58 protein-coding genes (1 of these 58 only partly in view) are annotated in these 48,229 nt (G+C 69.2%); 29 read left to right on the top strand and 29 right to left on the bottom strand.

All coding sequences use genetic code 11. The features are described 5' to 3' along the window. Nucleotides 1–111: 111 nt before the first annotated feature. The 4 genes from ABZ855_RS14425 to ABZ855_RS14410 form a co-directional block, all read right to left on the bottom strand. Nucleotides 112–864 (bottom strand): DUF6193 family natural product biosynthesis protein, encoded by a 753-nt coding sequence (locus tag ABZ855_RS14425; RefSeq protein ID WP_360806255.1) that lies wholly within the window; start codon nt 862–864, stop codon nt 112–114. A gap of 149 nt (nt 865–1,013) precedes the next feature. Beyond that, on the bottom strand, nt 1,014–1,424 hold the full coding sequence (locus ABZ855_RS14420; RefSeq protein ID WP_360806253.1) for a type II toxin-antitoxin system VapC family toxin: 411 nt from the start codon (nt 1,422–1,424) through the stop codon (nt 1,014–1,016). Between the two features lie 10 nt (nt 1,425–1,434). Next, nucleotides 1,435–1,632 carry a hypothetical protein gene (locus tag ABZ855_RS14415; RefSeq protein ID WP_360806250.1) on the bottom strand — a complete coding sequence of 66 codons (198 nt, stop codon included), beginning with the start codon at nt 1,630–1,632 and terminating at the stop codon, nt 1,435–1,437. A gap of 228 nt (nt 1,633–1,860) precedes the next feature. Next, the gene (locus tag ABZ855_RS14410; protein WP_360806247.1) at nt 1,861–2,316 is read right to left on the bottom strand and encodes an ATP-binding protein; all 456 of its coding nucleotides are present in this window, start codon (nt 2,314–2,316) and stop codon (nt 1,861–1,863) included. Nucleotides 2,317–2,550: 234 nt separating this feature from the next. Here ABZ855_RS14410 and ABZ855_RS14405 point away from each other — a divergent pair, with 234 nt between their 5' ends. Both ABZ855_RS14405 and ABZ855_RS14400 read left to right on the top strand, forming a co-directional pair. Continuing rightward, the gene (locus tag ABZ855_RS14405) at nt 2,551–3,405 is read left to right on the top strand and encodes a helix-turn-helix transcriptional regulator (RefSeq protein ID WP_360806244.1); all 855 of its coding nucleotides are present in this window, start codon (nt 2,551–2,553) and stop codon (nt 3,403–3,405) included. Nucleotides 3,406–3,415: 10 nt separating this feature from the next. Next, a complete protein-coding gene (locus tag ABZ855_RS14400; RefSeq protein WP_360806241.1) occupies nt 3,416–3,619 on the top strand; it encodes a DUF397 domain-containing protein in 204 nt (67 codons plus the stop codon). Nucleotides 3,620–3,633: 14 nt separating this feature from the next. Here ABZ855_RS14400 and ABZ855_RS14395 read toward each other — a convergent pair whose 3' ends face one another. Then, entirely contained in the window at nt 3,634–4,431 is a 798-nt protein-coding gene (locus ABZ855_RS14395; RefSeq protein ID WP_360806238.1) for an SDR family oxidoreductase, read from the bottom strand. A gap of 137 nt (nt 4,432–4,568) precedes the next feature. On the opposite strand from ABZ855_RS14395, the gene ABZ855_RS14390 reads away from it, so the two are divergent. Next, nucleotides 4,569–5,168, top strand: a complete 600-nt coding sequence (locus ABZ855_RS14390; protein ID WP_360806235.1) for a TetR family transcriptional regulator — start codon at nt 4,569–4,571, stop codon at nt 5,166–5,168. 395 nt (nt 5,169–5,563) lie between these two features. On the opposite strand, the gene ABZ855_RS14385 is transcribed toward ABZ855_RS14390, so the two are convergent. Next, the gene (locus ABZ855_RS14385) at nt 5,564–6,304 is read right to left on the bottom strand and encodes an ANTAR domain-containing protein (RefSeq protein WP_360806231.1); all 741 of its coding nucleotides are present in this window, start codon (nt 6,302–6,304) and stop codon (nt 5,564–5,566) included. 364 nt (nt 6,305–6,668) lie between these two features. On the opposite strand from ABZ855_RS14385, the gene ABZ855_RS14380 reads away from it, so the two are divergent. Both ABZ855_RS14380 and ABZ855_RS14375 read left to right on the top strand, forming a co-directional pair. Continuing rightward, complete coding sequence (locus tag ABZ855_RS14380; RefSeq protein WP_360806228.1) at nt 6,669–7,118, top strand: STAS domain-containing protein; 450 nt, start codon at nt 6,669–6,671, stop codon at nt 7,116–7,118. Further along, nucleotides 7,115–8,107, top strand: coding sequence for a sensor histidine kinase (locus tag ABZ855_RS14375; RefSeq protein ID WP_360806225.1), 993 nt, complete (start codon nt 7,115–7,117; stop codon nt 8,105–8,107). The genes ABZ855_RS14380 and ABZ855_RS14375 overlap by 4 nt, the downstream gene beginning before the upstream one ends. Nucleotides 8,108–8,303: 196 nt before the next feature. Here ABZ855_RS14375 and ABZ855_RS14370 read toward each other — a convergent pair whose 3' ends face one another. From ABZ855_RS14370 to ABZ855_RS14355, 4 genes are all read right to left on the bottom strand, one after another. Further along, nucleotides 8,304–9,767 carry an aldehyde dehydrogenase family protein gene (locus tag ABZ855_RS14370; protein ID WP_360806222.1) on the bottom strand — a complete coding sequence of 488 codons (1,464 nt, stop codon included), beginning with the start codon at nt 9,765–9,767 and terminating at the stop codon, nt 8,304–8,306. Beyond that, nucleotides 9,764–11,494, bottom strand: coding sequence for a D-aminoacylase (locus ABZ855_RS14365; protein WP_360806219.1), 1,731 nt, complete (start codon nt 11,492–11,494; stop codon nt 9,764–9,766). The genes ABZ855_RS14370 and ABZ855_RS14365 overlap by 4 nt, the downstream gene beginning before the upstream one ends. Before the next feature lie 77 nt (nt 11,495–11,571). Further along, complete coding sequence (locus ABZ855_RS14360) at nt 11,572–12,690, bottom strand: LLM class flavin-dependent oxidoreductase (protein WP_360806216.1); 1,119 nt, start codon at nt 12,688–12,690, stop codon at nt 11,572–11,574. Between the two features lie 130 nt (nt 12,691–12,820). Continuing rightward, on the bottom strand, nt 12,821–13,597 hold the full coding sequence (locus tag ABZ855_RS14355; RefSeq protein WP_360806213.1) for a glucose 1-dehydrogenase: 777 nt from the start codon (nt 13,595–13,597) through the stop codon (nt 12,821–12,823). Nucleotides 13,598–13,840: 243 nt separating this feature from the next. Between ABZ855_RS14355 and ABZ855_RS14350 the strand changes: the two genes are divergently transcribed. Together ABZ855_RS14350 and ABZ855_RS14345 are read left to right on the top strand one after the other, a co-directional pair. Then, on the top strand, nt 13,841–14,581 hold the full coding sequence (locus ABZ855_RS14350) for a hypothetical protein (RefSeq protein ID WP_360806210.1): 741 nt from the start codon (nt 13,841–13,843) through the stop codon (nt 14,579–14,581). Nucleotides 14,582–14,730: 149 nt separating this feature from the next. Continuing rightward, nucleotides 14,731–15,522, top strand: a complete 792-nt coding sequence (locus ABZ855_RS14345; protein ID WP_360806207.1) for a hypothetical protein — start codon at nt 14,731–14,733, stop codon at nt 15,520–15,522. A gap of 83 nt (nt 15,523–15,605) precedes the next feature. Here ABZ855_RS14345 and ABZ855_RS14340 read toward each other — a convergent pair whose 3' ends face one another. The 6 genes from ABZ855_RS14340 to ABZ855_RS14315 form a co-directional block, all read right to left on the bottom strand. Further along, nucleotides 15,606–16,277, bottom strand: coding sequence for a LuxR C-terminal-related transcriptional regulator (locus tag ABZ855_RS14340; RefSeq protein ID WP_360806295.1), 672 nt, complete (start codon nt 16,275–16,277; stop codon nt 15,606–15,608). 172 nt (nt 16,278–16,449) lie between these two features. Further along, complete coding sequence (locus tag ABZ855_RS14335; RefSeq protein ID WP_360806204.1) at nt 16,450–17,367, bottom strand: LLM class F420-dependent oxidoreductase; 918 nt, start codon at nt 17,365–17,367, stop codon at nt 16,450–16,452. 312 nt (nt 17,368–17,679) lie between these two features. Further along, nucleotides 17,680–19,956 carry a hypothetical protein gene (locus tag ABZ855_RS14330; protein WP_360806201.1) on the bottom strand — a complete coding sequence of 759 codons (2,277 nt, stop codon included), beginning with the start codon at nt 19,954–19,956 and terminating at the stop codon, nt 17,680–17,682. Nucleotides 19,957–20,002: 46 nt separating this feature from the next. Then, a complete protein-coding gene (locus ABZ855_RS14325; protein WP_360806198.1) occupies nt 20,003–20,851 on the bottom strand; it encodes a hypothetical protein in 849 nt (282 codons plus the stop codon). Between the two features lie 2 nt (nt 20,852–20,853). After that, nucleotides 20,854–21,696, bottom strand: a complete 843-nt coding sequence (locus tag ABZ855_RS14320; RefSeq protein WP_360806195.1) for a vWA domain-containing protein — start codon at nt 21,694–21,696, stop codon at nt 20,854–20,856. A 165-nt stretch (nt 21,697–21,861) separates the two neighbouring features. After that, nucleotides 21,862–23,148, bottom strand: coding sequence for an amidohydrolase family protein (locus ABZ855_RS14315; protein ID WP_360806192.1), 1,287 nt, complete (start codon nt 23,146–23,148; stop codon nt 21,862–21,864). A gap of 263 nt (nt 23,149–23,411) precedes the next feature. On the opposite strand from ABZ855_RS14315, the gene ABZ855_RS14310 reads away from it, so the two are divergent. From ABZ855_RS14310 to ABZ855_RS14290, 5 genes are all read left to right on the top strand, one after another. Next, on the top strand, nt 23,412–26,372 hold the full coding sequence (locus ABZ855_RS14310) for a BTAD domain-containing putative transcriptional regulator (protein WP_360806189.1): 2,961 nt from the start codon (nt 23,412–23,414) through the stop codon (nt 26,370–26,372). Nucleotides 26,373–26,601: 229 nt separating this feature from the next. Then, nucleotides 26,602–26,802, top strand: coding sequence for a hypothetical protein (locus ABZ855_RS14305; RefSeq protein WP_360806186.1), 201 nt, complete (start codon nt 26,602–26,604; stop codon nt 26,800–26,802). 121 nt (nt 26,803–26,923) lie between these two features. Beyond that, nucleotides 26,924–27,157 carry a hypothetical protein gene (locus ABZ855_RS14300; protein WP_360806183.1) on the top strand — a complete coding sequence of 78 codons (234 nt, stop codon included), beginning with the start codon at nt 26,924–26,926 and terminating at the stop codon, nt 27,155–27,157. Nucleotides 27,158–27,249: 92 nt separating this feature from the next. Beyond that, nucleotides 27,250–27,648: a type II toxin-antitoxin system RelE/ParE family toxin gene (locus ABZ855_RS14295; protein WP_360806180.1), complete on the top strand. Its 399-nt coding sequence runs from the start codon at nt 27,250–27,252 to the stop codon at nt 27,646–27,648. Further along, entirely contained in the window at nt 27,645–27,950 is a 306-nt protein-coding gene (locus ABZ855_RS14290) for a helix-turn-helix transcriptional regulator (RefSeq protein ID WP_155056486.1), read from the top strand. The genes ABZ855_RS14295 and ABZ855_RS14290 overlap by 4 nt, the downstream gene beginning before the upstream one ends. Before the next feature lie 152 nt (nt 27,951–28,102). On the opposite strand, the gene ABZ855_RS14285 is transcribed toward ABZ855_RS14290, so the two are convergent. Both ABZ855_RS14285 and ABZ855_RS14280 read right to left on the bottom strand, forming a co-directional pair. Beyond that, entirely contained in the window at nt 28,103–28,585 is a 483-nt protein-coding gene (locus ABZ855_RS14285) for an ATP-binding protein (protein WP_360806177.1), read from the bottom strand. Continuing rightward, nucleotides 28,582–28,824: a hypothetical protein gene (locus ABZ855_RS14280; RefSeq protein ID WP_360806173.1), complete on the bottom strand. Its 243-nt coding sequence runs from the start codon at nt 28,822–28,824 to the stop codon at nt 28,582–28,584. Before ABZ855_RS14280 ends, ABZ855_RS14285 begins: the two co-directional genes overlap by 4 nt. 129 nt (nt 28,825–28,953) lie before the next feature. Between ABZ855_RS14280 and ABZ855_RS14275 the strand changes: the two genes are divergently transcribed. Continuing rightward, the gene (locus tag ABZ855_RS14275; protein WP_360806170.1) at nt 28,954–29,805 is read left to right on the top strand and encodes a helix-turn-helix transcriptional regulator; all 852 of its coding nucleotides are present in this window, start codon (nt 28,954–28,956) and stop codon (nt 29,803–29,805) included. Further along, a complete protein-coding gene (locus ABZ855_RS14270; protein ID WP_360806167.1) occupies nt 29,786–29,989 on the top strand; it encodes a DUF397 domain-containing protein in 204 nt (67 codons plus the stop codon). Before ABZ855_RS14275 ends, ABZ855_RS14270 begins: the two co-directional genes overlap by 20 nt. 5 nt (nt 29,990–29,994) lie before the next feature. Here ABZ855_RS14270 and ABZ855_RS14265 read toward each other — a convergent pair whose 3' ends face one another. Both ABZ855_RS14265 and ABZ855_RS14260 read right to left on the bottom strand, forming a co-directional pair. Next, nucleotides 29,995–30,462, bottom strand: coding sequence for a PIN domain-containing protein (locus ABZ855_RS14265; protein ID WP_360806164.1), 468 nt, complete (start codon nt 30,460–30,462; stop codon nt 29,995–29,997). Continuing rightward, on the bottom strand, nt 30,455–30,739 hold the full coding sequence (locus ABZ855_RS14260) for a type II toxin-antitoxin system prevent-host-death family antitoxin (protein WP_360806161.1): 285 nt from the start codon (nt 30,737–30,739) through the stop codon (nt 30,455–30,457). The genes ABZ855_RS14265 and ABZ855_RS14260 overlap by 8 nt, the downstream gene beginning before the upstream one ends. 199 nt (nt 30,740–30,938) lie before the next feature. Between ABZ855_RS14260 and ABZ855_RS14255 the strand changes: the two genes are divergently transcribed. After that, the gene (locus tag ABZ855_RS14255) at nt 30,939–31,892 is read left to right on the top strand and encodes an SDR family NAD(P)-dependent oxidoreductase (protein ID WP_360806158.1); all 954 of its coding nucleotides are present in this window, start codon (nt 30,939–30,941) and stop codon (nt 31,890–31,892) included. Nucleotides 31,893–31,926: 34 nt separating this feature from the next. Here the strand turns inward: ABZ855_RS14255 and ABZ855_RS14250 are convergent, their stop codons facing one another. Beyond that, nucleotides 31,927–32,706, bottom strand: a complete 780-nt coding sequence (locus tag ABZ855_RS14250) for an MBL fold metallo-hydrolase (RefSeq protein ID WP_360806155.1) — start codon at nt 32,704–32,706, stop codon at nt 31,927–31,929. Nucleotides 32,707–32,805: 99 nt separating this feature from the next. Between ABZ855_RS14250 and ABZ855_RS14245 the strand changes: the two genes are divergently transcribed. Further along, on the top strand, nt 32,806–33,435 hold the full coding sequence (locus ABZ855_RS14245; protein ID WP_360806292.1) for an ABATE domain-containing protein: 630 nt from the start codon (nt 32,806–32,808) through the stop codon (nt 33,433–33,435). A gap of 35 nt (nt 33,436–33,470) precedes the next feature. On the opposite strand, the gene ABZ855_RS14240 is transcribed toward ABZ855_RS14245, so the two are convergent. Continuing rightward, nucleotides 33,471–35,054 (bottom strand): FadD3 family acyl-CoA ligase, encoded by a 1,584-nt coding sequence (locus tag ABZ855_RS14240; protein ID WP_360806152.1) that lies wholly within the window; start codon nt 35,052–35,054, stop codon nt 33,471–33,473. A 167-nt stretch (nt 35,055–35,221) separates the two neighbouring features. On the opposite strand from ABZ855_RS14240, the gene ABZ855_RS14235 reads away from it, so the two are divergent. From ABZ855_RS14235 to ABZ855_RS14195, 9 genes are all read left to right on the top strand, one after another. After that, a complete protein-coding gene (locus ABZ855_RS14235) occupies nt 35,222–36,406 on the top strand; it encodes a lipid-transfer protein (protein WP_360806149.1) in 1,185 nt (394 codons plus the stop codon). Between the two features lie 51 nt (nt 36,407–36,457). Further along, nucleotides 36,458–36,874, top strand: coding sequence for an OB-fold domain-containing protein (locus tag ABZ855_RS14230; RefSeq protein ID WP_360806146.1), 417 nt, complete (start codon nt 36,458–36,460; stop codon nt 36,872–36,874). After that, nucleotides 36,871–37,641, top strand: coding sequence for an enoyl-CoA hydratase/isomerase family protein (locus ABZ855_RS14225; protein ID WP_360806143.1), 771 nt, complete (start codon nt 36,871–36,873; stop codon nt 37,639–37,641). Before ABZ855_RS14230 ends, ABZ855_RS14225 begins: the two co-directional genes overlap by 4 nt. Before the next feature lie 125 nt (nt 37,642–37,766). Next, on the top strand, nt 37,767–38,738 hold the full coding sequence (locus ABZ855_RS14220; protein ID WP_360806289.1) for an alpha/beta hydrolase: 972 nt from the start codon (nt 37,767–37,769) through the stop codon (nt 38,736–38,738). A gap of 200 nt (nt 38,739–38,938) precedes the next feature. Further along, a complete protein-coding gene (locus ABZ855_RS14215) occupies nt 38,939–39,328 on the top strand; it encodes a sortase-dependent protein (protein ID WP_360806286.1) in 390 nt (129 codons plus the stop codon). Beyond that, nucleotides 39,325–40,014, top strand: coding sequence for a class F sortase (locus ABZ855_RS14210; protein WP_360806140.1), 690 nt, complete (start codon nt 39,325–39,327; stop codon nt 40,012–40,014). Before ABZ855_RS14215 ends, ABZ855_RS14210 begins: the two co-directional genes overlap by 4 nt. 128 nt (nt 40,015–40,142) lie before the next feature. Further along, nucleotides 40,143–40,634, top strand: coding sequence for an RNA polymerase sigma factor (locus ABZ855_RS14205; RefSeq protein ID WP_319208994.1), 492 nt, complete (start codon nt 40,143–40,145; stop codon nt 40,632–40,634). After that, nucleotides 40,618–41,226, top strand: coding sequence for a hypothetical protein (locus ABZ855_RS14200; RefSeq protein WP_360806136.1), 609 nt, complete (start codon nt 40,618–40,620; stop codon nt 41,224–41,226). Before ABZ855_RS14205 ends, ABZ855_RS14200 begins: the two co-directional genes overlap by 17 nt. Nucleotides 41,227–41,367: 141 nt before the next feature. Further along, nucleotides 41,368–41,748 (top strand): MerR family transcriptional regulator, encoded by a 381-nt coding sequence (locus tag ABZ855_RS14195; RefSeq protein WP_360806133.1) that lies wholly within the window; start codon nt 41,368–41,370, stop codon nt 41,746–41,748. A gap of 56 nt (nt 41,749–41,804) precedes the next feature. Here ABZ855_RS14195 and ABZ855_RS14190 read toward each other — a convergent pair whose 3' ends face one another. After that, on the bottom strand, nt 41,805–42,215 hold the full coding sequence (locus ABZ855_RS14190; RefSeq protein ID WP_360806130.1) for an ATP-binding protein: 411 nt from the start codon (nt 42,213–42,215) through the stop codon (nt 41,805–41,807). 153 nt (nt 42,216–42,368) lie between these two features. On the opposite strand from ABZ855_RS14190, the gene ABZ855_RS14185 reads away from it, so the two are divergent. Both ABZ855_RS14185 and ABZ855_RS14180 read left to right on the top strand, forming a co-directional pair. Then, nucleotides 42,369–43,250: a helix-turn-helix transcriptional regulator gene (locus ABZ855_RS14185; RefSeq protein WP_360806127.1), complete on the top strand. Its 882-nt coding sequence runs from the start codon at nt 42,369–42,371 to the stop codon at nt 43,248–43,250. Continuing rightward, the gene (locus ABZ855_RS14180; protein ID WP_360806124.1) at nt 43,247–43,423 is read left to right on the top strand and encodes a DUF397 domain-containing protein; all 177 of its coding nucleotides are present in this window, start codon (nt 43,247–43,249) and stop codon (nt 43,421–43,423) included. The genes ABZ855_RS14185 and ABZ855_RS14180 overlap by 4 nt, the downstream gene beginning before the upstream one ends. 33 nt (nt 43,424–43,456) lie before the next feature. Here ABZ855_RS14180 and ABZ855_RS14175 read toward each other — a convergent pair whose 3' ends face one another. Genes ABZ855_RS14175 through ABZ855_RS14155 form a run of 5 tightly spaced genes read right to left on the bottom strand, consistent with a single transcriptional unit; the run spans nt 43,457 to nt 46,976 of the window. Beyond that, nucleotides 43,457–44,116 (bottom strand): hypothetical protein, encoded by a 660-nt coding sequence (locus tag ABZ855_RS14175; RefSeq protein WP_360806121.1) that lies wholly within the window; start codon nt 44,114–44,116, stop codon nt 43,457–43,459. Continuing rightward, entirely contained in the window at nt 44,113–44,790 is a 678-nt protein-coding gene (locus tag ABZ855_RS14170; RefSeq protein ID WP_360806118.1) for a hypothetical protein, read from the bottom strand. Before ABZ855_RS14170 ends, ABZ855_RS14175 begins: the two co-directional genes overlap by 4 nt. Then, entirely contained in the window at nt 44,783–45,358 is a 576-nt protein-coding gene (locus ABZ855_RS14165; RefSeq protein WP_360806115.1) for a hypothetical protein, read from the bottom strand. The genes ABZ855_RS14170 and ABZ855_RS14165 overlap by 8 nt, the downstream gene beginning before the upstream one ends. Continuing rightward, a complete protein-coding gene (locus tag ABZ855_RS14160; protein WP_360806112.1) occupies nt 45,352–46,635 on the bottom strand; it encodes a hypothetical protein in 1,284 nt (427 codons plus the stop codon). Before ABZ855_RS14160 ends, ABZ855_RS14165 begins: the two co-directional genes overlap by 7 nt. 47 nt (nt 46,636–46,682) lie before the next feature. Further along, entirely contained in the window at nt 46,683–46,976 is a 294-nt protein-coding gene (locus ABZ855_RS14155; RefSeq protein WP_360806109.1) for a hypothetical protein, read from the bottom strand. 163 nt (nt 46,977–47,139) lie between these two features. Between ABZ855_RS14155 and ABZ855_RS14150 the strand changes: the two genes are divergently transcribed. Then, a complete protein-coding gene (locus ABZ855_RS14150; protein WP_360806106.1) occupies nt 47,140–47,313 on the top strand; it encodes a DUF397 domain-containing protein in 174 nt (57 codons plus the stop codon). Here the strand turns inward: ABZ855_RS14150 and ABZ855_RS14145 are convergent. After that, the gene (locus ABZ855_RS14145) at nt 47,297–47,986 is read right to left on the bottom strand and encodes a TetR family transcriptional regulator (protein WP_360806103.1); all 690 of its coding nucleotides are present in this window, start codon (nt 47,984–47,986) and stop codon (nt 47,297–47,299) included. The genes ABZ855_RS14150 and ABZ855_RS14145 overlap by 17 nt on opposite strands. Before the next feature lie 150 nt (nt 47,987–48,136). On the opposite strand from ABZ855_RS14145, the gene ABZ855_RS14140 reads away from it, so the two are divergent. Next, nucleotides 48,137–48,229 carry the beginning of an NAD(P)/FAD-dependent oxidoreductase gene (locus ABZ855_RS14140; RefSeq protein WP_360806100.1) on the top strand. 1,056 nt of this gene lie beyond the right edge of the window, so the window shows 93 of its 1,149 coding nt (coding positions 1–93); its start codon is at nt 48,137–48,139; its stop codon lies off the right edge, out of view.

Genomic DNA, 48,229 nt, shown 5'->3' with positions numbered 1-48,229 from the left:
CGCCAGGCGATGTTCTTCACCTATCGGGCAATCCTCAACGAAATGGGGCACTCGCATAAGGTGCGTACGGGCCTTGACCTGCATAAACGCCCTCTAAGGGGTCGTTATGCGTCAGCTTGGTCCTTGGGATCCCATCGTCCGGAGTGATGCGGCCGTTCCGTCGACGGCCTGGCCGAGGCCGGCGGGAAGGTGGGACACAGCCAAGGCGACAGCCTCCCCGGCTGTGGCGGCCTCAGCGACTGTTTCCGCATGGGGATGCTTCATCACGCGGTACGAACTGCCCTTGTGCGAGGGGGCGATGGCCACTTCGACACGGAACGGATATCCGGTACAGGAGCTGAAGCCGAGCGTCCAGTGGCTGGAGAACACATAGAGCTGCCGCAGCCGCAGTTCGGCGTGGGCCGCTTCCACGAGTTCGGCGAACTCATGGAAAGTCGGAGCCTCTGCCGCCTGCTGCCGCATCGCCCGCCATTGGTACTCCACCACCGCGGCCGGCCCACGTTCATGGGCCTCGGCACGCTCACTGGACTGCAGGAACGGCAGGCACTCCCGCAATTCCCGCAGGCTCCCGCCCTCCGCCCACGCCAGACCGGCCCTGACGACGTCTTCCAGGTCCGGCGTCGCGCCCGTGATGAGTTGTATCCCCTGGCTCCAGCCCGAGACCACGAACCGTCGGGCTTCCGCTCCAATGGAGATGGACAGCGGCTTGCGCCCTGGCACCGACGAGGCGACCCCCGCCGAAACGGGCGACCCGCCTTCCTGGGAAACCACCGTGAGATCAACACCGAGGTCGGCCGCCAGCTGTTCCAACGCGGCTGCGAGGCTGCCCGCAGCAGCCAGGTCGGGATAGAGATCGGAATTCACCTGCCCAGTCTGCCCGGTAAGGGTCGATCTGGATGGCTGAACCTACGTCGGCCCGCACTCGGCCCGCAGCGACTTCCCGCCCTTCGACGCCCCCAATTCAGGGGTGCCGCCTTCAGCATTGCCGTAGACCAGCGATCACCTATCGAGACCTATTCCTCGCCGAGGACGCGCAGGCCGTGCCTCTCCTGAAAGTACCGGTAGTCCTTGAGGTTGAGGGTCGCCAGCGGGAGATCGTGAGTGAGACAGGCGGCGGCGATCCACATGTCGTTGTTCGGTTGCGGGCGTCCGGCCTTGTGCCCGGCAGCGGCGAGCCTGCCCCAGGTGACAGCGACGGCTTCATCACCGAGGAGAACAGGGATACCGACGAGCCAGTCGGCCAGTTCCTGTCGGCGCCGGCCTCCCCAGTCGCGGACCTCTGTCCACTTGGTCAGCTCCCCGTAGGTGACGAAGGTGATCAACGGACGGCGGCCGATCAACCTGGCTCCGAGCGGTTCGGTGAGGGTTCCCTTGTGCAGGCGTGAGGCGACGTCGGTGTCCAGGATGACTGGCTGCAGCATCATGGTGGGCACCTCAGGCGAGGTCGCGGCGGCGCTCGGCGTAGGTGAAGGCGATGAACTCCTCCACCTCCTCGTCAGACGCGAAGGTGTCCGCCTTCAGGTCCTCCAGGGACCGGATCGGCTGCACGTTCTTCGCCGCAAGGAGTTCCTCGACCGACAGCCGGGGCCGCAGGGCCGGATAGACGGAGTGCTCGGTCTCCGCTGCGTTCATGCTTCAGCCCTCCCCTTCACGTTGCCTCCCCATGCACGGGGACTCTGCGGCCAAGTCTGGCACGCTAACGCTCCGGCTGTCCCAGCCAGCCCTTCGACCTCCCGTTCTGGGGCTGTCGGGTGTGCTCGCCGGGCTGGAAGACCTTGAGCCGGAGTCCTGGCTGGTGCAGGCCAGAGGCACCCCGGGGGCCGAACACGTCACCGCCCCCGGACGTGCGACAGGGCGTGATCACCCGTTCACCCCCGTCCGCCCGCACTCGGCCCACAGCAGCTTTCCGCCCGTCGCCGCCCCCAACTCCCGGCGTACGGACACTCCCCACGAGTCGGCGCACGCGCGTACGAGGTGCAGGCCGCGGCCGCCTTCGGCATCGTCCGGGGGTACGACTGACAGAGCACCCTTCTCCCGGAAGCCGGGCGGGACCCGGGGGTCCGTGTCCCAGACGGCGACGCGGAGGTGGTCGGGGTCGTTGGAGAGGAGGCGGAGGGCGTAGGGGCCCTTGGTGTGGAGGTGGGCGTTGGTGAGTAGTTCGGAGGCGAGGAGTTCGGCCGTGGGGGTCAGGTGGGGGAGGTCATGGGCGGCCAGGACCGTGCGCAGGGTGGCGCGGGCGATTCCCGGTGCGCGGGGATCGTGCGGGAGCTGGAGGACGTAGCTCCAGGAAGGGGAGGACGGCGATACGGTGGCCATCGGAAGTCTCCGATCACGGAGGGGAGTTGGGTGGTGTCGGTACGTTGTGTCGCGGTGCTGTGCGTTACCCGGTGACCGTGGTCGCTCCGTCGAGCGGGGTGCTGCCGGGCGGTGGGGCGCCTAGGACGAAGATAGGTGATTCGCAAAGGTGCTTTGCTGGATTCCGAAGGATCTCGGCGCTATATCCCTCATGTGGGTGACAAACCCCTTCGGCGCCCACTGCAAGGAGATGACTTGACGACAAGGCCCGCTCAGACCGCCCGACGTGTCCGGCTCGCGACTGAGCTGCGCAAACTCCGCGAGCGGGCGGGGATGACCGCAACGGAGGCAGCGCAATTGCTGGGGACCAGTTCTGGTCAACTCAGCAACGTGGAGTCAGCCAGGTTCGGAGTGAGCCCAGACCGCGTCCGCGCGATGGCTCATCTCTACTCGTGCACGAACCAGCCCTACATCGACGCCCTCGCCTCCATGGCCGGCGAGAAGATTCGTGGCTGGTGGTGGGAGGCGTACCGCGAGGTACTGCCCTCAGGCTTGCTCTCACTCGCCGAACTGGAGCATCACTCGACCGCCCTGCGTACCGCCTTCACCTCGCACGTCCCCGGAATGCTCCAAATCGCTGAGCACGCGCGGGAGATCTTCCGCCATGTGATCCCGGCCCCCACCCCGCCCGAGGTCGAGCACCGTGTCTCATACCGCATCAAACGGCAGGACGTCGTATACCGGGCCGACCCGAATCCGTACAGCACCGTCATCCATGAAGCGGCCCTGCGAATGAGAGTCGGCGGACGTGACGTGGCACGTGCGCAGCTCCGGCATCTGCTCGACATGAGCGAACGGGACCACATCACCCTTCGGGTACTCCCGTTCGACATCGGGGCGTTCCCAGGGTCGGGCCAGTCCATCAACTACCTGTGCGGGCCCGTACCGCAGCTGGACACCGTCCAACTCGACCAGTTCCACGGCCCCATGCTGCTGGACGCCGAGGCTCACCTGGAGAAGTACCGATGCCTCCTGGACGCCGTCGAGGACGCAGCCCTCTCCCCGGAGAAGTCCCGAGATCTGATCCTTGCAATCACTCAAAACCTATAAAGGAGCCCTCATGCCCCAGCGCACCTGGACGAAGTCGCGCTACTGCCAGGAAGGCGAGGCCTGCGTCCATATATCCGTCACCGGAGAAACGGTCCTGCTCGCCGACTCCGCGACGCCTGATCCCTCCGCCGTCGTCTCGGCCGGGCGCGACGCCTTCGGCGCCCTCATCCGCATGCTCAAGGCCGACAACCGGTCCCGGGCACCTCTCGCGTAGACCGAGCAGCACCCCTATTGGGCCGCGGTCGTGGACCCCATGATCAGTACCGCCCGTCGCCTGCTCAGCCCCCTCCCCAGGCCCGCCATCACGCGATTGAGGCGGCCGGAGATCACACTCGGCGTCGGCGTACGGCGATCCAGTGTTCGCAGGGCCGTCGCCACGACCTCCTGCGGAGTCTGACGCTTGGCGCCGCCGTCCGCGGCATCGGTGCCGATGACGTCGAAGAACTCGGTGCTGGTCGCGCCGGGAGACAGCGCGAGCACGCGCAGCCCGGTGCCGAGGGACTCCTTCCACAGGGCCTCGGTGAAACTCAGCACGAACGCCTTGGCCGCCGCGTACACCGCCATGTTCGGGACGGGAAAGTACGCGGCCATGCTCGCGACGTTGATCAGCACCCCGTTGCCGGCGGCACGCAGCGGCTCGATGAACGCCCGCGTGATGTCGACGACGTTGGCGATGTCGACGTCTATCTCCTCTCGCAGCCGCCGAGGGTCCTCGGTGTGGAACGGGCCGAAGGTGCCGAACCCGGCGTTGTTCACGACGCTCGTCACGGTCAGGCCCCGCTGAGCGACCTGCTCGGCGAGTGTCTGCCCTGCGGCAGGCAGGCTCAGATCGAGCGGGATGACCGTGGCTCGGACGCCGTGGGCCGCGGTCAGTTCGGCGGCCAGCTGCTCAAGCCGGTCCTGGCGCCGGGCGACGAGGACGACGTGCGAGCCGCGCTCAGCGAGCCGGCGGGCGAACTCGGCGCCGATCCCCGCGCTGGCGCCGGTGATCAGGGTGGTCTGGCCGCGGTAGTCGACAGCGGGCATGGCTGCTCCCGGGAAATGGTGATGGACACGTGGTGGTGGACACGTGGTGGTGGACACGATCAACTCTGTCACTGTACGTCGAAACTGTCACCGAGTGCCAATAGGGTACTGAGTGCGGGAGGCGGTAGGTTGGGCCCATGAACGATCGCGAGGGCGGCCCGACGGGGCTGCGAGAGCGCACCCGGCGGGCAGTGCAGGCCGAGATCGTCGCCGCCGCGATGCGGTTGTTCCTCGAGCGGGGGTTCGAGGCCACCACCATGGAGCAGATCGCGGGCGAGATCGGCATCTCGAGGCGCTCGCTGTTCCGCTATTTCGGCACCAAGGAAGACATCGTGCTGGGCGACCACGCCGCGCACGGCACGGTCCTGCGGGCCGCACTGGAAGCCCGTCCGGCAAGCGAAGCCCCATGGCCGGCACTCCGGGCGGCCCTCAGGGCACTCGTCGAGTCCCTCCCGTACTCACCACAGGACTTCCTCAGGATCACGATCATGCTCCACGCGTCCCCCTCCCTCAGGGCACGCCAGTTGGAGAAGCGGCAGCAGTGGACGGAGCTGCTGGTGCCGGACATCGCGAAACGGCTGGGCGCCACGGACCCCATGGCCGAGGTGCGGGCCCGCGCCCTCGTCGCCTGTGCCCTGGCCTGCTCCGAGGTCGCGACGGAAACCTGGGTCCGCAGCAACGGCACGGTCGACATGGAGGAGGTCTTCGACGCGGCGGTTGCCGCAGTACGCGGGTAGCAAGACGGTTCAGCGAGGCACAGGTCTCAGGGGTAGCTGACGCAGTTGGCAGTGCAATCGCCGAACGTGCTCAAGATCATTCCCAGGGCGAGGAGACCCAGGATGATCCAAGCCACATGGGCGAAAGAATGGTCTTTGTAGGGTGGGATTTTCGGAGCGCTGCTCTCCGGGACCTCATCATGGCTCTCGGGCTCGCCACCGGGTCCGCCAGGTGCGCCGGGTCCCTCTGCCGCCATCGTGTCATCCCCCGTCCTGGTGTGTCCTCTTATGGCACGACGTCAGATCTCGTCCGTCAAGACATGCGGCGGGTCGCTGTCGAGCCCGGTGGACGAGCGGATCATGGAAGCCGTGGAAAACGGACTGCGCGCCGTCTTCGACCTCTAGCCCGCCTCCTCTCAGTGCACGCGCCGCTTCTGGCGTCGCACCGCCTCCCGTAGCGCCCTGCGTATCGGCTCGGCGGGAGGAGGGCCGCCGGTGCTGACGGTGACGATCGCCTCGGCGACCTCTCGGAGTTTCGTGTTCGTGCGTTGGGAGGCGTCGCGCAGTGCGTCCCAGGCCTGTTCGGCTGTGCAGGATTCCACGGCCATCAGGATCCCGCGCGCCTGGTCGATGATCGGGCGGGACTCGATGGCCTGCTGTAACTGCTGGACCTCCTCCTGCAGTCTCTCGACCTGTTCCGCCCGTTCCGCCGCCACCGCGGAGAGCCCCTGGTCCGAGCGGAGCAGGGCGACCAGCTGGCGGGGATCCGGGGGCAGCCAGCCAGAGGGAGGGGAGGAGTTCTTGGGGGCCCGGGCCGGCGTGGGGATCGACAGGCCGGTGATTTCCAGGATGCGGAGCGGCTGGCCGTTCCAGTTGACCGTCCACAGGGGGGTGCCCGTGGTGCCGCTGTAGTCCTCCAGGCGTTCCAGGAACTGCAGTCCCGCGGTGTCCATGAAGGTGACCTCTTCCATGTCCACGACCAAGCCGTCCGTCTCGTCCGGCAGCTTGCCCAGGACGGGGTCCAGCACCGTCGTACAACCGTGGACGATCGCCCCGTTCGCTGCCAGGACCGCTGTCGTACCCCACATCTCGACGCGGATGGTCAGCGGCCCATTGACGACGGGTGCCGACAGTGGGGAAACGGGGGCGACAGACATGTACTCACCTCGGGTCTGGGATCCGGATGTGCTGCCGTCGGGGTCCGCGCCACGCTGCGCGCGGCTGTGACATAGCCCGCGGCCGTTGTGTTGTCGCGCCTTCCCCGTCCGGGGCGGCATATTCCGGATCAGGCGGAGAGATGGGGATACGGCGGCGAGGAGCCTGTTTGGGCAGGTCACGCGGCCGAGGCGCCCTCATGCATAGATGGTGTCCTGCGGGGCAGACGGGATTGGCGGCGTCGTACGGGAGGTGCACATGAACGGTTTTGCTCCGTTGACGGCGCCGCGGACGGACTCGGGGGACGCAGGCGGATCCAGGGGGATATGGGAATGCGAGCGACCGGCAGATCGGTGGGGTGGGGGCATGGACAGTTTGCGACGACGGCAGGCCGATGCCTTGGCATCCGCATCCGCATCCGCATCCTCAGCCGTATCCGCAGCCGGATCCGATGCGGCATCGGCATCGGCATCGGCGACGGCGTCGGTCGGGTCCGGGATCGGCGGAAGCACCCTGCTGCTGCATCCCCTGGCCGACCGGGCCGGGTGGCAGGCGGTCGGCGAGATCACCGCTCTCACCTGCCCCGCCTGGGAGCGCACACTGAAGCTGTTGCCCTTTCGCAAGGAGGTCGTGTGGCATCTGGAGATGTCCGCCGTGACCTTTGTCGATGTCGCCGGCGCCTCGGCCCTGGCAGTGGCCGCTCAGGACCTCTCGAGCGGGCGGCGCATCGTGATCGAACGGCCGCCGGCCACCCTGCCGAGGCTGTTTGAGATGTTCTGGCCCGACCTGTCCGCGATCGAGGTGGTGGCGCGATGACTGCCACGAACACGAACACGAACACGAACACGACCACGACCACGACCACGAGCACGAAGACCGCTGAGGCGACCGCCGAGTCGTTCGTCCATCCCGCCCTGTTCTACCGGGGTGAGCAGGAGTACGTCGACGGCACGGTGCCCTTCGTACGTGACGGGCTGAAGGCCGGCCATCCCGTGGCGGTCGCCGTGCCCGGCGCGAATCTGACCCTGCTCAAGGAGACCCTGGGCGCGGACGCCGAGTCCGTGCTCTTCCTCGACATGACCGACGCGGGCCGCAACCCGGGCCGGATCATCCCGAGGGTCCTGCGCGCCTTCGCCGACGCCCACCCTCAGACACATGTGCGGATCATCGGGGAGCCGATCTGGCCCGGCCGCAGCATCGTCGAGTATCCGGCGTGCGTGCAGCACGAGGCGCTGATCAACCCCGCCTTCCAGGGCCGGGACGTCACCATCCTGTGCCCGTACGACGCCGAGCGCCTCGCCGAGGAGGTGCTGACCGACGCGTACGCCACCCACCCGGTGATCGTCTCCGGCGGCACGCACCGGCCCAGCCCGTCCTACGCGCCCGGGCAGGTCGTCGCCGACTACAACCGGCCGCTCGCGCAGGCTCCGGCTTCGGCCGAGCCCCAGCCCTTCGGCCTCGACGAGCTGCCGGTCGTCCGCCATTTCGCCGTCGCGCGCGGCGCTGAGCTGGGCCTGACCGGCGTACGCCTGGACGACCTCGCTCTCGCGGTGGCCGAGCTGACCACCAACAGCGTGGTGCACGGCGGCGGCAGCGGCAGCCTGCGGATCTGGGCGGAGGAAGGGCAACTGGTGTGCGAGGTCCGCGACCGGGGGCAACTGAACGACCCCCTCGCCGGCCGCCGCCCGGCCACCCCCGACCAGCGGGGCGGGCGCGGCCTGCTGCTGGTGCACACGGTGGCGGACCTGGTCCGGGTCCACACCGACGCGGACGGTACGGTCATCCGCTTCTACCTCGGCTGCTGATCAGCACTGATCGATCGCCACCGGCCTGTAGCGCCGGTGGCGTCGGTGGCGTCGGTGGCGTCGGTGGCGTCGGTGGCGTCGGTGGCGTCGGTGGCGTCGTAAACGGAAACGTCTGTACGGACGGCAACCACCTCGGCGCGCGCCCGTTCACCTCACTCGGGTGCGCCCACGCCCTCCCCCGCGCCGGCCGGCACACTCACCCCGCCCACACCACCGCCTGCACTTCCCCGTACGCGTGCAGCGCGTACGACCCCACATCGCGCCCCACGCCGCTGCGCTTGAACCCGCCGAACGGTGCCTCCATGTTCCGTCCGACCGTGTTCACGCCCACTCCGCCCGCCCTGAGCCGTCGCGCGACCCGGAACGCGCGGGCCACGTCGCCCGACCAGACGTAGTCGATGAGGCCGTAGTCGCTGTCGTTCGCCAGGTCGACGCCCTCCTCCTCGTCGTCGAAGGGGATGACGGTCACCACCGGCCCGAAGATCTCCTCGCGGGCCACCCGCATGTCGTTCGTGCAGTCGGCCAGGAGGGTGGGGGCGATGTAGAAACCCCGGTCGTACGGCGGGCGTTCGCCTCCTGCGACGACCACCGCGCCCTCCTTCCGGCCCAGTTCGACGTACGCCTCGACCCGGTCCCGGTGCGCCGCCGAGATCACCGGCCCGACCACCGTGCCCTCGGCGCGCGGGTCACCCACCTTCAAGTAACCGGCGTACGCGGCGAGTTGCTCGACGAGCTTGCCGTACACGCCCCGCTGCGCCAGTACCCGGGTCGGGGCCGTGCAGATCTGGCCGCTGTAGAACGAGAACGTCGTGCCGATGCCCGCGACCGCCGAGCGGAGGTCCGCGTCGTCGAAGACGAGGGCCGCGCCCTTTCCGCCCAGTTCCATCAACTGGCGTTTCATGCCCCGGCCGCACACCTCGGCGATCCGCTGCCCGACCGCCGTGGAGCCGGTGAAGCTGACCATGTCGACGTCCGCGGAGTCGACCACCGCCTCCCCCACCTCGGCCCGTGCCCCGCTGACCACGTTGACGACACCCGGCGGCGCCCCCGCCTCCGTCAGCGCCGTCTCCAGCGCCTCCGCCATCCGGTACACCGACAGCGGGTCCTGCGGGGCGGGCTTCACGACCACCGTGTTGCCCATCGCCAGCGCGGGCGCGATCTTGCCCGCCGGGTTGGCCCAGGGGTTGTTGTACGAGGTGATGCAGGCGACCACGCCCACGGGCTGGCGTATCGCGAGGGCGCCCATCACCGCGGCCTTCCCGAACGGGCCCCCCTCGCTGACCTGCGGCGCGATGGCCCACTCGGTCGGCTCGACCGTCGCGTACCGGCGGAACCGGGCCGCACCCACGCCCACCTGCATCCCGCGCGCGGTGCCCGTCGTGGCGCCGGTCTCCGCCTGGGCGAGGGCGGCGTACGGCGCCAGGTTGCCCTGGATGATGTCCGCGGCACGGGCGAGGACGGCGGCCCGCCGCTGCGCCGGCATCCGTGACCACGGTCCGAAGGCCTCGCGGGCCGCCGCGGCGGCGGCGTGCGCCTGATCCCGCGAGGCCTCCGGCGCCCACCCGACGACTTCCTCCGTCGCCGGGTCGATCACCTCGTAGTGCCCGTCGGCCGGTTCCACCCACGAACCGCCGACGAACAGCCGCTGTGCGTCGGTCATTTGGTGCTCACCGTCGCCGTGTCCCGGCCCGAGCGGAGCACCCGGCCCGGAACCGCCCCGGTCACCGCGTCGCCGCGTATCGCCTCAACTCCGTTGACCCATACGGCGGTCACGCCGATCGCCTTCGAGTCGAGCCGTGGGCTGTCGCCCGGCAGGTCGTGCACCAGGGTGGCCGTGTCGGCGGCGATCCGCTCCGGGTCGAAGAGGACCAGGTCGGCGTGGAAGCCCTCCTGGATACGGCCCCTCTCCCGCAGCCCGAACAGCCGCGCCGGTTCGTCGGTCAGCATCTGCACCGCCCGCTCCAGCGGCACGAGCTTGCGCCCGCGCAGACAGTCCCCGAGGAACCGGGTCGTGTACGGGGCCCCGCACATCCGGTCCAGGTGCGCGCCGGCGTCGGAGCCGCCGAGGAGTACGTCCTCGTGCCGCCAGGTCTCGGCGCGCAGGGTCCAGGACGCCGGGTCGTTGTCGGTCGGCATGGGCCACAGCACCGTACGCAGTTCGTCGGCCACGCAGATCTCGACGAGGCAGCTGAAGGGGTCGAGGCCGCGTTCGGCGGCGATGTCCTCCACCACCCTGCCGGTCAGGCCCTCGTTGGCCGCGCTGTAGGTGTCCCCGATGACATAGCGCCCGAAGTCCGTCAGCCGCCGGAAGACCCCGGCCTCCTCGCTCTGCGCCCGCCGGACCAGCTCCGCCCGCACGGCGGGGTCACCGAGCCGGGTGATCCGCTCGGGAACGGGCAGGCCCAGCACCGGACCCCAACCAGGTATCAGGTTCAGCGCGCAGAAGGTGCCGAGGGACATGTTCATCGGCGTGAGAATGGGCATCGTGAGGGCGACGATCCGGCCACCCGCCTTACGGGCGCGCTCACTTGCCTCGAGCTGGCGGGGTACGCGGGCCGGTACGGACGAGTCGATCGTGAGGACGTTCCAGTTCAGGGGGCGTCCGGCCGCCGCGCTCATCTCGACGAACAGATCGATCTCGGCGTCGCTGAACTGGTCGAGGCAGCCGGCCACGATCGCCTCGATCTGGGTGCCCTCGTGCTCGCCGACTGCCTTGGAAAGGGCGATGAGTTCGGCGGGGAGTGCGTGCCGGGACGCCACCGGTTTGCCGTCGCCGTCGGAGTGCGTGGACGACTGGGTGGTGGAAAATCCCCAGGCGCCGGCGTCCATCGCCTCGTGGAACAGGGCGAGCATGGCGGCGAGTTGCTCTTCCGTCGGCTGCCCGCCCACCGCGTCCGGCCCCATGACGTACCGCCGCAGTGCGCAATGCCCCACCATGAAACCGGCGTTGACCGCGATCCGCCCCTCGAGCGCGTCCAGGTACTCCCCGAAGCTGCTCCAACTCCAGGGCGCCCCCTGCTCCAGCGCGACCAGCGACATCCCCTCGACCTTGGACATCATCCGCCGCGTGTAGTCGGCGTCCTCAGGCCGGGATGGATTCAAGGGGGCGAGCGTGAAACCGCAGTTGCCGGCGGCGACGGTCGTGACACCGTGGTTGAGGGATGGCGTGGCGTACGGATCCCAGAAGAGCTGGGCGTCGTAATGCGTATGCGGATCAACAAACCCCGGCGCCAGCACCAGCCCGGCAGCATCTTCGGAGGTCCGGGCGTCCTCGGTCACGGACCCGATGACGGCGATCCGCCCGTCCCGCAGCCCGACATCGGCGACGTAGGCGGGCGCACCCGTCCCGTCGACCACCGTGACTCCCTTGATCAGGTGATCAAGCAAGGCTGCAACTCCCTTCTTTTAGGGGCGCGGGGAACTGCGCGAGCAACCACAACGGGCCCGCACCCGCCCACGAACCCTCAGGCAACCCCACGGAACCGCGAAGTCCGATGCACAGGATCCGTGTCGATCTTCGGAATCACATGCTCACCGACCAGCCGAATCGTCTGCAGCGTGTCCTCCCGCGAGATCCCGATAGGCATCCCGAAGCTCAGCTGATCCGCCCCCGCCTGCTCCCACCGCTTGCACTGCGTCAGCACCTCGTCCGGGTCCCCGCAGATCAACAGCTCCTCGGAGATGAGGAGTTCGATGATCTCCTCGTTGAACTCGGGCAGCGTCTCCGGCCACACCGGGAACCCCTCGGGACGAGGGAACGTGTCGTGGTAGCGGAACAGCAGCGACTGCAGATAGTGCAGCCCGCCGCCCGCCGCGATCCGTACCGCCTCCGCGTGGGTCGGCGCGCAGATCGCCGTGGACGTCACCATCACGTTGTCGTTGACGTAGTCCCCGACCGGCTCGGCGTCCACGATCGCCGTCTTGTACTGGTCGAGCACCCACTCCATGTCGGAGACCTTCTGCACGCTGAAGCCGAGCACCCCGAGCCCCTTGCGGGCGGCCATGGCGTACGAGGGCGGCGAGCCGGCGGCGTACCACATCGCGGGGTGGGAGGGCCCGTACGGCTTGGGCAGGACCTTCCGGGGCGGCAGCGACCAGTGTTTGCCCTGGAAGCCGACGTACTCGTCCTGCGTCCACATCTTGGGGAACTCGGCGATCGTCTCCTCCCAGAGTTCCTTCGTGTGGTTCATGTCGGTGATGCCCGCCATGAAGCCGAGGATCTCGTGGGAGCCGGCGCCCCGGCCGGAGCCGAACTCGAAGCGGTTGCCGGTGAGATGGTCGAGCATGGCGACCTTCTCGGCGACCTTCACGGGGTGGTTGACCGGGGCGAGCGGGTTGAAGATGCCGGAGCCGAGGTGGATGCGCTCGGTGGCGTGGGCGAGGTAGCCGAGGTAGACGTCACTGGCCGAGATGTGCGAGTACTCCTCCAGGAAGTGGTGCTCGGACACCCAGGCGTACTTGAAGTTCGACTTGTCCGCCTGGATGACGTACTCGGTCTCCTCCATCAGCGCCTTGTGCTCCGCGAGCGGATCGGTCTCGGCCCGCTTGCCCACGTATCCCTGTACAAAGAGCCCGAATTCCAAGGAGGTTCACCGTCCCCAGTAACCGTTCCAGGCGTTTCTGACGTTTCTGACGCAGCGTCAGATTGAATGAGTCGACTGTTCCACCGGCCCCTTGGAGCGTCAATAGCTGACGGTCAGTCAGGTATGCCCGTCACACGACGGAGACGCCTGCCAGCCAGCCCCCGTCGATCACGAACGGCTGCCCGGTGATGTACGAGGAGTCCTCCGAGGTGAGGAACAGCGCGAGCCGCGCCACCTCGTCCGGCCGCCCTATCCGCCCCAGCGGCACCAGCTTGCGGTACATCCGCTCCAGGCCCCGCGCGGAGCCCTCGACATCCGCGTTCGGGTCGAGCACGGCCGGGTTGGACATCGCGGTGTCGATCGCGCCCGGGCACACGGCGTTGACCCGGATTTTCCGGCGCGCCAACTCCAGTGCGGCGACCCGGGTGAGCCCGACGATCGCGTGCTTGCTCGCCGCGTACGACCCGACCGCCGCCATCCCGGTCACCCCGGTGTACGAGGCGGTGTTGACGATCGTCCCGCCGCCCGCCTCGGCGATACGCGGCGCGACCGTCTTGATCCCGAGGAAGCAGCCGACCTGGTTGACCTGGACGACCTGCATGAACTCGTCGAGGGGAGTGTCGACGACGGTGTTGAAGCGCAGGATGCCGGCGTTGTTGACCAGCCCGTCGATCCGGCCGTACGCCTTCTCGGCGGCGGCGACGACCGCCTGCCAACCGGCTTCCTCGCGCACGTCGAGATGGACGTACAGCGCGCCCAACTCCTTGGCGAGGGCCTCCCCTTGATCGTCGAGCACATCCGCTACGACCACCCGGGCGCCCTCCGCCGTGAAGAGCCGGGCCTCCTGCTCCCCCTGACCGCGTGCCGCGCCGGTGACGATGACCACCCGTCCGTCGAGCTTGCCCATGCGGAACCCCTTCGCAGCGTTCACATCGGTGGAGGTCAGCATCGTACCGCCGAGTCTGACGATGCGTCAGATACGTGCAGGGCAGCACACGGCGTGCGAGACAGTGCACGGCGTGTGCGACAGCACACATCAAGTAACCGATGAGTAGGGATATTTGACCCTGTCGGGAGCCCATGAGCGACCCCAATAATCCTTCACGTCCAAGTAAACGGAACGTCAAGAGATTCTCACGGACGGAGCGACATGGCGAAGAGGCGTCTGAAGAACAAGAAGGTCCGGCTTGTGGCGGTCGGATCGGCACTCGCGACAGGCGGCGCGATCATCGCCCTTCTTCCGTCGGCGAACGCGGCCGAGGAGAAGACACCCGAGCAGATCATCCAGATGTGCGAGCGGGCCAAGGTGCTCAACGGCAAGCAGCAGGACATCTTCGACTTCGGCGGGCACCCGATCGCCGGCCCGAGTTTCGAGTCCGACAACTGCGACTACGTCGAGACGAACTTCGAGTCCTTCAACGGACCGACCGAGAAGGCCTCCATCGACTTCCCGAACTGCGAGCCGAACGCCACCGAACCGGCGAAGGTCGCCATCACCTGGAAGGCCACTGTCGGCCAGGGTTCGGGCAAGTACACCGCGACCCAGCAGGGCGCCGGCGGCGGACTCTTCGGCTTTCTCAGCGGGGCGTGGCTCAAGCACAAGGGAACGACCGACATGACCGTCAGGTCGGTGACCGCCGGCGACACGGAGAACCGCGAGGTTCCGGTCGGCAAGGTCCTGCACATGGAATTCACGCCGAAAATGCAGCGCATGACCGGCGAATGGCGGGTTCGTGTCGACGCCCGCTCGGCGACCACCACCACCAATGCCTCCCCCGAGAAGAACTTCGTGGCGACGGAGCTCGTCGAGGGACCCGTCATCCTGCCGGGCGCGGCCGGAGCCGCGGGCATCGCGGACGGAGACGTCAAGCCGGTCCTGACGGACTGCTGACGGACTGCAGAAGGACTGCAGAAGGACTGCTGACGGCGCCCTCCCATGTCCCGCAGCACCTCCCCCCACCCACCCCCCCCCACCGCCAACCCCCAGCTTGACCTGGCCTAATGCCCTCGACTTCCCCCTCCCCAGCAAGGAGAACCACCATGACTCGCACCAGCCGCAAGGGACATCACCGGAGCAAGAAGAAGCGCATCGTCATGGCCATGGCCCCGGTGGCGGCCATCGCGGTGGCCGTTCCGCTGATGAACCAGGCGGGTGCCGCCACACCCTCCGAAGTGACCAGGGACTGCGCGCAGAACTCCCCCAAACTGGAGAACTGCGAGTTCGTCGACGTCCAGTTCAAGAGGGACAACCTCGGGCCCAACCAACGCGTTTCCACCATCACCGACAACTGCGGTTCCACGAGCGCGCTTTCGAAGTCGTTCAGTGTGTCCGCGTCGGTGACGAGGTCCATCACTCTGGAGGACGGATTCACCGCTTCCGCCGACTCGAAGCTCGGGAACTCGTTCTTCGAGATCGGCGCCAAGTTCAACACGACGGAGATCAATCTCAAGCGTGACGACACGGGAACCGGATTCGACTTCTCCCGGACCGACACCGTGAAACCCAACCACATCGGATTCTTCATGTGGTCGGAGAAGCGAACCGACGTGAGCGGATTCCTCAAGGCAACGTACAAGGACGAGCAGGACGGCCAGAAGGTGTTCTTCTCACCGAGCGAGGGCGCCACCACCGTGCACGTCTTCTATCCGCAACTCCTGAAGAACGGCACACCGGACGGCCGCCTCTGGCTGCGCAACGTCGAGTGCGGAACCCCGCAGGCGAATGGACTCCAGAACTCGGAGAACAGCAGCAGGGCGGAACCCGGTTTCGGCCAGGGCGGCGCGAACGTCACGGATGTGGAAATCCCGGTCACGGAGATTCCGGCCGCGTGATTGCCGCCGTCTGCCATCTTCTTCCCGCCGCGTGATTTTCACGCCGTGAAGGTCTCAGGCGAAATGGGCGACACCGGTTGTTCTCACATGCGAACGGCCGGGGTCGCCCCCAGCCATCTCAGGACCGCGTCCGTACTCCCCCGGGCGTCGAGCTTGGCGTAGATGTTGCTGAGGTTGTTGCGGACCGTCTTCTCGCTCAGCCTCAACCGGAGCCCGATCTCCTGGGCTCCCAGACCGGTCGACAACAGCTCCATGATCTGCCGCTCGCGCGGCGAGAGCAGGTTGCGCAGCCGCTCCATCGCCGAGGCGGCGCCGGACGCGTTCCCCGCCCCCTCCCCGGACGCCTGCTGGGCTGCCGCCTCCCGGAGGGCGGCGCACGCGATCGGCGAGAGGTAGGTGTGCCCGACGGTGGCCGCCGCGACCGCCGAGGCCAGCATGCAGGAGCAGTAGTCGCCCTCGACCAGATATCCCGCCCCGCCCCGGAAGACCTCCACCACGGTCGCCGTGTCCCGCCGGGGACTGACGACGATCACCGGGACGCTCACGGCCCCCATCGCCCTCAGCAGCACCGGGAACTCGGTCGCCGGTTCCTCGCACCGCAGGACGACGACATCCACGGCGCCTTCCTCCCGCAGCTCGCGGTAGGGAGGGGTCACGTGCAACGCCCGCCCCACGTGTGGATCGTCGGGGTCCGGCCAGTCCTCGTGCGGCCACTCGCCCTCGGCGCAGGCGAGGCCGACGGCCAGCCTGGGCAGGGGTGAGGATGAGGGGGAGGGTGAAGGTGAGGAATGGGAGACGAGCCGGGAGGTGCGCACCGTGCGTGTCCTTCCGCCGGGACCATGACGTCCGTACGTTCATACATACGCGCCCCAGCATGGACATGTTCAAAGATTCAAAGAGAAGCGGTCAGGCTGTCAGACAGGTGCTCTACAGCAGCGGGGCCACCGCCTCGCCGAACTGGCTTATCTGGTCCGTGAGTTCGGAGACGCTCCGGCTCCTGAAGCGCACCTGGATCTGGTCCGCCCCCATCGCGCCGTACGCCCGCAGCGACTCGGCGATGGCCTCCGGCGGCCCACTGACCGTCCGCCGCCCGACGTCCCACCCCGGCTCACCGACGTACAGCGGCTCGGTGATGGCCCCGATGGTGAACGGCCCCTGGACGGCGGCCTCTTCGCGCAGCCGCCGGATCCTGGCGATCTGGTCCGGGAGCCGGTCGCGCGGGTCGCCCTGCGGCAGCCAGCCGTCGCCCTTGAGCGCGGCCCGGCGTACGGCGGCGGGGGACGATCCGCCGACCCAGAGCGGTACGTGTGCCTGCGTGGGCCTCGGCCGCTGTCCGAGCCCCTCGAAGTCGTAGAACTTGCCGTGGTGCTCGGGGAATTCGTCCGGGCCGAGCGCGGCACGCAGCGCGTCGATCGTCTCGTCGAGTACGGCGCCCCGGCGCTCGAAGTCGGCCCCGAGGACCTCGAACTCCTCCTGTACGTGGCCTGCCCCGACCCCGAGGATCAGGCGTCCGCCGGAGAGGTGGTCGAGGGTGGCGTACTGCTTGGCCGTGAGGAGCGGGTGGCGCAGGCCCACGACGGCGACGTGACTGAGGAGCCGGACGTGTTCGGTGACTGCGGCGAGGTGGGCGAGGGTGGCGACCGGGTCGTACCAGACGGTGCTCATCGCGGGGGCGAGGCGGTGGGGGATGGCGACGTGGTCGCAGGCGGCGAGGTAGGTGAAGCCGGCGTGGTCGGCGGTGCGGGCGATGTCGAGGAGGGTGGTGGGGGTGGCTGTGTTTTCCCAGGGTTCGGCGTAGAGGGTGGACTGGGACTGGATGGGGAGTTGCATGCCGTAGTGGGTCATGGGGGTCCCTTTTCGCGGGGGGTTAGTTGATCTGACGCTCCGTCAGTTCATACTCTGGCGCCATGGTTACCGGCGGGCAAGGGGGGGTTGCCGCCCACGCTCTCCTCGCCCCCGCCGCCCCTACCCGTCCCATCCCTGGGGGCTGCGCCCCCAGACCCCCGCTTTCGGCCCTGAACGGGCCTCGTCCTCAAACGCCGGACGGGCTGAGAATGCGGGCCGCGCTTGATAGCAGGCAGTAAACGGGTGGGCGGGTGGGAAAAGTCTTTGGGCCCGAGCTGGATACGGACCGTAAACGGGCGGGTGGGTGGGAAACTACCGCCCGGTCAACAGGAACCGTACATACCGACCCACCCCCAGCACCCCCCGTACAGAAGACAGCTCCGCCTCAACCCGCCCCCGCTCCACCCCCGCACCCCCCAACTGCTTCTGCCGCTGCAGCAACTCCGCCCGCCGACGCTGCGTATCCATCGCCCTCCGCTGCCGTTCCCCCATGAGCCGGCCACGCTCGTCCGTGATCCGGCGTTGCAGCGCCGCCTTCTTCTGCTGGGCCTCCGCCTCCGCCTGCTTGATCTCCGTGCGGTGGGCCACCCGGAGCGCCGCGATGTCCGCCTTGATCTGGGCCTTGGCCGCCGCGGGCAGCGTCGTCGGCGCGGACGCCCTCGCCCGGCGTTCGAGGCCCTGACGCCAGTCGCTGAGGACGGCCGCGCGGGCCTCGCCGATGCCGGGGACCCGGATCCGCTGGCCCCCCGGGCCCACCAGGAACACCACGGACGGGTTGTGCGAGAAGTCCACGCCGATGAAATCGGCCGCGCTGTGGATGCCGGCGTCCTGGAGTGCCCGGACCATCTTGCCGCCCATGTTGCTGAGCGACCGCGCCTCGTCGATCGGCGTCCCGCGCAGCTTGTCCTGGACGTGCGCCCTGATCGCGGGCTCCAGCGCCTTGTCGATGCGCCGCTGCTCCTTCGCCGCGAGCCCCACCAGTTGCTGCTGGGCCTGGTCGGTACGCCGGTTCAGGTCCATGGTGATACGGGCCTGGCCGTCGCGCAGCTCGATCTGCAGGGCCTGTACGCGCTGGTCGGAGGCCGTGTTGTCCTTGGCGAGGGCGTCGTCGAGGACCCGGATCTCCTTCTCCAGCCGCTGATGGGCACTCGCCGGGTCCGCCAGTTCACGGGAGCGCCGTTTGAGCTCACGCACCCGTTTCCGCGCCGCCCGGTACTCGGGCCGTCGGGCTCGCCCCCACCCGATCAGGGCTGCGGAGGTGAGCAGGGCCACGCCCTGGGTGGCCGGCAGGGTGTCCAGAGGCTGGGCCGCCGCGAGGACCAGCGCACCCGGCGCGGACGTACTGAGCAGCGCTCCGACCGCCGCGAACAGGTCACCGGCACCCCGCCCGCCGAACCCCGAGGGCACGGGGAGTCCGGGGCCACCGCTGGGCTGTGCGGGGGGCTGGGTGGACGTGGAGGACGGGGTCGTGGCGGGCACGCGTCCCGCCATCCAGGCCGGTACTCCGGACGCGGGGGCCACGGAGACCGGTGGTGTCCAGGACGTCACCGTAGGGCCCCTGCCGCCCAGGCCTCCCCCGGCCCCGTAAGCGCTCGCCCCCGGCGTCCGTTGTGCCGGGAGCCGCACGGCGTCGGGGGTCAGGGGCGGCAGGGCGGACGCGGGCCTGCCGAGGAAGCTCTTCACGCGGCCGGCGGTGTCCCGTACCCGCTGGTCGGGGTGGCTGAGCAGGACCGGCCAGGCCAGGGAGGTCGCCGGGTCCTGGAAGTCCGCCTCGGAGAGGATCAGGAACTCGCCGTGTCTGTCGTGGAGTTGGGTCCAGAGGCCGGGGTCGGTGGCGACGGCGAGGAGGGCCAGTTCGATGGTCCAGGCGGAGAAGCGGTCCATGGCGGGGCCGTAGTCGGCGGCCGTGCGGGAGGGCGACTGGTAGTTGCGGTGGCCGTTCTCGGTGGCCTGCTCGCCGCGCAGGGCGGGGACGTACATGCCGTCGTAGTCGACGAGCCGGAAGGTCCCGTCGGCGGCCACGAGGAGGTTGCCGTGCTGGAGGTCGCCGTGGGCGATGCCGTTCCGCTCCAGGTCGGCGGTCATGGCGAGGAAGCGCTCGGCGAGCGAGTGCAGGGCGGCCGGGTCGTGCAGGTTGCGTTCGATCCAGCCGATGAGTCCGGTGCCCTGCACCCAGGTCATCTTGACCGCCGGGAACCACTCCCGCCCCACCAGCACGCCCTGCTCGAGGAAGTCGAACCCGACCGGCCACGGCTGGGACGTCCCGCTCGCGGCCAGTCCGCCGAGCGCCGCACTGATGGCGGAGTAGCGCCTGCCGAGCGTCGCGCTGTCCCGGGTGAAGCATTTCAGCGCGTACCGCTGCCCGTCCTTCGCCGTGACGGAGAAGACGCTGGCGAAGTTCCCGGATATCGCCTTCGGGCCCAGTACCGGGCTCTGCTGGACCGTGCCGTGCTTCAAGTCGGGGTCGTGGAAGCAGAGTTCGGGGTGCTGCAACGCTTCCGCGTAGTTCGCCCCCGTCGGAAACTTCCGGGCCGGTCCCGTACCACTGCCGGGATCATGACCGGGACGACCGCCACGGGACACCGCCACCTGAGCCTCCCCTTCCCTCTCTCTGTACGAGGTATACGGATGAGGTTCACACTCTCGCTCGGACGAGGGTCACATCGTCGTTGCGCATCCGGGCCCGCGCCCGCTGGTCGTCCACCCATTCGGTGAAGTCCTGCTGGTCGAAGGAGGAGAAGGCGGGCAGCGCGGCAACCCCGTTGCCATCGGGGTTAGTTGACCGGGACAGCAGCCAGGCTGCCAACGCGTCCGTGGTGAGCAGGAGTTCGTCGCCGGGCAGCAGCTCGCCCCACGTCACCCGCATCCGTTCCGCGACCAGTTCCGCATCGCGGTTCCGGCTTCCCAGCAGCTGCGGGGTGATCCCGAACTCGTCGACCGAGCGCAGGGGGAAGGAGTCCACCAGGGCCCCGTCCCGCAGCTGGAACACACAGCTGTCGCCGAGCGCGAAGGCGTACCAGAACCAGTGGGTCGTGCCGTCCTCCAGGACGGTGGCCCGGATCTCCGCTCCCAGCACGGTGGCGAACGCGCCTTTTTCCAGGCCGGGTTGCTCGTACCAGGCGATGGGTCTGCCCGCCTCGGCGCGCGCGGCCTGGTAGCGGGTGAGGAACGCGTCCCAGTGCACGGCGGACCGCTCCATCAAGTCCCGTACGAACGTGCCGAGTTCCAGCCACCAGTCACCGGCGAGGCGCATGGACTCGACGGCGTCGCGGACCAGGAGCGCGGCCCAGTCGCGGGCGAGGAGGCTCTCCGAGGCGCCGTCGGACACGGAGGCGTACAGCGACGCGACGGCTCGTCCGGCGCTGTCGACGCCGGCCTCGCCGGACTGCCAGCAGTACGCGGCGTCCTCGCACTCCTCGGGGCTGCTGCCGGCCTTCTGCGTCCACAACCACTGCGCTTGCGGCAGTGCCGGGATGTCCCCCATGGTCAGCGCAGCTCCGTCGCGCGGGTGCCGATGTCGAGGAACTCCACGATGGAGACGATGTCGGCGTTGTAGACGAAGCCCCGGGTGGTCTCGCTGACCCGGTGGCCCTGCGAGGCGGCGTACGAACGCATGTGGCTGGGCAGGACGCTGGACATCTGGAACAGCAACTTGGCGTACGTGTCCGGCAGTTGTTCCTCGTTGTCCGGGAAGGTGATGGGGGCGCCGCCGGTGCCGGAGACGTGCAGGTTGAAGAGGAGGACCGGGCCGTCGGCGGTGGCGTGCGAGGCGAGGCCGATGGCCGCGCTGGTCGGGTCGCCGTCGGTGGACTCGCCGTCGGTGAGGTTGAGGACGATGGGCGGGAAGCCGCTGGGGTGGGCGTCGACCCAGTTGGACACGAGGGTGTCGGCGTAGCCGAGGGCGCGGGTCATCGGTGTGCCGCCGTTGGTCACCGGGTCCATCCACACCGGGAACTGCACGGTCGTCTCGACCAGCCCGCCGGCGCCGTCCGGCACCTTCTTGGTACGGCTCTCCACCCGCGCCGGGTTGTTGGCGACCTCGCTCAGCGGAACGAGGTCACGGCCGGCGAGGACGCCCTGGTAGGCGGAGCCGACGTGCTGGTGTCCGTAGCCGATGACGGCGACGTGGAAGTAGTCGCGTACGCCTTCCTCCTTGGCGCACTTGACCGACAGTTCCGTCAGCAGCCGGTTGATGGCGCCCGCGACCACCTCGGCGCGCGGCTGTGTCGTCTCACCGCTCTCCATCGGGTCGCTCATGGAAGCGGACTGGTCCACGAGGAAGATGAAGCATCCCGGGTTGGTCCGGCTGATCTCGGCGGTGTACGGCAACGGACGGCCCCCGTTTTTCGCTGTGCGGTCACTGCGGACGCTAAGTCCTGTGGGGGCAGCCGCGCTCGGCAACACGTCTTCACATTCCGACCACTTGGCCCCCCAAGGAAGTTCACGGTACCGGATGACCAGCGACGCTAAGGGTTGTACGCCAGTTTCCTCCCGTTACGCCGACGTGCCGGGCCGCCACAGCCCGTCCGGCGTCAGGCCCAGCAGTTCGATCGCGTTGCCTCGTACGATCCGCTCCACGACCTCCGGGTCCAGATGGCCCATCTGTCGCTCGCCGACCTCCCTCGAACCGGGCCAAGTGGAGTCGGAGTGGGGGTAGTCGGTCTCGTAGAGGACGTTTCCGACGCCGATCGAGTCGAGGTTGCGCAGGCCGAAGGCATCGTCGAAGAAGCAGCCGTAGACGTGGTCGGCGAACAGTTCGGACGGCGGCCGGTGGACCTTGTCGGCGACTCCGCCCCAGCCCCGGTTCTCCTCCCAGACCACGTCGGCGCGTTCCAGGATGTACGGGATCCAGCCGATCTGGCCCTCCGCGTACATGATCTTCAGCTGCGGGAAGCGTTCGAACTTGCCGCTCATCAGCCAGTCGACCATCGAGAAGCAGCAGTTGGCGAAGGTGATGGTGGAGCCGACGGCGGGCGGGGCGTCGGCGGACGTGGACGGCATACGGCTCGACGAGCCGATGTGCATCGCGATGACGGTGCCCGTCTCGGCGCACGCGGCGAGGAAGGGGTCCCAGTCATCGCCGTGGACGGAGGGCAGGCCGAGGTGCGGGGGGATCTCGGAGAAGGCGACCGCGCGGACCCCCCGGGCGGCGTTGCGGCGAACCTCGGCCGCCGCCAACTCGGCGTCCCAGAGCGGGATGAGGGTGAGCGGTATAAGGCGCCCCTGGGCGGCCGGACCGCACCACTCCTCCACCATCCAGTCGTTGTACGCGCGTACGCCGAGCAGCCCGAGCTCGTGGTCCGCCGCCTCGGTGAAGGTCTGGCCGCAGAAGCGCGGGAAGGTCGGGAAGCAGACGGCGGACTGGACGTGGTTGATGTCCATGTCGGCCAGTCGCTGCGGGACATCGTAGGAACCCGGGCGCATCTGCTCGTAGGTGATGATTTCGAGCTTGATCTCGTCCCGGTCGTAGCCGACGGCGGTGTCGAGGCGGGTGAGGGGGCGGCGCAGGTCCTCGTAGATCCACCAGTCGCCGATCGGGCCGTCGTCGCCGGGTTCGCCCATGACGGGCTTGAACCGGCCACCGAGGAACGACATCTCCTTCAGCGGCGCCCGGACCACACGGGGGCCGATGTCCAGGTACTTCTTCGGCAGCCGGTCCTGCCAGACGTTGGGGGGCTCCACCGTGTGGTCGTCCACCGAGATGATCTTCGGGAACACGGGGGCAGAGGTCTCCGCACTCTCCCCAGCGCTCTCCACAGCACTCTCCACAGTCGTCTCCATGAAAGGCACGGTAGCGCTGATCTGACGAACCGTCAGCTACGCGGCCGGGTGTCCCTTTCTGTGGAAACCTGTGCGGAGACCGTGTGAGAACCCTGTGATACCTCGTGCGCCCGTCTGTGATCACTGTCCCCGGAGCTGACGCACATGCCATGGACAAGGCAAACTGCTGTTCTGGTCTTGAAGTTCGGCAGGGAGCGGTGATGGGTGACATACCGGCTGTACCGCGGGTGCCGGCACAGCGGGATCCCAGGGATACGCCGGTAATGTCCCCGGCGGACTCTCCGGATGATTCCTCGGCGGCGCTGCGCTTCAGCGTGCTCGGGCCGGTACGGGCCTGGCGCGACGAGGAGTCGCTGCCCACCGGTTCTCCGCAGCAACGGGCGCTGCTGGCGGCGCTGTTGCTGCGCGAGGGCCGGACGGCGACGGCGGCCGAGCTGATCGACGCGCTGTGGGGCGAGGAACCGCCCTCGCAGGCGCTGGCGGCGGTACGGACGTACGCGTCGCGGCTGCGGAAGGTGCTGGGCGCCTGGGTGCTGGTGAGCGAGTCCGGCGGCTACGCGATCCGTTCGCTCGCGGAGGGCGCGCTCGATGTGACGGTCGCGCAGGAACTGGCCGCGGAGGCCGAGAAGTCCAAGAGCGCCGGTGATCTGTCCCATGCGCGGGACGTCCTCAACCAGGCACTGGAACTGTGGGACGGCAAGCCGCTGGCAGGCGTCCCGGGACCCTACGCGGACGCCCAGCGGGCCCGGTTGGAGGAGTGGCTGCTCCAACTCCTCGAATCCCGCCTCGACATGGACCTCGAGCAGGGCTGCCACGCCGAGTCCGTCAGCGAGTTGACCGCCCTCACGGCCGAGCATCCGCTCCGGGAGCGCCTCCGCGAGCTGCTGATGCTGGCGCTGTACCGCAGCGGCCGGCAGGCCGAGGCCCTCGCGGTGTACGCGGACACGCGCCGCCTCCTCGCCGACGAACTCGGCGTCGATCCCCGGCCCGGCCTCAAGGAGTTGCAGCAGCGCATCCTCCAGGCGGACCCGGGTCTCGCCGAGCCCTCCGCCCCGCTCGCACCGGAACCGACCCCCGCACCTGTCCGGCCCGCTCAACTCCCGGCCACGGTCCCGGACTTCACGGGCCGCTCCGCCTTTGTCTCCGAGCTGAGCAAGGTCCTGTCGTCCGCCTCGTCGGCGTCCTCGGCGCAGGGCCGGGTGATGGCCGTATCGGCGCTGGCCGGTATCGGCGGCGTGGGCAAGACGACGCTCGCCGTGCACGTGGCCCACCAGGCCCGATCCGCCTTCCCCGACGGGCAGTTGTACATCGACCTCCAGGGGGCGGGCACCCGGGCGGCAGAGCCGGAGACCGTCCTCGGCGCCTTCCTGCGCGCCCTCGGCACGCCCGACTCGGCGATCCCGGACTCGCTGGAGGAACGCGCGGCCCTGTACCGCTCGGTGCTGGACGGCCGCCGGGTCCTGGTCCTGCTGGACAACGCGCGCGACGCCGCCCAGGTACGTCCGCTGCTGCCCGGCACGGAGGGCTGCGCGGCCCTGGTCACCTCCCGGGTACGGATGGTGGACCTGGCCGGAGCCCATCTCGTCGACCTGGACGTGATGTCCCCCGAGGAGGCCCTCCAGCTGTTCACGAAGATCGTGGGCGAGGAACGGGTCGCCGCCGAGCGCAAGGCCGCCCTGGACGTGGTCGCGGCCTGCGGTTTCCTGCCGCTGGCGATCAGGATCGCGGCGTCCCGGCTGGCGGCGCGCAGAACGTGGACGGTGTCCGTCCTGGCGGAGAAGCTGGGCGACGAACGCCGGCGCCTGGACGAGCTCCAGGCAGGCGACCTCGCCGTGAAGGCGACCTTCGAACTCGGCTACGGCGCCCTGGACGCCCAACAGGCCCGCGCCTTTCGCCTGTTGGGCCTTGCCGACGGCCCCGACATCTCCCTGGCGGCGGCAGCGGCCGTCCTGAACCTGCCGGTCGACGACGCCGAGGAAGTCCTGGAGTCCCTGGTCGACACCTCGCTGCTGGAATCGGCGGCGCCGGGCCGCTACCGCTACCACGACCTCGTACGACTCTACGCGCGTGCATGCGCCGAACGGGACGAACACCCGCCCGGCGAACGGGCGTCGGCGATGTCCCGGCTCCTCGACTTCTACCTCGCGACGGTCGCCGCGACCTACCGGATCCAGCGCCCCGAGGACAGGCTCGTCGACAACCTGGAGCAGGCGGAGTATCCCGGGCTGACCTTCGCCGACAGCCACGCCGCGCAGGACTGGGTGCACGCGGAGGCGGTGTGCGTGCTGGCCTGCGTACGGCAGTCCGCGACCCAGCCGCACACCCTGCGCCGCGCCGCCGACGTCCTGTGGGCGGCCGTCGAGCTGGCCGAGTCCGGCACCAACTCCCGTGAGTACGAGGCGGTCGCGGCCACCGTACGGGACGCGGCGCGGGCATCCGGGTGCCAACGCACCGAGGCGCGCGCCCTCACCACCCTCGCCTTCGTGCACCACGTCTCCGGCAGCCTCTTCGACGCCGCCGTCCAGGAATCCGAGCGGGCAACGGAGTTGGCGCTCGCCGCCGACGACGAGTACACCGCCTGCTGGTCGTCCAACATCAGCGGCGTCGTCGCGCTCTACCAGAACCGGCACGACGCGGGCGAGGCCCACTTCACCCGCGCCATCGAGAGCTACCGCGCCTTCGCCGACCGCCCCGGCGAGGCGAGCGCCCTGTGCAACCTGTCCCGCATCCACCTCGCCACGGGCCGCACCGACAGCGCGGTGGCCCTCGCCCAGCAGGGCACGGCGATGTACGACGCGATGGGCCACACCGTACGGGGCGCCAACGGCCGCTACGCGCTGGGCCTGGCGCTCACCCAAAGTGGCCAACTCGTTGACGCGGCGGACAACTTGGACCAGGCGCTGCGGATCTTCCGGGACAGCAGACAGCGCCTGTGGGAGGGCATGACCCTCTTCCGCCTCGCCGAGGTCGACCTCGCAGCCTCCCGCTCGGCACGCGCGGCGGCCAACGCCGAGCAGGCGCTGACGGTCCTGCGGGGCATCGGCGGCGAGTGGCGACGCGGCAACGTCCTCACGGTCCTCGGCCGCGCCCTGCACGGCATCAACCAACTCGACCGCGCCCAGGTGTGCTGGCAGGAGGCGCTCGGTATCTTCGAGTCGCTGGGGGCACCGGAGGCGGACGCGGTACGGGAGTTGCTCGGCCGCACGACGCGTACGAACTGCTGAAGGTTGCTCGGGCGAACCGAATAACGAGCGGCGTTCATCGTTCGTTTATCGCCGTCCGGCAGGCTCGTCCCTGTCGAGCCGTCGCGTCGGGGGGCAGGCGGAACGACAGAGGGCCGGACCTCTTAAGGTGAACCGGCCCAGGGGCCCCGCCCCGCAGTCCGCGGGGGAGTCGCGGGGCGGGGCCCTCAGTCCTACCGGTCACCATTCAGGCTTCAGGGGAGACAGCAAGATGAGCGACACAGTCAAGCCGACCGACGTACACGCGACGAGCGAGCCGGCCACGGCCACCACGCTGGGCGACGTCCACGCGACGACCGAACCGGCCAAGAAGACCAAGGCCACGGCGACGATCCTGGGCGACGTCCACGCGACGACGGAACCGACGACCACCAAGCCGAACGACGTCCACGCAACGGGCGAAGAGGCCTGAGCCACCGTCTCCAACTGACGTACACCTGACGGACGTACATCTGACAGACGTACACCGGGACGGGGGGAACGACCGCGGCGGCGCGGAGGGGGAGCCGTCGCGGTCGTGGTGTGTCCGGGGGGTGTCGTACGACGGAGCACTGCGCCGTACGTACGCCAAGCTGTTGTGCGCCGCAGGCCCGGCCGCGGCCCTGGGGTGGACCGCCGCCCGCGGTTGTGCCGCGACTTCGGGCTCCGGCACCGGGCCCAACGCGCTCGCCCTGACCGCTGGAACACTCACGCTGGCCCTGGCCTTCCTGGCCCTCGCGCGGCTGTTGAAGATCAGCGAACTGCGGCTCCTGCCAGGACTCAAGTGAGAAGCGCCGACAGCATTCCTCGCGGCAAGGTGACCCAGTGCAAGAGGAATCCCCAGGTTGCCCACAATATTAGTTCATGCTAATTTTTGTGTGTGGCCGAACCCTATGAGCTGCGGTTCTTTGAAGATGTGCTGGACTGGATCAAGACGCTCGCCAAGGAGGACCCGGACAGCCACCTTCATGTGATAGCCGCCCTGGAACGGCTCCTTGAGGTGGGCCCGGCGCTCCGCCGCCCGACGGTCGGCGCGATTGAGAAGAGCCGTTACCGGAACATGCGGGAACTGCGTCCGCGCAGCGGCGGCACGGTGAGCATCCGGATGCTGTTCGTCTTCGACCCCGAACGGCGGGCCATCTTCCTGGTAGCGGACAACAAGGCGGCCGGGCGGCGGTGGGCAGCCTGGTATCCCAGAGCGGTCAAGGAAGCGGACGACAAGTACACGGCTTACCTTGAAGCGCTGGAGCAGGAGAAAAAGGAAGGGCAGGACAGATGAAACTCGGCACCATGGCCGACCTGACGGCCGACATCACCCCCGAGAAGCGCGAGCGCATCGACGCCATAAAGGCGGAGATGGTCGACGCCGAGCGAGGACACGAACTGGCCGCTCTCCGCAAAGCCCAAGGCTTCACGCAGGTCCAGGTCGCCAAGGCCATGGGGGTCACCCAGGGGCGGGTCAGCCAGATCGAGCGGGGCCTCGCCCGCCTGGACACTTCGACCATGGCCGCATACCTGCACGCGATCGGTGGCGAGCTGACCATAACGGCCACGGTAGGGAATCTCTCGGTGAAGCTGTAGGAGGCAGAACCACCGACTGGATGCGGTGACCCAGGGATCGATCGCTTCTTCGTGGTGGGAAACGAATTCCGTGCGCGTGGGAAAGCGATCAGCACCGACTCGGGAACCAGCCTGGCTACGGACTTTCGTCGGTCCTCCGGTGTGTCGTGCGTCTATCGGGCGGCTTGGAGGCTGGATGCACGCTCCTGAGCCCGACGCTCACTCCCCAGCTCGACGCTAACCCGCCGACACTCCACGGCCCGCGGGACACCGGGACCCGCCAACTCGCACCACACCGTCTTGCCCACGGCCTCGACCTCCACGCCCCACCGCACGGCGAGGGCGCCCAGCAGCCCCAGTCCACGTCCCGACTCGTCGGCCGCCGTGGCGCTGAGCAGCACCGGCAGGGCTCGCGGGTCGGGATCGCTGACGGCGACCCTGATACGAGCGCCGTCGACGCGGGCGACCCGTACGGAGACGGGGGTCCCCTCCCCCACATGCCGGATGACGTTGCCGACCAGCTCGGTGACGCACAACTCGACGTCCCCGCCCACCGGTTCGCACACCTCCCCCAACCACTCCCGCACGGCCCGCCGCAGCTCCGGCACCACCTTGGCGACAGCCAACAGCTCGGCCCCGAACTCCGCCCCGCTCACCGCCCGGCCGCGTTCCTCAGCACGGCGGCCAGCTTCCTCGCGGTGGCCGCGTTGCAGCCGCCCAGCTCGACGTGCCCTCTGGTCGGCTGGTAACTCCCCGCGAAACCCGGCAGATCGATCCGCAGGGACGGCAGGGTGATGCCGTGCTCTCCGAGGGCGGCACGGAGTTCCTCGACGCAAAGGGTCGCGTCGAAGACGGTGGTGTTCTGGTTCTGGTTCTGGGGCGGCGTCGACTCCATGGGGACCTTCCTGCTCAACGCACACATACGTGCGCTCTGTGACGATTCCCTTACAGAGTGACGTGACGGTGCGTACGGTGGAAGGCGTTCAGATTGCACAGCGCAACTGGAAAGAGACGGTGGTACGTCGTGCCCGTAGCCAAGAACCCCGACGCGTCGGCGAACGTCCCCTCCTTCTACGGCGCCGAGTTGCGCTTCCGGAGGGAGCAGGCGGGCCTGACCCTGGAGCAGTTGGTCGAGGGAAGCTGGCGCGGCATCTCGTTCCTGAGCCAGGTCGAGCGCGGCGAACGCCGGATGACGATGGACCTGGCAAAACACGTCGACCAGAAACTCGGCACGGACGGCTTTTTCGTCCGACGCTGTGAAGACGCGCGGCGGGCGAAGCAGTCGGGGCATGCGGAGTATTTCGCGGATGTGCTGGAGATGGAGCAGCACGCTGAGTCGATCGAGGAGTGGGCACCGATGCTGGTGCCTGGCCTGCTCCAGACGGCCGCTTACGCCCGCGCACTCACGCGCGCGGCGATGCCTCGGGTCTCTGACGCGGAGGTCGAGGAGAAGGTCCAGGCCCGGATGGAGCGGGCAGCGATCTTCGACACCGAGCAACCTCCCGCGTTCTGGGCCATCCTGGACGAGTCACTGTTGCACCGCCGAGTCCTTCCCGACGCGGGGATGGCCGAACTCCTGGAGCACATCGCAAAGGTGATCAGGACGACGCACTCCATTGTGCAGATCGTTCCGGAAACCACCGCGGCCCACCCGTTCATGATGGGCATGACCAAGATGATGGCCTTCGCGGACGCCCCACCCGTCGTCTACACCGAAAGCCTGCACAGCGGGCAACTCATCGACTACCCGGCGCTCGTGAAGCAGTACCGAGAGTCGTACGATCTGCTCAGGGCCGCCGCTCTGCCACCCGAGGCGTCCCTGGCCATGATCGAAACTGCGGCTGAGGACTATCGAAATGGCAAACACCGAGCTTGATTTGACCTCTGCGCTGTGGCGCAGGAGCAGCTACAGCAACGGCACCGGCGGAGACTGCGTCGAGGTCTCATCTGCCCCCGGAGTCGTCCCCGTACGCGACTCCAAAACCGCCCCCCACAACGGCCCCGTCCTCCTCTTCCAGGCCGGGGCCTGGGCAGCCTTCCTCACGGACGTGAAGGGCTGAGGCGCTCAGAGGTCGTCCGGCAGCAGCCGGAACGCCGTCTCCCCTGTGAGCGGGCGCATCATGCGGAAGTGCCGGTCCGTGGAGAAGACGTCGGCGGTCTGGAACGCGGCGGCCAGCACCACGTTCATGGCATCCGCGAGGCCTACCCCCTTGCCGCCACCGGCGTCCTCATAGCCCCGCATCACCGCCATCGCGCCGCGTAGGTGCGGTGCGGAGTCCGGGATCCCGAATCGGCGGGCTTCCACCTGGCCTGCGACGAAGTCGAGAGCGTTCATGGACGCCCGGGGCCCTACTCGCTCCGTGAGGAGGTAATCGAGTTCGGTGAGGACCATCGGGGAGACGACGAGGTGCCCCACTCTGGCAAGAGCCGCCCGGTGCGCGGCGTGACGCGGGTCCTTGGGCGTGAACAGGCGGTACAGCGCGTTCGTGTCGGCGATGGCTACCGGAATCGCGGGTCCGGACACTTCAGCCATCAGTGGCGCCCATCCCCCGCAGAGTCTCGTCGATCTCGTCGTCACCCAGTACTGGTCCCCCCAGGTCGGGGATCTCCAGCGAGCCCATCGGGTCGGTTCTGAAGGCGTAAACCGGCCGCCCGGTACGAATCCCGTCGCGCACGCCGTGGGGCACGATGTCCCCTATCGGCACACCGTCCTTGGTGATGGTGACGGTCTCGCCCGCCTCGACGCGGGCCATGACCCGCGAGGTCTGCTGGTTGAGTTCTCTGAGCGGCACTTCACTGCGACCCTCCATGCCACAACCGTACTACGCGTTCTACACCCCCGCGCGGCACACCCGGTACACACCCGGTACCGGCCCAAACGGAAGGTTTGTCGGCAGTCTGTCGGCGGCGGCCCTGATCTGTCAGCGCCGTGTCGGTGCAGGTTGCGACCTTGGGTGGGTCGGTGCTCCCCGTGAGCACGCTGTCCCCGAGCGCAAGGAGCTTGTCATCGTGTCTTCCGCAACCCCGAGCCGGCGGCCGTGGGACGTTCACCGGCTGCCGTCTGCCGAGGGCAGGAACTTCCTGGTCACCGGAGGCAACGCCGGGATCGGCTACTTCGTCGCCGAGCAACTCGCCGCCACCGGCGCCCTCGTGGTGCTCGGCAGCCGGGACCCCGCGAAGGCCGACGCCGCCATCGCCTCGATCCGCTCGCGCGTCCCCGGCGCGCACGTGCGGCACCTGCGACTGGACCTGGCCGAGTTGACGTCCTTGAAGGCCGCCGTGGAAAGGCTGGACCTCGGTCATCTCGACGCCGTGGTCCACAACGCGGGGGTCGCACTCGACGACCCGCCGCGTCGGGAGACGAACGACGGCCACGAGCTGATGTTCGGCACCAACCACCTCGGTCACTTCGCGCTCACCCAGTGGCTGGCCCCCCTCCTGTCCGCGGCCCCGGGCGCCCGCATCGTGACGGTGGGAAGCTTCGCGGCCCGATCCGAGCGACTGGATATGGCCGATCTCCAGTCGACCCAGGACTACCAGCCCAAGCGCACCTACGGCCGATCGAAACTGGCGCAGATGTGCTTCGCCTTCGAACTCGAGCGTCGCCTGCGCGCCGCCGACAGCACGGTGCTCAGCGTGGTGGCCCACCCCGGCGGCGCACTGGACGCCCTCACCCCGTCCCGCCCGCCGATACACGCGACAACCGCCGGCGAGCGCCTGCGGTCCCTGCCCGCCGGGCTCCTGGTGCAGGGCAAGGACGCCGGAGCATGGCCCGTCGTCCGTGCCGTCCTGGACTCACAGGTGCGGGGAGGACAGCTGTGGGGGCCGAGGGTCTTCGGCCTCCGCGGCACACCACGGAGTGAGACCGTCCCCGCCCATATGGCAGACCCGGCCGTCGCCGCCGACCTGTGGACCGCCAGCGCCGAGCTGGCCGGAACCGACCCGCACCTCGGCTTCCGGTAGGCGCGGAAGGCCGCCCGTCGTCCAGTCGCCCCCGTCAGTCCAGTTGCAGCCGGTCCTCCAGTCCGGCCGCGGTGAAGGCGGCCTCGACATCGGCGCGGCCCTCGGTGAAGTGGGCCCAGCTGTCGCAGTGGACGGGGACCACCCGGCGCGCTCCGAGAATCTCGGCGGCCTCGGCGGCCTGGGCGCTGTCGAGGACGAGCAGCGCGCCGTCGAAGATGGGCCGGCGAGGGGCCCCGGCGAACAGGACGGCGGTGTCGATCTGGCCGAACCGCTGGGCGATCTCCTTGACGTGAGTGAGCGAGGCGTTGTCCCCACTGACGTAGACCGTGGGCAGGTCGTCCCCGGTCAGGACAAAACCGACGACCTCGCCGGCGATCGCCACGACGTCCGCGACCCCCTCGGGTCCGTGCAGGGCGGGCACGCCCGTCACGGTCACCGTCCCGCCGTCGGGGCGGCTCAGTGCGACGGACTCCCAGGGCGCGAGACCCCGGGCGTTGCCTTCGAGGCGGCCCGCGCCGCTGGGGGTGGTGAGGGTGAGGGGTACGTCGGCGAGGAGGGCCCGGCCGGAGTGGTCGAGGTTGTCGGGGTGCTGGTCGTGGGAGAGCAGCACCGCGTCGACGGTGCCGAGGTCGGCGGCCGTGACGGCCGAGGGCGCGGTCTTCGTCAGGGGCGGGCCCTTGGGGGCCGGGTAGTCGCCGGGCGGGTCGAAGGTCGGGTCGGTGAGGAACCTCAGCCCGCCGTACTCGATGAGGGCGGTCGGGCCCCCGAACACGTGGACGGGAACCTGCTCGCTGGGCGTACTGCCAGAAGCCATGAAGAAGACACCTCACGGATGAGAGACGGTTTATCCGTGAGAAGACCGTAACCGTTTCTCACGGATACGAGCAAGCTGTACCGTGAGAACGTGAGAACCATGAGGATGCTCGCGCCTGTGCCCGTGCCCGCCGAGCCGAGCCCGCCGCCCGCGCCGGGGGCGGAGGAGTACCCCGCGCTCGACTTCGCCAACAGCGTCGTCGCCCTGCCCGGCGGCCAGTTCCTCGACCTGATCGGCACCCCGGCCACCGCCAACCAGTGGCTCACCGAACGCGGTCTCGCCCCGGTCGACGCCGGCCTGCAGGAGATGTGCGCCGCCCAACTGCGGTCGCTGCGCGAGCAGATCAGGGCGCTGCTCGCCTCCCGGGTCGACGGGCACGCCGCCCCGCCGAGCGCTCTCGTCGCCGTCAACGACGCACTGACCCGGGCCCCGGCGGCCTCCCTGCTGCGCTGGGACGAGACGCGCGGTCTGCACCGCGCCGCCGCGCACCCCACGACCCAGATCCTCGACCACGCTCTCGCGGCCCTCGCCGCCAACGCCGCCGACCTGCTCACCGGGCCCGACGCCGACCGCCTCGCCGCCTGCGGGTCCGCCCCCTGCACCCGCTATCTGCTGCGCACCGGACGCCGTCACTGGTGCTCCACCCGCTGCGGCGACCGAGCCCGCGCGGCCCGCGCCTACGCCCGACGCACCCAGCCGCAGACACAGACACAGACACAGACCCACTGAGCCGCCCGCAGTTTCCCCCGTCAACTCATCTCAACTCACCACCCCCGCAACTCCCCCTTCACCACCTTCCCGCTCGCGTTCCGAGGCAGCCCGCTCACGAACTCCACCGCTCTCGGCACCTTGTAGTTCGCCATCTCCCGGCGCGCCCAGGCGATCAGGTCGTCCCCGGTCAGGCTCACCCCCGGCCGCCGCACCACGTACGCCTTGCCGACCTCCCCCAGGCGCGCGTCCGGGACCCCGATCACCGCGACGTCGGCTACATCCGGGTGCAGTCCGAGCTGCTGCTCTATCTCCGCCGGGTAGGCGTTGAAGCCGCCGACGATGAACATGTCCTTGATGCGGTCGGTGATCCGCAGGTTGCCCTCGGCGTCCAGTACGCCCACGTCCCCGGTCCTCAACCACCCATCCCCCGTGACGACTTCGGCCGTGCTGTCCGCGTCCTCGAAGTAGCCCCGCATCACATTGAAGCCCCGCACCAGCACCTCCCCGGGCTCCCCCACCGGCGCCTCCACCCTCACCTCGATGCCCGGGATCGCCCTCCCGGACGTCGACGCGATCACCGGCGCCTCGTCTCCCCGGCGGCACATCGTGACGATGCCGCTCGCCTCCGACAGCCCGTACGCCGTCAGGACAGTGGCGGCGACCCCCAGCTCCGTACGCAACCGTTCCACCAGCCGCAACGGCACCACCGCCGCCCCCGTCACCATCAGGCGGAGGCTCGACAGGTCGTACGCGGACCGGGACGGGTGGTCGAGAAGCGACTGGAGGAGAGTGGGCGGCCCGGGGAGCACCGACACCCGCTCCGCCGCCACGTTCGCCAGCACCGTGTCGACGTTGAACACCGGCTGCGGGATCAGCGTCGCGCCCCGCATCAGGCAGGCCAGCACCCCCGCTTTGTAGCCGAACGTGTGGAAGAAGGGGTTCACGACGAGATAGCGGTCGCCTTCCCGCAGGCCCGCGAGCTCGCTCCAGATCTCGTACGCCCGCAGCGACTGCGCGTGCGTGATCACGGCACCCTTAGGCCGGCCCGTCGTGCCGGAGGTGAAGACGATGTCCGAGGGGTCGGTGCCCTCGACCGCCTCCGCCCTCGACCGTACGACCGCCGCGTCCACTCCGTCGCCGCCCGCCAGGAAGTCCTTCCACGTACGGAACTCGGCCGGCGCGTCCTCCCCCAGCACCACCACGTCCGTCAGCTCCGGCAGCCCGGGAAGGGGCCCGCCGCCGTCGCCCGTCCCCGCCGCCCTTCGCAGCGAGGCCACGTACGACGTGCCGAGGAACGTCCCGGTCACGAACAGCAACTTCGCACGGCTGCGCGCCAGTACGTACGCGGCCTCCGTCCCCTTGAAGCGCGTGTTCAGCGGTACGAGGATCGCGCCGGCCGACACCGCGCCCAGCGCGGCCACCATCCAGTCGAGGGAGTTGGGCGCCCAGATCGCCACCCGGTCGCCGGGCTCCACCCCGCTCGCGACGCAGGCCGCCGCCGCGCGTTCCACCCGCGCGCCCAACTCCGTGTACGAGACGCGTGTACGGCCGTCCACGACCGCCTCGGTGTCGCCGTACCGCGCAACCGCCGCCCGGACCAGCCCCGGAATGCTGCCCCACTCCACGTCACCGCGCACCGCGAGCCTCCCCAGAACACCTCACCGCACAAGAGCTGACTGTCCGTCAGATTAGCTGTAACCTGACGCCCTGTCAGCAGCCGTCGGCCAGCCGTCGACAGGCAGCGGCATCAGCAGGTATCAGCAGGTATCAGCAGCCGGGCTCTCGCGCGGAGGTGTGTGCAGTCATGGCAGTCGCACCAGTCAAGGCCGGTAGCAAGGACGTCACCGGAATCAAGGACGCCACCGCCATCGCCGGGATCGGCCAGACCCCCTTCGCCCGCCAACTCCCCGAGAACGAACGCACGTTGGCGTGCCGAGCGATTCTCGCCGCGCTCGACGACGCGGGCATCGCACCCGCCGAGGTCGACGCGCTGGCCTCCTACACCATGGAGGAGACCGACGAGGTCGAGGTCGCCAAGGCACTCGGCCTCGGTGACCTCACCTTCTTCTCCAAGGTCGGCTTCGGCGGCGGCGGTTCCTGCGCCACCGTCGCCCATCTCGCCACCGCGATAGCCGCCGGGCAGGCCACGGTCGGCGTCGCCTGGAGGTCGCGGAAGCGGGGTTCGGGCCCCCGCCCGTGGCGCAACACCACCGCCCAACTCCCCACCCCGGCCCAGTGGACGCGCCCCTTCGGCCTCCTCCGGCCCTCCGACGAGATCGCGATGCTCACGCGCCGCCACATGCACGAGTACGGCACGACCCGCGACCACCTCTTCAACGTCGCCCTCGCCTGCCGCAACCGGGCGAACCAGAACCCGGACGCGATCATGTACGACCGTCCGCTCACCCGCGAGATGTACATGACCTCCCGCTGGATCAGCGAACCCCTCTGCCTCTTCGACAACTGCCTTGAGACGGATGGCGCGTTGGCCTGTGTGGTCGTGTCGGCGGAGCGGGCGCGCGACTGCCGCCGCACCCCCGTCTACATCCACTCCGCCGCCCAGGGCCTGCCCGCCCAGCACCACGGCATGGTCAACTACTGGAACGACGACCCGCTGACCGGCCCGGCCTGGACAGCCGCCCGACACCTCTGGAAACACGCCGACTTCACCCCCGACGACGTCCAAGTGGCCCAGATCTACGACGCGTTCACCGCCCTCATCCCCCTCTCACTGGAGGGCTACGGCTTCTGCGGACGCGGCGAGGGCGGCGCGTTCACCGAGGGCGGCGCCCTGGAGAGCGGCGGCCGGCTGCCGATCAACACCGGCGGGGGCGGCCTCAGCGAGGCGTACGTCCACGGCTTCAACCTCATCAACGAGGGCGTACGCCAACTGCGCGGCACCAGCACCGCCCAGGTCCCGGACGCCTCCACCTGCCTGGTCACCGCGGGCGAGGGCGTCCCCACCTCCGCCCTTCTCCTGCGGAGTTGAGGAATTGAGAAGTCCGAGGAGCTGAGAAGTCCGAGGAGCTGAGGAGTTGAGATGCTGACCCCTGTCATCGACGAGGACGGCGCCCCCTTCTGGGAGTACGCCGCCCAGGGCGAACTCCGCGTCCAGACCTGCGCCGACTGCGCCGAACCCCGCTTCCCGCCCCGCCCCTGCTGCCCCCACTGCCAGTCCTTCGCGAGCGAGTGGCGCCAGGTCAGCGGGCGCGGACGCGTCTGGTCGTACGTCGTCCCGCACCCCCCGCTCCTCCCGGACTATGCCGAGCAGGCCCCGTACAACGTGATCGTCGTGGAACTCGCGGACGCGCCGCGCATCCGGCTGGTCGGCAACCTGGTCACCGGCCCCGACGCGTCCCTCAACTCCCTTGCTCCCGGCCGGATTCGCATCGGCGCTCGCGTGCAGGTGGTCTTCTCCTCCGCCGGGCTTCCGCAGTGGATCCTGGAGCGCCCGTGAGCCTGAGCCTGTCCACCGACAAGGAGACCGGGGTCGCCGTCGTCACCCTCGACCGGCCGGAGAGGCTCAACGCCCTCGACCTCGCCACCGCCGCCGAACTGGCCGCCACCTGGAGGGAGTTGCGCTTCGACGACACCGTACGGGCGATCGTCCTCACGGGGGCCGGACCGCGCGCCTTCTGTACGGGTCTCGACCGTGCCGCGGTCGTCCCGCAGCCCAACTCGCCCTACATGGTGGACGATCCGCTCGAGAGGATCGGCCCGAAGGCGAACGACCTGTGGAAACCGGTGATCGCGGCGGTGAACGGCATGGCGTGCGGCGGCGCCTTCTACCTCCTCGCCGAGGCGGAGTTCATCGTCGCCGACCCGAGCGCGACCTTCTTCGACCCGCACACCACGTACGGCATGGTCAGCGCCTACGAGACGATGGGCATGGCGCAGCGGATGCCGTACGGGGAGATCGCGCGGATGGCGCTGATGGGCACGGCGGAGCGGATGTCGGCGACACGGGCCCACGAGATCGGCCTGGTGAGTGAAGTCACCGCGCCCGGTGGGTCGTTGACGGCCGCCGTGGAGTGCGCCCGGGTCATCGCGTCGTATCCCCCGGAGGGGGTGCAGGGCACGGTACGGGCGGTGTGGGCGGCGCGGGAGTCGGCCCGCGCGCACGCCCTCGCGTACGCCCCGCACCTGGTCAGCCTCGGCAATCTGCCGGGGGACAGACAGGCGGAACTGTTCGCCAACCGCACCCCGGATTTTCGATTGCGATAGCAACCAATACCCTTTGCATCATGGACGAACACCGCACAGTGGACGAACATCGCACGGGGGATCAGCACCGCACAGTGGTCGAGCACCGCACCGTGGTTGAGCACCGCACAGCGGTCGAGCACCGCATGGTGGACGTGAACGGCATCCGGCTGCACATCGCGGAGGCGGGCGAGGGGCCGCTCGTCGTGCTGCTGCACGGGTTCCCGGAGTCGTGGCACTCCTGGCGCCACCAGTTCGGGCCGCTGGCCACCGCCGGATTCCGGGTCGTCGCCCCCGACCAGCGCGGATACGGCCGCAGCGACCGCCCCGAGGACGTGGCCTCGTACAGCATCCTGCATCTGGTCGGAGACGTGGTCGGGCTGATCCGGGCGCTCGGTGAGGAGACCGCGTACGTCGTCGGTCACGACTGGGGCGCGCCGGTGGCCTGGCACACCGCGCTGCTGCGCCCGGACGTCGTACGCGGGGTGGCGGGCCTGAGCGTGCCGCCGCCGTTCCGGGGCGATCGCCGCCCGCTGGGCGTGATGGAGGCGATCTACGGCGGCCGTTTCTACTGGAACTACTTCAACCTCCCCGGCGTCGCCGACGCCGAGCTGGCCCGCGACCCGCGCACCACCCTCCGCAAGGCCCTCTACGCCGTCTCCGGCGACGGCCCCGACGCGGGCACCGGCAAGCAGCCGCTGGTCGAACCGGGGCAGGGGTGGCTGGACACGATGCCCGTCCCGGACCAACTCCCGTCCTGGCTCACGGAGTCGGACCTGGACTCGCTCGTCGAGAGCTTCGGGGGCAGCTTCACCGGCGCCCTCAACTGGTACCGCAACATCGACCGCAACTGGGAACTGACGGCGGCCTGGCACGGGGCGGTGGTCAGCCCGCCCGCGCTGTACGTGTACGGCGACAAGGACCTCGTACCGGCGTTCCCGGGCACGCCCCAACTCATCGCACAGCTCCCGAAGTTGATGCCCAACCTGCGACGCGCCCCGGTGGTGCTGGAGGGCTGCGGCCACTGGACGCAACAGGAGCGGCCGGACGAGGTCAACGCGGCGCTGATCCCGTTCCTGGAGGAGCTGAGGGAGGAGCTGAGGGCCGCGCCGAAGTAGGAAGGGGGGTAGGGAAGAGGTAGGGAATCGGACGCCCTGACCAGCCAACTCGGCGACTTTGCCAGCTCTTTACAACCCGTTTCCGCGCCGACTCGTCTCTCCGCACGTTCCGTCACTCAGCCCGCCGGGACCGGCCCGACCAACGGGCCCGGTCTTCCTCCGGCGGACCGACGAAAGAGAGCGATTCCATGCGCCGTACCGTGCGCCGTACCGTCCTCAGCGCCGTGGCACTCGCGGCCACCGCCGTACTCGCGGGCACCGCGCCCGCGTTCGCCGACGGCACGAACCCGAGCGCGGTCCCCAGCACCGCCCCGACCGAGGCCACCCCGGAGCCGAGCGTCGCCCCGACCCAGGCCCCCGCCGACACGGTCACCCCGGTGCCCGCCGAAGACGCGCCCAAGGAAGCCCCCACCCAGATGCCGGCCCAGGTCGCCGAGGTTCCGAAGGGCGCGCCCAACACGGGTGTGACGCAGACGTCGACGGACTCCGGTAACTCGGGGGCCCTGATCGGCGGGGGCGCCGCCGCCGCGTTCGCCGTGGGTGGCGCCGTCGTGTTCGTCGTACGCCGTCGGCAGGCGACCGGGGCGTGACCGTGCTCTCCAGGCGCGCGTTCGGAACGGCGGCCATGGCGGCGACGGCCGCGCTGCTCGTGGGCTGTTCCTCGGACGGCGAGGGCGTACGGACGACAGGGACCGCGAGTCCCGGCACCACCGCACCCCGCTCGGCCTCCGGCAAGCAGCAGTCGGCCGCGGGCACGCACAGCTCCGCGAACTCCACGGACACCACGGACACCACGAACTCCGCCCGCCCGGTGGGCCGTTCGGTCCCCGTGCGGCTGCGGATCCCCGCCATCGGGGTCGACACCCCGGTCATGCGGCTCGGCCTGGCGTCCGACCGCACCGTGGAGGTGCCCCCGATCACCGATCACGACCAGGCCGGCTGGTACGAGCACTCGCCGACGCCGGGACAGACCGGGCCGTCGGTGATCCTCGGCCATGTCTCGGTCGGCGAGTACGGGGACGGTGTCTTCCACGAACTGCCGCGACTGCGCCGGGGCGAGAAGATCGTGGCGCGCCTGGAGAACGGCACGGAGGCGGAGTTCACGGTGACGTCCCTGCGGACGGTGGCCAAGGCCGACTTCCCGGCCGAGGACGTCTACGGGAACGTGAGCCGCCCGGAGCTGCGGCTCATCACGTGCGGCGGCCCGAAGGATGCCACCGGCTACCTCGACAACGTGATCGTGTTCGCCGCGCTGACGTCGTCGACGACTCCGTGAGCCCGTGAGCCCGTGAATTCGTGAACGTACTGGAAGACAAAGGACGACGGGCCGCCGGAACGTACGCCGCCGGCTCGTCGTCCTCCCCCACGAGTGCCACGCCCGTGGCAACAGCACCATGGAGAGCGTTGAAACGGTCCCGCGACAAAGCAGCGTCCGAGCTGTTCGCCGCCCTCTACCCGCGGCTGGCCGGCTGGTGCCGCCGGCTCGTCGACGACGACGAGACGGCCCACGAGATCGCCTCGGAGGCGTTCACCCGCCTGTGGGCGCGCTGGACGTCCGTCGACGAGCCGCGCGGCTTCCTCTATGTGACCGCGGCGAACATCGTGCGGGACCACTGGCGCAAAATGGAACGCGAACGCAAGGCCATGCGGCACGTGACGTCGGAGGCGGCCCTGCGCCCCCACACGGAGGCGTCGGACCCTTCCATCCGCCTGCTCGTCCAGTCACTGCCGGAACGACTGCGCGTGCCGATCCTCCTGCACTACTACGCTGACATGCCGATCCGGGACGTGTCCGCGCTGACCGGTCGTAAGGAAGGAACCGTCAAGGCCGACCTCCACGCGGCCCGTGAACTGCTCCGCGCCCACCTGAGGAAAAGCCTTGACCACACGCTTTGACGAAGACGACGACCCGGATTTCGGCCCCCCCGGCCCCGAGCACGACCCGGACGACCCCCTCCTCGTCCTCCTCTCCCCCACCTCCACGCCCTCCTACCTGGGCGCGCCCCCGGGCCGCTTCGAGGAGATCCGCCGCACCGCGACCCGCCGCCGCCGGACCCGCACGGCGGCCGCAGTGGGCATGGTCTGCGCGGTCGCCGCGCTGATCGCCCTCCCCCTGAACCTGCTGACGACGTCCGACTCCTCCCGTTCCCCGACGGTCCCACAGGCCCCACCGGTCTCGACGAGCCCGCCGACACAGTCCCCCGACGGCACAGCTACGCCCAAGCCATCACCCGCACCTGCCACACCGATCCCGTCGACCCCGGCCACCACGGGCTCCGGCGACCCCGACGGGGCACCCACCGAAGAACCGCCCGTCGACCCGCCCGCCGCCCCGAGCCAGGCCCCCGCCGAAGGCATCGACACTCCGCCGGACACGTCCCCCGTACCCACACCGGCGGCTTCGACAGCCGCTACTCCGGAAGCAACCGTGCCGACGGCGAGGACGGCCGGGGAGTCGGTGGTGTCCGACGGCACCGTGGCGCCGTAGCCGTAGCCGTAGCCGTAGACCCAGGCCGCAGTTGGCTCCGGCGACAAGGGCGACTGATTTGTTGACGTCCATGCCCGTACGCTGAAAGCTGACGTGGACGTCAGAGGCAAGTGCTGTCCGTCAGAGAGCCGGAGGTATCCGATGACCGTTACGGAGACGGCGCGGTCCGAGCCACTGATCCGCATCGGCGAGGTGGCGCGCGGCGCCGGCGTCTCGGTACGCGCCGTGCGCTACTACGAGCAGCAGGGGCTGCTCGTTGCGGAGCGCAGCCCGTCCGGCCAACGCCTCTACCGGCAGGACGCCGTCACCCTGGTCCGCTTCTTCCAGGAGATGTACGCCGCCGGCCTGACCAGCCAGAGAATCGCGGAACTCCTCCCGTGCTGGACCGCCGGCCACACGGACGCCGACCAACGAGCCATGCTGCGCGCCGAGCGCGACCGCATCCAGGCCAAGGCCGACGACCTTCAGGCCACCCTGGACCGCCTGGACAAGGTCATCGCCCTGACGGACACACACCCGTAGGCACGGCGGAGGCCATCTGCGTCACTTCTCGACGCCGACGAGCGGACCCACCTCCCTCACCCCACCAACAATCCCCACTCAGCCCAGACCGTCTTCCCCACACCCTCCCGAGGCTCCACACCCCACCGCCCGGCCAACGCCCCGACCAGCAGCAGCCCCCGCCCGAACTGATCCTCGCCGCTCACCTCACGCGGCCACGGCACGCGCTCGGCACGCGGATCACTGACTTCGACGCGCAGGGCGGCGCCGGTGACGGCAAGCCGTACGCGGATGAGCCGCCCCCGGATGCTCCCGTGCAGCAGGGCGTTGGTCATCAACTCACTGACGACGAGGGCGACATCCCCGGCGACGTCGGAATGCCCCCACTCGACGACGAGCCGGGCGGTACGGGTACGGGCGAGGGGGACGCTGCGGGGGACGGGGGTGTAGTCGAGGCGGTCTTCGTGGAGGAGGGGGTCGTTGGGCATGGGGGGCACCTCCGAGTGCGGCTTGCCGAACGGCGCCGCTGAGTGAGCGGTTGGGTGCCGAACGTAGCGAGACAGTTAACTCAAGCACAAGTAGCTTGGAGACAATTGGCTCCATCGTGTGACGGTAAGCCACGGAGGGGCGAGACTGATCCCGTGAACCGTTCCGCATCAACAGGTAACCGAGCGTCAACTGTCCTGGGCCGCCGCCTCGGTGGAGAGTTGCTGCGCCTCCGCGACGCCGCCGGGAAAACCCAGCAGCAAGCCGCTTCCGTGCTCGACGCGACCAACTCGAAGATCGTGAAGATGGAGCAGGGTTGGGTGCCGATGCGCGACGTCGACATCCGAGCATTGTGCGAGTGCTACGGCCTGGACGACCCGAAGACCCTCAGCCGGCTCCTCGCCCTCGCCAGGCTCGACCGCGAGCGCCGCAAGACCAAAGGCTGGTGGCAACACGCCCCGCAGGCCAGGGGCATCGCCGAGTACATCGCAATGGAGGACGCCGCCTCCGAGATTCGAGCATGGCAACAGTCCCTGATTCCCGGGCTGCTGCAAACTCCCGAGTACACCAGGGGGTTGGTCGTGAGCGAGGGACTGTGGCAGGACCCCGACGAGATCGAGGGCGTCGTCGATGTGCGCCGGAAGCGGCAAGCCCGGCTGTCAGGAAGCGCTCCGCTTCAGTTCTACGCAGTCATCGGAGAGGGCGTACTGCACCAACAGGTCGGCGGACCGGATGTCATGCGCGCTCAACTCCGGCACCTCATCGAGGTCGCCGAACTCCCCAACGTACGTGTGCAGGTACTGCCCTTCCGTGCCGGTGGCCACGCGTGCATCGGCGGATCCTTCAACATCGTCTCGTTCGCGGAAGCCGAGGCGGTGGACGTGGTCCACGTCGACAGCATCGCGGCTACCGTGTGGGTCGAGAACGAGGCCGACAGTACGACGTACAGCTCGTTCTTCGATCGCACGGCAAGGCTGAGCCTGGCCCCGAAGGACTCGCTCAGGCTGATCGAGAGCATCTGCGAGGACATGCGTTGACAGACCACCTCAGATTCGTGAAGTCCACCTACAGCACCGCCAGCGGAGAATGCGTCGAAGTCGCCCGCAACCACATAGGCACCGTCGCTGTCCGCGACTCCAAAACACCCCCCGACGCCCCCGTACTCCACCTCTCCCCCACCGCCTGGCAGGAGTTCACCAGCGCCCAGTGAGCCAGGGCGGGCCGACCGGGGACGCGGGTGTTGCTACTGCGCCGTATCCGGCGACTCCTCGTCGTCCGGTTCAAGGTTCCAGACCGCCACGCTCACCTTGTGCGCCAGCTCTTCGATGTCCCGGGCGGCCCGGATGACCCGTGCCGTGTCCTCGGTGGCGGTCCACAGCACCACGTCGGCGCCGACTTCCTCGTCGCGCCAGGCGTAGCGGAGTGCCGCGATCACTTCGGGGGTGTAGTCCTGTCGGAGATGGCGGAATGTCCGCAGCCCCTCACCGAGATGTTCCGTGCGGAAGGACTCGACGACCGGGGGCTCGACAGCCTCCGGGTCCTCGGCTCCGACGAGGAAGCGCAGCGTCTCCACACGGTCGCCCTGCGCGGGCTTGACCATGGCGAGGACCGGGAGGGGCATACTCGTCGGCTCCCACATACGCAGCAGCACCCGCGTGTCGAAGGGCTCCGGCGCGAAGGCGTCCGCGAGACGCCGCAACACCCCGGCGAGGAACGGGATACCCGACTCGCCCGGATCCTGTCCGTACGACCGCCAGAACAGTTCGGCGCAGGAACGCGTCCAGGCGTCGATGTCCTGCCATTCCTCGGTGTCCCATCGCGGAGGAAGCTCCAGCCATCGGCTCGGGTCGTAGTCGATGTCGAGGCTGAACTCGTGCTCCAGCTCGACCAGGGGCTCCGTCATGTCCAGCTCCACCGGAAGGTCGTCATCAGGGCGTCGAACCACTCGACCATCGCATCGGCCAGGTCGTCCCGGGGGTCCCCGGCGCCGATCGTGGAGAAAGCGGCCACCAGCCACTGGCCGGGGTCACCGGGTACCGCCACGAGGTACTCCACCCGTCGGCTGGCAAGCTCCGCACCGCGCTCCGGGCTTGCAGACACGACACGCTCGCGGCGAACCGCAAGGGCTCCGTCGACCTCGCCACTGCTCAGGTCCATCTCCGAGTCACTCGCCGTATCGTCGGCGGAGAGCAGTTGCACAGCGATATCCGCAGGGTCGGACACTCCACTCGATGCACCGTCAGCCCCCGAGCGCGCCGGAAGACGCGCGTTGGAGACCGTGAACGATGCCCCGAGATTCACCTCCCACGCCGGCTTCACCGGCAGATACATCTCCAGTGCCTCGGCCCTGCGAGCCTCGGCGACCGCTGCCCGCAGTCTCCGCTCCAACTCCAGCCGCAGAGGCGTCAGTTTGTCGCGCGGCACGTCTCCCGGCACGCTCGCAAAGGCAGAAGCGACGACGGAACGTACAGCATCCTCCGCGTCTCCCTGCCTCAGTGGGATCTGCACCCAGTCCTCGGGCAGGAGAAACCCGTAGCCAGTAGGCGGCGAGGCCGGTTCGGTCATGGAATCAGTCATGACCGCGGGTCCGCCTGTTCGTGTACCAAATGCCCGCATGCACCGCGGCGCTGATCCCGACCCCGGGCCACAGCTGCCAGTATCCGCCGAGCGAGGCTCCCAGGAACGCCATGAGGAAGTAGAGACCGCTGATGACCCGCAGGTCGAATTCCAGGGTGTCGCTCTTCCTCCTGATCGCCGGGCTCCAGAACCGGATCAGCACCAGCAGAGGGCTGAGCGCGGCGACGTCCAACACCCAGGTGGGCATGGACAGTTCCAGCCCCGATGTCGGCTGATCCGGCATCGCGACGATGAACCACAGCAGCATGACGAGGGCGATGGCGAGCAGCGCGTAGCGCACCTGGGCCGCCCGCTTGAGGAACCGCTCGTCTGTTGGGCCGGACTCATGGGTTCCGGAGTCGGCCGCATCGGTCCCGGGATGGTCTTCCGGTCCACCGGGAGCCCGCACGGCCCCGTAAAGGTCTTGATCCGCTGCGGCCCGTACGCGCTCCTGGGCCTGGCGCGCCTGCCGAGTGCGTGCGCTCTGCGTGAGGCAGCTGGCCCGCTTCTCCGGCTTGCGCCTCACCATTGTGACCCCAGCCCGGCTGCCGGCGCTGTCATGTCTCCCTTGGCACTCACATAGGTAGGGGACCATGCGTCTCCGGCCCGTCCGCCGAGATCGAGTGCCGTACTTGTCCCCCAGTAGGCCTGGGACACGCCCTTCTGACGGGCCGCGTCCGAGGCGATCTCACTCAGTCGGCGGCTGTCCGGATACCTGCCGCTCATGCGCTCGATGTCCTTCACCTGCTCCGCCATGCGTTTGTCACCCAAGGCCTTGTAGGTCTCCTTCCGCGTCGCCACCGGCATGGCCTCGTCCCGGGTCTTCACACCCGCAGCTCGCCCCTGCTGGTTGTCCGCCGTTCTGCGGAGTCGGCCCAGGCGTCCGCTGCCACCTCGCCCACCGGCGGCACGGTTCATTCTGGCCACCCGTTTCGCCTGCTGCTCCGCGAGGCCCTTCGAAATGCCGCGCCCTTCCTTCTGCAGCGCCATGACCGCCTTGGCCGCCTTGACGCCGTTCTTGGCCATCTTGAACGCCGCGATGTCGGTGACCACGTCGAACCAGGAGCCGTTGCCGGTCAGAGCCATGACGAGGTGGATGCCGAAGACGATTCCGGTGAGAATTCCGGCCAGCACGCCGAGAGCTGGGAAGAAGATCGCGGCAAAGGTGAGCAGGGTGGTGATGTTGCTCAGAACCTCGGCCAGTGTCGCCAACCAGTCAGCGTCGCCCACCCACGCCTTGAAGTCGTTCCACCAGCTGTCCTCCATGTCGTCGTCGATCGACGACCGGATCTTGCCGGCGTAGTGGTCCGCGCGCTCACCGTAGAAGGTGATGGCTGACCGCAACTTCGTGCGGGCGGTCTCGAGGTCTTCCCGGGCCCGCTTCAGGACGGGGTCCTCGTCCGGCTTGTCCTTGTCGGCGTCCGGGTCCGCGTTCTTACCGGCGCTGTCCGGCTTGTGCTGGTCGATGATCCGCTGGGCGGCCTTGGCGTCGTCGAGGGCATGGCCCGCCCTCTTCTGGGCGTCCTCCATGTCGTCCGCCCAACCGCCGAGATGCCCCTTCACCTTGCGGTAGCGGTCCTCGGCCAGGTCCAGCCGCCGGCCGAGCCCGCGCGCGTTGTCACCCAGCTTGTCGGCGTACTCGCCCTTCAGACCGTCGCACTCGGCGATCGCCTGTATGGCGGCAGCCTGCGTGCGCAGCTTCTCGGCGATCCTCTTCATGTGCGTGACTTCGCGCCTGATCCCGTCCGGATCCCCCGGAACAGGGTCGGTCTCTGCGAGCGGCGCCCAGTCAGCCAACCGAGCCATGGATGTTCCCCCTGCGAAGAGCCGTCAGTCCCTCTGCGCCCAAGGCGCTACTTCCCCCTGTTGGCCTTGGCCAACTGGTCCTCGAGTCCCTTGAAGGCGTCGCTGGTTGTCTTGACCTGCTTCCCGACCTCCTCGATCTCCTCGACCAGCCGCCCCCGGTTCTGGTCCCAGTTGTCCACGAAGTCGCGCATGGCGGTCTGGACACGGCTGTCGCCGAGCAGCGACTCGATGTCCTGCTTCCAGTCCTCCAGGCCTTTGAACTCACGGCGGATCTGGGCGAGTTGCTTGGCACTCGTCGCCAGCAGGTCATAGTCGACCTGAAGATCGGATCCCTTCGGCATGGTCATTCCCGCATCTCGTTGTTCGCCCTGACGATGTGGGCACGCGAGTACGCCAGCGTTGACAATACGTGACGCCACCTACACACCATGTAATCAATGGAAACCATATCTGGCTCCCGGCCAGCTCCAGACAGTTGAGTCCATCAGCGAGGAGTGCCGACTCATGCCCGAGTTCAACTTCGTGAAGTCCAGCTACAGCAGCACCTCAGGCCAATGCGTCGAAGTCGCCCGCAACCACATAGGCACCGTCGCTGTCGGCGACTCCAAGACACCCCCCGACGCCCCCGTACTCCACCTCTCCCCCACCGCCTGGCAGGAGTTCACCACCGCCCAGTGATCCCCGTGAGGATCAGGTCGATGCCCGCCAGGAACTCCTCCCTGTCGTCGTGGTCCCTCAGCTGGTCCGCGACGGCCCGCGTGAACGCGTACTCCTCCGGGTCGAGGTTCGACCAGGACGCCGCGACCACGTCGAGGAACTCGGTGCGGGTCGCGCCCGGTTGGTGTTCGCGGGCGTTGGCCGCGTTCTGGCCGCCCACGCCGAGGATGTAGTTCAGCAGGGCCGACGCGGCGGTGAACTGGGCCGCGTGGGGCACTCCGAGCGCCTGAACCTGGCGACCGAGGTGCTCGAAGACCCGCAGCAGCGGCGACTGCGCCGGGGAGCGGGCGAGTTGCGCGCCGATCCACGGGTGGACGTCGATCGCGTCGAACACGCCGAGGGCCAGGGCGCGCACCGCCTCCTGAGGGGTCGCGTCCTCGTCGGCGGTGTCCGCGGCGGCCGTCATCGCGCCGCCGACCACCGCATCGGTGGCCGCCCCGAGCAGCTCGTCCTTGCCCGTGACGTGCCAGTAGATCGCGCCGGGCCCCGTGGCGAGATGCCGGGCCAGCGCACGGAACGTGAGCCCGCTCTCGCCGGACTCGTCGAGAAGCTCGATCGCCGCCTCGACGATGCGCTCCCGCGAGAGCGGTTCCTCGCGTCGCTCCGGACGACGCGCCCTGGTTGCAGCAGCCATGCGGCCATCCTGACACACCCCTGGAACACCGTTCCAGCTTGACAACTCTGGAACGACGTTCCAGGCTGACATCCGAGCGCACTGGAACGACGTTCCATGAATCCGTTCGTCCATTCACCTGCCATGCCATGCACCCAGGAGGGCACCCCCATGAACACCCCCACCCCCACATCCACCCCTACGGACATCACGATCATCGGCGCCGGGCTCGGCGGCCTGACCCTCGCCCGCGTCCTCCACGTC

It is taken from the genome of Streptomyces sp. NPDC047042 (assembly GCF_040644035.1).
In the GTDB taxonomy this organism is placed as follows: Bacteria; Actinomycetota; Actinomycetes; order Streptomycetales; family Streptomycetaceae; genus Streptomyces.
Note: the sequence above shows the minus strand (reverse complement) of the source record. Positions and strands in the feature narration are given on the sequence as shown.

Excerpts from the sequence above, each read along its gene's own strand:
- ABZ855_RS14270 (WP_360806167.1), top strand. The coding sequence starts at position 29,786 with ATGGCAAACACCGAGCTTGATTTGACCTCTGCGCTGTGGCGCAGGAGC.
- ABZ855_RS14175 (WP_360806121.1), bottom strand. The coding sequence starts at position 44,116 with ATGACGGAGCCCCTGGTCGAGCTGGAGCACGAGTTCAGCCTCGACATC.
- ABZ855_RS14305 (WP_360806186.1), top strand. The coding sequence starts at position 26,602 with ATGAGCGACACAGTCAAGCCGACCGACGTACACGCGACGAGCGAGCCG.
- ABZ855_RS14400 (WP_360806241.1), top strand. The coding sequence starts at position 3,416 with ATGCCCCAGCGCACCTGGACGAAGTCGCGCTACTGCCAGGAAGGCGAG.
- ABZ855_RS14290 (WP_155056486.1), top strand. The coding sequence starts at position 27,645 with ATGAAACTCGGCACCATGGCCGACCTGACGGCCGACATCACCCCCGAG.
- ABZ855_RS14335 (WP_360806204.1), bottom strand. The coding sequence starts at position 17,367 with ATGACCCACTACGGCATGCAACTCCCCATCCAGTCCCAGTCCACCCTC.
- ABZ855_RS14160 (WP_360806112.1), bottom strand. The coding sequence starts at position 46,635 with ATGGCTCGGTTGGCTGACTGGGCGCCGCTCGCAGAGACCGACCCTGTT.
- ABZ855_RS14150 (WP_360806106.1), top strand. The coding sequence starts at position 47,140 with ATGCCCGAGTTCAACTTCGTGAAGTCCAGCTACAGCAGCACCTCAGGC.
- ABZ855_RS14265 (WP_360806164.1), bottom strand. The coding sequence starts at position 30,462 with ATGGCTGAAGTGTCCGGACCCGCGATTCCGGTAGCCATCGCCGACACG.
- ABZ855_RS14165 (WP_360806115.1), bottom strand. The coding sequence starts at position 45,358 with ATGGTGAGGCGCAAGCCGGAGAAGCGGGCCAGCTGCCTCACGCAGAGC.
- ABZ855_RS14315 (WP_360806192.1), bottom strand. The coding sequence starts at position 23,148 with ATGGAGACGACTGTGGAGAGTGCTGTGGAGAGCGCTGGGGAGAGTGCG.
- ABZ855_RS14155 (WP_360806109.1), bottom strand. The coding sequence starts at position 46,976 with ATGCCGAAGGGATCCGATCTTCAGGTCGACTATGACCTGCTGGCGACG.
- ABZ855_RS14380 (WP_360806228.1), top strand. The coding sequence starts at position 6,669 with ATGGACAGTTTGCGACGACGGCAGGCCGATGCCTTGGCATCCGCATCC.
- ABZ855_RS14395 (WP_360806238.1), bottom strand. The coding sequence starts at position 4,431 with ATGCCCGCTGTCGACTACCGCGGCCAGACCACCCTGATCACCGGCGCC.
- ABZ855_RS14385 (WP_360806231.1), bottom strand. The coding sequence starts at position 6,304 with ATGTCTGTCGCCCCCGTTTCCCCACTGTCGGCACCCGTCGTCAATGGG.
- ABZ855_RS14195 (WP_360806133.1), top strand. The coding sequence starts at position 41,368 with ATGACCGTTACGGAGACGGCGCGGTCCGAGCCACTGATCCGCATCGGC.
- ABZ855_RS14325 (WP_360806198.1), bottom strand. The coding sequence starts at position 20,851 with ATGGGGGACATCCCGGCACTGCCGCAAGCGCAGTGGTTGTGGACGCAG.
- ABZ855_RS14235 (WP_360806149.1), top strand. The coding sequence starts at position 35,222 with ATGGCAGTCGCACCAGTCAAGGCCGGTAGCAAGGACGTCACCGGAATC.
- ABZ855_RS14145 (WP_360806103.1), bottom strand. The coding sequence starts at position 47,986 with ATGGCTGCTGCAACCAGGGCGCGTCGTCCGGAGCGACGCGAGGAACCG.
- ABZ855_RS14190 (WP_360806130.1), bottom strand. The coding sequence starts at position 42,215 with ATGCCCAACGACCCCCTCCTCCACGAAGACCGCCTCGACTACACCCCC.
- ABZ855_RS14310 (WP_360806189.1), top strand. The coding sequence starts at position 23,412 with ATGTCCCCGGCGGACTCTCCGGATGATTCCTCGGCGGCGCTGCGCTTC.
- ABZ855_RS14260 (WP_360806161.1), bottom strand. The coding sequence starts at position 30,739 with ATGGAGGGTCGCAGTGAAGTGCCGCTCAGAGAACTCAACCAGCAGACC.
- ABZ855_RS14350 (WP_360806210.1), top strand. The coding sequence starts at position 13,841 with ATGGCGAAGAGGCGTCTGAAGAACAAGAAGGTCCGGCTTGTGGCGGTC.
- ABZ855_RS14420 (WP_360806253.1), bottom strand. The coding sequence starts at position 1,424 with ATGATGCTGCAGCCAGTCATCCTGGACACCGACGTCGCCTCACGCCTG.
- ABZ855_RS14390 (WP_360806235.1), top strand. The coding sequence starts at position 4,569 with ATGAACGATCGCGAGGGCGGCCCGACGGGGCTGCGAGAGCGCACCCGG.
- ABZ855_RS14280 (WP_360806173.1), bottom strand. The coding sequence starts at position 28,824 with ATGGAGTCGACGCCGCCCCAGAACCAGAACCAGAACACCACCGTCTTC.
- ABZ855_RS14220 (WP_360806289.1), top strand. The coding sequence starts at position 37,767 with ATGGTGGACGTGAACGGCATCCGGCTGCACATCGCGGAGGCGGGCGAG.
- ABZ855_RS14170 (WP_360806118.1), bottom strand. The coding sequence starts at position 44,790 with ATGACTGATTCCATGACCGAACCGGCCTCGCCGCCTACTGGCTACGGG.
- ABZ855_RS14410 (WP_360806247.1), bottom strand. The coding sequence starts at position 2,316 with ATGGCCACCGTATCGCCGTCCTCCCCTTCCTGGAGCTACGTCCTCCAG.
- ABZ855_RS14355 (WP_360806213.1), bottom strand. The coding sequence starts at position 13,597 with ATGGGCAAGCTCGACGGACGGGTGGTCATCGTCACCGGCGCGGCACGC.
- ABZ855_RS14370 (WP_360806222.1), bottom strand. The coding sequence starts at position 9,767 with ATGACCGACGCACAGCGGCTGTTCGTCGGCGGTTCGTGGGTGGAACCG.
- ABZ855_RS14250 (WP_360806155.1), bottom strand. The coding sequence starts at position 32,706 with ATGGCTTCTGGCAGTACGCCCAGCGAGCAGGTTCCCGTCCACGTGTTC.
- ABZ855_RS14245 (WP_360806292.1), top strand. The coding sequence starts at position 32,806 with ATGAGGATGCTCGCGCCTGTGCCCGTGCCCGCCGAGCCGAGCCCGCCG.
- ABZ855_RS14345 (WP_360806207.1), top strand. The coding sequence starts at position 14,731 with ATGACTCGCACCAGCCGCAAGGGACATCACCGGAGCAAGAAGAAGCGC.
- ABZ855_RS14415 (WP_360806250.1), bottom strand. The coding sequence starts at position 1,632 with ATGAACGCAGCGGAGACCGAGCACTCCGTCTATCCGGCCCTGCGGCCC.
- ABZ855_RS14375 (WP_360806225.1), top strand. The coding sequence starts at position 7,115 with ATGACTGCCACGAACACGAACACGAACACGAACACGACCACGACCACG.
- ABZ855_RS14230 (WP_360806146.1), top strand. The coding sequence starts at position 36,458 with ATGCTGACCCCTGTCATCGACGAGGACGGCGCCCCCTTCTGGGAGTAC.